Origin of the sequence: Pseudoxanthomonas sacheonensis, from assembly GCF_031455975.1 — a bacterium.
GTDB lineage: Bacteria > Pseudomonadota > Gammaproteobacteria > Xanthomonadales > Xanthomonadaceae > Pseudoxanthomonas_A > Pseudoxanthomonas_A sacheonensis_A.
Window position 1 is genome coordinate 1 of record NZ_JAVDTT010000002.1, and the last position, 56511, is coordinate 56511.

A 56511-nucleotide genomic window follows, 5' to 3' on the forward strand; every position below is an offset into this window, starting at 1 on the left:
GGCCAGCGGATTGTCCGAGCCTTTGCCTTCGAAGGGAATCCGGCCGATACCGGGGAAATATTCTTTGCTGCCGATGAATGGGGACTTGTTCATGAGGGTGTTCCTGTCGTTTTCCCTAGGGAGAGTGGAGGAGGTCGTTATGCGGCGTGGGCCGACCGCACTGCGGCGAGGTGGTCGAGAAAGCGCCGGTAGGCTTGCTGGTAGGCGGGCACACGGCTCGGATCCGGCACGCAAGCCAAACCTCGATCGCTGGACACATGCAGGTCGACCAATTCGGGCAGCGACGCCGTATCGCCTTCCGCGTTTCGCAGCGACCACAACGCTTGCAATGCCGCGCCGAACGCAGCGCCTTCCGTCTCCTGCGGCACTTCCACCGGCAGATCGAACACGTCGGCGATCATTTGACGCCAAGCTTTGCTGTTTGCGCCGCCGCCGGTCAGCACGATGCGGTCGAACGCCATGCCGGCGGTGAGGAAAGCGTCGTACCCGTATCTCAGAGTGAAGCTCGCCCCTTCCATCGCTGCGCGATAGAGCGACGCCGGCGTCGAGTTCTGCGTATCCATGCCGTGGAGCGAACCGCGCGCATTCGGCAAATCGGGCGTGCGTTCGCCGCTGAAGAACGGCAGCAAAGTCAGGCCGCCGGCACCCGGCGGAGTCGAGTCGATCAACGGATCGCCTTCGCTGGTCTTGACGCCCAACGTGCGCGCGATGGTTTCCGTGGCGCCGGTGCAATTCATGGTGCAGATCAGCGGCAACCAGCCGCCAGTCGACGAGCAGAACGCGGCCCATGAGCCCGCTGGGTCGATCACGGGCGTGTCGGAGTAGGCGAACAGCGTTCCGGAAGTGCCCAGGCTCATCGACAGACGACCCGGCACCACGCAGCCGGTACCGATGGCCGCCATCATGTTGTCGCCGCCGCCGACCGCGACGCGAATCGCGTGCGGCAGTCCGAGCGCGTCGGCGATCGCAGGCAGGATCGCGAAGGTGGCGCCCAGTTCGACCAGCGGCGGCAAGCACGACGAAAGATCGCGATCGGAATCGATGGCGGCCAGCATTTCTTTCGACCATTGCCGTGTGCGCACATCGAGCCAACCGGTGCCCGAGGCATCGCCGAATTCGGTGAAGCGCTCGCCGGTGAGGTAGAAGTTGAGATAATCGTGCGGCAGCAGGATCGTCGCCAGCTCCTCGTACACCTGCGGCCGATGCTTGCGTGTCCAAGGCAGTTTCGACGCCGTGTAACCGGCCAGGATGGGATTGCCCGCGATCTCGATGCAGCGCTGCGCGCCACCCACGGCATCCATGATCTCGTTGCACTCGGCGCTGCTGCTGGTGTCGCACCAGAGCTTTGCGGTTGCAAGGACTTCTCCGTCGTTGTCCAGCGGCACGAAACCATGCTGCTGCCCGGACACGGCCAGCGCGGCGACATTGCGGCGAATGCCGGGATTTATGCCTGCGAAGCACACTCTGATGGCATCCACCCAAGCCTGGGGATGCTGTTCGCGGCTGCCGTCTTCGCCGGCAATGAGCTCCAGCGGCGCGCTGGCCGCCGCTACTATCCGTCTGGCCTCAGGGTCGTAAACCACCACCTTTACGCTCTGGGTCCCGGCGTCGATTCCGGCAACGAGAGTCACGGCGAAATCGCTCTATCGGTAAAAAAGTTAGCGCTACCATTTTTGCGGCAAAAAAAATGGCGACCTGGGAAAATGAGTGCGCGCACTTGCTTGTGGATCCGGACCTGGGGAGATCGCACTTTAACCAGAGCCTCGAAAAAAAGCCTGCTGCAGCGCGGAATCTTTTTTAAAACAGAGACTTAATTAGATTGGTCAGGTGAATTCACGAGTGCTCGGCTTGGGGAGCCATGCGTCTTCCCGCCCTCTTGCTGGCTGATTAGGCTGGAACCCTACTCTTCCGACATCAGCATGCGGCAGATCGCGCCGATGCAGGCGCCGCTTTCCACGTCCAGGATCGGCGAATGCCCGGCGTCGCCACGTGGGAAAGGCACGAGCGGTTCCACCAGAAACACCACCGCGTGCGCGCCAGTCAGGCCGGCCGGAATCTCGAAGTCCTTACGCACGACATAAGCCTCCATATGCGTCGAGTTCTCGTCGAAGGAACGCCCGGGATCGCCGCCCCATTGCGCGCATGGCTGGTCTTCCATCGATTGAAGTCGCTGGCGGTCGCCGGACGCAATTCGCCACTGCGCAACGCCTCCACCAATCCTGCCTTGCCCATGGTCCGTGCGCGCACCGGTTCGGCGGGTGTCGCGAACAAAACCGGCAAGGGCGGCGGCGCGGGAACGACAGCGCTGGGCGCGGGAGCGACGGGGGGAGGTTCCGCCGACACCGCAGGCGCTTGCGGGATCTTCGCGGCAGACGTGGGGGCGACGGGCGTGGGAACCGAAGCCAGGGGCACTGGAGCTATGGGCGCAGCGTCAGGCGGCGTCTCTGCTACCGCGACGGCATCGGGCGCGAGCATGGCGCGCACCTGATCGAACTGGGTATAGAACCCGTAAGCCAACGCCAGCAGGGGAACCAACAACAACCATTCGTACTGTCCACGCCGGCCCTTCCCCTCCATCGTGCGCAGACGCACACGACCAGCTGCGTCTTGATCTTCGTCCCTGCTCCCGTCGTGCATCTCGCGCCCCCGTGATTCGCGGCGGAAACATAGCAGAAGATCGCCTCGGCAGGTTTCGGCCCGCTCTCGCGGGGACCGCATGCATCAGCGCGGAAGGATCCGTCAGCCCGCCTTGCACGGGTCGGGAAGCAAGGCGAGGAGCTGCGACAGGCGATAGGGCTTGGGCAGGAATTGGATACCAGCGGGGATCGACGGCAGCTGCGCGCGCGCGTGTCCCGATACCAAAACCATCCGGGTTTGCGGATAACGCGCCTCGATGAGCTCGGCAAGGTCGAGTCCCGATACTTCACCGGGCATGCTGACATCGCTGATCACCACATCGTAGCTGCCGCTCGCCAACAGCCGGATCGCTTCGGTTCCTTCCGCCGCGACCACCACGTGATGCCCCTCATCGCTAAGGCTGTCCGCTATCAGTCCGCGCAGATCTTCTTCGTCTTCGATGAACAGGATCGAGGCCATTGTCAGTCCTTGGCAGTGGGAACGCAGAGTTGAATGACGGTGCCTACCTGTTCCTGGCTTTCAATCGACGCGAAGCCGCCCGATTGCGCCGCAAAACCGAACACCTGGCTCAGGCCCAAGCCACTGCCCTTGCCGACGTCTTTGGTAGTGAAGAAGGGCTCTGTGGCGCGTTCGGCGACCTCGGGCGACATTCCGCTGCCGTTGTCGCCGACGCGAACGCAAACGAAATCCTGCGATCGGTCTTCCGAATCACTCTCCGCACGATGCACCAGACAAGTGGACACGGTGACGGTTCCGCCACGGGGCATGGCATCGCGACTGTTGGCCACCAAGTTCATCATGCTGGCCTCGAACTGCGCAGCGTCGATGAACACCGGCGGCAGGTTCGGCGCGAGATCGACCCTGAATTCGACCGCCGGCCCGCACGTGCGCCGATAAAGCTCCATCGACCGGGCCAGAAGCTCATTGAGGTCGTGCCGTTCGGCGACCAGATTCTGGCCGCGGGCGAAACTCAACAGCTGCCGGGTCAACAACGCCCCTCTATCGGCCGCGCGCATGGCCGTATCCACCAGCTCTTTGGTGCGGGCATCGGCCCCGGGGCGAACAGCGATCATGTCCAGGCTATTGATGACGACGGTCAACAGATTGTTGAAATCGTGCGCCAAGCCGAAAGTCAGCTTGCCGATGGCTTCGATTTTTTGCGATTGGACCAGCGCCTTTTGCGCTTCGATCAATCGGTTGTTCGCTTCGAAGCGTTCGGTGACGTCCCGCGTTACCTTCGCATAACCGATCAACTGCCCGTCATGCCAGATCGGATCGATGACGATGCTGGCCCTGAACCGCGTCCCGTCTTTCCGGAGCCGCCACCCTTCCGCTTCGTATTTCCCGTGCGTGCGCGCCGCCTCGAGGCCCAACTCCGGCATTCCCTTTTCGACATCTTCCGGAAGATAGAACTTGGAGAAATGCTGCCCGATGATTTCGTCCTGGCTGTAACCCTTGATGCGCTCCCCGCCGGAATTCCAGCTTCGCACATACCCCTGCTGATCGAGCATGTAGATCGCATAGTCGGTAACGCTTTGGATCAACAACGATAGCTGGCGCACTTCGTAGCGCAGATCGACTTCGGTTGCGTCTTTATCGAAAGCGAGCATAGCGACGCCAGTTTGGGGAACGGAAGGTCATTGCATGAGGGAAAAGCACGCACGCGAACATGCTTTCGGCAATTTTGGCGCACCCCATGCGAAATCTAGGCGAAGAAGCCCCTCGCGCGTCTTACGCTAGCAGAGGCGGGCGTTACGGCCACGTCAGGGTCCGGCGGGACGCAATCGGGCGATATCGATCTAAACAGGGGCAACCCGCGTTCGCGAGGAAGCCCACTCCGCCTACGATCTCGGCGATTCCCGGTGCTTGGACCCACGCAGGAGCCGCACGAGTACGGGCCTGACACCCAGGTGCACAGCGGCCGATATCCCCGCGATGATCGAGCCGACGAGCGTGGGCAGCACGGCACCGAAGGTGAAGGTCATGCCCAGGACGAACCCGAGCACGCATTCCGCCCGATACACGCGCAGCAGCAAGGCGAGTACGAACATGCCCAAGAACAGAGAGGACGCCGCCGTTTCATAGCCGTGGGTGAAGCAGACCGATAGCAGGACGCCAAGTAGCAGCGCACCCGCGAAACCGGCAACGACACTCGCCCCCGCCCTTGGTACGGCTTCCTTCCCAGCCGACGACACAGACGCCCGCGTCAGCGCCAGCCCGCTGAGGAACCAGGTGAGCGCCGGAAGCAGAAGCAAGCCCCATGCATTGGAAATCGCAGGCAAGTCGGCCCGGTTCAGAAGGTGATGGCTTACCACGCCTCCGTTGAAATGCTCCCAGGCCAGATGCGCCGATTCAGCAAGCGTCACCGCCATGGTGAGCCAGACGCGTATCGACGAGAGTCGCCGCATATTCATGTCGTTTCCCCTATCGCCTGGCCTCATCTGCCTCTCCCTCACCGGCTTTCAGAAAAGCTACAGGGTTCGGATCGCCTATGCGCATGTCTTTCGGTGTGGTGACCTATGGCGATGGTGATCTACGGTTCTCCGACCCTCGCTTTATGTGCGTTTCTCGCGGAATTCACATGCCCGAAACCCTCACGCGCGCACCCTCGCGCCGCACGCCGGACTGCAGTGCCGGCGCCTCTGGAGAGGAGACGAAGATGAAGAAATCCACACTCTCGCTTTTGTTCGTGGCCAGCATGACGCTGGTGGCGCCGGTGGCGTTCGCCGGCGATGGCGGAAACAGGAAGATGGACGCCGATGGCGACGGCACGGTGTCCGCCGCCGAACACGAAGCCGGCGCGAAGGCGATGTTCGAGAAGATGGACGCCAACAAGGACGGCAGCGTCACCGCCGCCGAAATGGATGCTGCGCATGCGGCGATGGGCAAAAAGAAGAGAGAGGGCGAAATGTCGTCCGTGGAGAAGATCAAAGTGATCGACAGCAACGGCGACGGCAAGCTTTCCGCCGACGAGCACAGCGCCGGCTCGCGGGCGATGTTCGAGAAGATGGACACCGATAAGAACGGCTCGTTGAGCCAGGCCGAGAACGAGGCCGGTCACAAGACGATGATGACCAAACATTGACGGCGACTGCCGACATTCGGTTTTCCTCTCATGACCGTCGGTAAAGACAAGGCGAAAAGCGCCAATAACGGATGGAAGACCTGCAGCCGCGGGCACAAGTACCGCGGCTCCGGTCCCTGTCCGAAATGCTGGCCAGGGAAGGCGCGTAAAGACTAGATTCCGCAAGTTCGGTGCACGTAACGAAGCCGCGGAAGCTATGCCGGCGCGGCAGCGCGTAGCAGCCGAGCCAGCCGCTCGGGATCGATGGCATCGAAATGCATCTCGACCAAGCCGGCCGATGCCGGCTCGCCCAGCAAATAACCTTGTAGTTCATCGCACCCTATGGTGTTGAGGAACTCGGCCTGGGCCGTCGTCTCCACCCCTTCGGCTACCACCCGTAATCCAAGTTCGTGCCCGATCCCGACAATGGCCCGCGATATAGACGCGTCGAGCACGCTTTGCGGCAGTCCGTGCACGAAAGTCTGATCGATCTTCAATTTATCCAGATCCAGCTGTTTGAGATAAGCCAGGCTCGAATAGCCGGTGCCGAAGTCGTCCAGCGTCAGCGTGGTGCCCAATGACTTGAGCATGGCGAGCTCCTCTTGGACCCGCGTCAGGCTCTCCATTACCGAACTTTCCGTGAGTTCGATTTCGATCATCTCGCCCGGCACCCCGAACTCGCGCAGCGCATCGCCCATCGCTCGGGCCAGGCCCGGCCGCCGCAACTGCTGCGGCGATACGTTTACCGCGATGGTGAAGCCGCGATGGCCGGCATCCAGCCAAACGCGCGCCTGGCGGCAGGCCTCGCGTACCACCCAATTGCCGATTTCAGACATCAACCCCAACGCCTCGGCGATAGGAATGAAGCGCGCAGGCGAAACCTCACCGAGCGAGGCGCTGTGCCATCGCAGCAGGGCTTCGAAACCGGTGAGCCGCAGATCGGAAGTCGCGAACTTCGGTTGGAAGTGGAGCGCCAGCTCCCCTGCCTGCACCGCACCCCGCAGCTGCGCGCCCTTGGTGAGGCGCTCCTCGATGTCATGCATGTCCGCGGTAAGGAAAGGACAGACGCAGTCGCGACCCAGACCCTTGCCCCTCTCCGCAGCCGCCTGGGCGCGGCGCAGCAGGTCCAGCGCTACGTTCCCGTGCGCGGGCGCGCAACTCATGCCGATCGTGGCGGTCAACAGCACCCGGTAGTCGTCGGTTCCGAACGGGATGGACAGCAGGGTCCGAATGCTCTCGGCGAGCAGCATGGCCGAGGTCGCGTCGCCGCCCTGCTGGATAACGACGAATTCGTCGCTGGCAAAATGACAAACGGCGACCTGCTCGCTGGAAAGGGTCTGAAGCCGAACGCCGACGGTTCTCAGCACCTCGTCTCCCAGCGCATGCCCGATGGATTCATTGATCCCGAAGAAACGGTCCAGATCGATCAGCATCACGGCAACGAACGTATTGCCGCCTGCCAGCATCCCGATCAGGCGCGGCTCAAGCACGACATAACGATCCAATCCCGTCACGATGTCGCGCCTGGCATGATCGGCCACCGCCGCCGTCAACCGCTGCTGCTCGCTCAGATCGCGAATAAAGGCGGTGAAACAAGGGCTGGCTTCGATATCGCTTCGCGTCACCGTCAGTTCGATCGGAAATCTCTCTCCCCCTGCGCGGATGGCGACGAGCTCCAGTCTCCGGTCCAGCAAGGTGGTTACCCCGGTCGTGATGTGCCGCATCAAGCCTTGGCGATGACCCTCCCGCAGATCGGGCGGAATGACGACGTCTGCGATATCCAGTCCGACGACCTGCTCGCGCGCCCAGTGGAACATATGCTCGGCGGCTGGATTGAATTCCCTGATATGCCCAAGACCATCGATAACGATGATCGCATCGAGAGCCGACTGTACTATCGCCCGGTATCTCGCTTCGCTGACTGCATGGGCAGCTTCGCTGTGGATCGTTGCGATGTGCATTGGCCCCCCTCAGGGGCTGCTCTGCGCGATGCCGAGCACTGTCTAGAACCTGTATACGCCTATCCGTGCGTTTCAGGGGGTGAACGGTCGGATCCTGCGACCGCCGGACGCTAGAAGCGGGCATTCGCGTCGTCTTTGCATATTCATAGGTAACGTGTAGCGTCCTGTCCTTGCCGCGTTTCCACCCCGATCAGGAGCCCGCGATGGCCAATCTTCCTCGTTCCACCGCCGATGATTTCGACCCTGCCGTCATGCGCCTGTTCGATCAGTACGTGCATGGCGATATCGACCGCCGCGGTTTCCTGCAGGGCGCCGCGCGTTTTGCCGCTGGCAGCGCGGGTGCCGCCGGATTGCTGGCCGCACTGACTCCGCAGTTCGCGGCCGCGCAGCAGGTCGCATCGGACGACAGGCGGCTGTCGGCGCGCTACGTGGAATTCCCCTCGCCCCAAGGCTATGGCAACGGCCGGGGTTATCTGGTGAAGCCAGCCGCGGCCGACGGACCCTCGCCCGTGGTGCTGGTAGTGCACGAGAACCGCGGCCTCAATCCGCACATCGAGGACATCGCGCGGCGCCTGGCGCTGGAAGGTTTCATCGCCTTCGCGCCCGATGCGTTGTTTCCGCTCGGCGGCTATCCCGGCGACGAGGACGCGGCGCGCGCGCTGTTCGCGAAGCTGGAGCAGCCGAAGAGCCGCGAGGATTTCCTTGCCGCGGCCGAATTCCTGCTCGGCGTGGAAGACGGCAACGGCAAATTGGGTGTAGTGGGATTCTGCTACGGCGGCGCCATCGCCAACTTCCTCGCCACGCGCATGCCGCAGGTTATCGCAGCGGCTCCGTTCTACGGCGGCGCGCCGGCGACCGAGGACGTTGCCGACATCGAGGGCGAACTGCTGGTGGTGCTGGCCGCCGACGACGAGCGCGTCAACGCCGGCTGGCCGGCGTACGAACAGGCCTTGAAGACGGCCGGCGTGCGCTACACGCTGCTGCAGCCGGCGGGCACGCAGCACGGCTTCAATAACGACACCACGCCGCGCTACGACAAAGCCGCCGCAGCGGAGGCGTGGAAACAGACGGTCGCCTTGTTCAACCGCACGCTGCGCAACCAGTAACCGGGGAGGGCTAAATGCCGCACCCCGGGGTCGTGGAGTCGCCGCGCAACACGCCCGGACGCTTTTCGCTTACCGGGCTTTGCAGCTTCAGAGCTTCAATACACCGTTCTCGACTATCGCCTTGCCATCCAGCATCACCGTGCTGCCCGGCAGGAACAGGGTCAGGCCATACGGCACCGAGTTGTCGCCACCGGCCCACGTATTGACGCCGGTACCCACGGTCACCGCGCCGGCGGGCACCCAGGTACCGACCGTGCTGTTCGCCGGCAGCGTCACATTCGGGTTGATGCCGAGGTCGACGAAACCGAACAGATCCTTGCGCGCATCGTCGACCGCGTCGTACTGCGCCTTGAGGTCGGCATAGCCCGGCCCCGAGCCGGCCATCGATGTCGCCTTGCCGCCGACGAAAGTCAGGGTCAGATTGTCGACCTGCTTGCCGCGGAAGAAGGTGCGCGTTTGCACCACCTTGCCCTCGGCGGTGCCGGGCACCGGTGTGGTGTAGACCTCGCCTGCCGGCAGGAATACCGACACGGCTGCGCCGCCCTGCTTGATGTCGTCGGCGGAGACGATGCCGTCGCTGACCAGCACCGGCCTTCCTTGCACCCGGACTTTCAGGTCGGTGCCGTTCGGATTGGTGATATGCACTTCGTTGCCGCCGGCGAGCGCCGCCTTGATCTGTGCGCCGCGCGTCTGCAGTTCGCTGTAGTCGAGGTTGACGCCGTTCCAGAAAGTGTTGGATAGGGCGTCCAGGGTCATGCCGTAGCGTTCGGCGCGCCATGGCGTCGGATACAGGTCATTGCCGACTTCGATGGTGCGGATGTTGTTCTTCAGGAACGCCTGCACCACCGGTTCGTTGGCCTTGCCGCGCGTCGCCGTGCGCTTGGGATCGGCGCCCTCGAACAGGTTCTGGGTCATGTTGTTGTCGAGGCTGATGGTCGCATCGACAACTTTGGCCAGTTCCAGGCCAATCTCATCCGGCTGCGCGTCGTACTGTTCCGGCACGTCGAAGAACAGACGCTTGGACAGGCGATCGCTGCCGTACTCGATGATCGGTCGCGCACCCAACTTGCGCACATTGACGGCAATGTTTTCCAGCAGCTCTGCGTCTTGGGTGCGGCCGGTGATATAGACGATCTCGCCTTCCTTCACCGCCGCACTCTGGGTGACCAGGCGTTGCGCGAGTTGTTCCAGATCGGTGGGCGCAGGCTTGGGCGTTTCGCTGGCGGGCGCCGTTGCGGGGGCAGGTGCGGGCGTCGATGCGGGCGCGGCGCTGGTGGCGTCTTCCGGCGTCGAACGCTGGCAGGACACGAGTACTACGGAGGTGGCAGCCGCAAGGGCTGCTGCGATGAGCTTGCGTTTCATGGCAGAGTTCCTGGCTTGCCCGGACGGGCAGATGCTCACGGACCAACGCTGTGCATTCGGGCGAGCGGACACCGTTCATCGGCAGGCGCCTGGCCATGCGGCACGCACCGGAGTGAGCAACGTAGCCCGGGCGCGGTTCGCTTGCGGGCTGCGCCGGCTACGAATCTACGCGGTCTGATCGTCGATGGGCGCGCTCGGGCCGTTGACCTTTACCGAGGTGATTCCACCCTCGCGCGCCGCATCGGAGGAATACGTCTCGCTGCTGCCGATGATTTCGCCGTTGGCGGCCTTGAGGTTGAACATGGGCTTGCCGTTAGTCGCATTCTTGCGGACGTAACGTGCGTCGATGGATGAGTTTGTCTTGACCGACTGGATGCCGTTGTTGGCTGCGGCTTTGGTCGTGTAACGCTCGCTGGTAAGGATCGTCTCCCCGTTTCCAGCCTTCAGCACAAAGTGATACTGGCCGCCACTTGGCCCGGTCAATAAGTATCTGCTTGCCATCACCTAACCTCTCAAGGTCGGCGTATTGGAGCGTTTTCCGCCAATCCGCGGACACAAAGGTAGAAATAAAAGGGAACGGAGGCAGTCAAGCCGATTGGCTGCCTCCGTCCCTGCCGTGCCCCGGGTTCATGGGAGCACTCGGAGCTAGGCGGCGCAACGTAAATAGTTCACACCCCAGGGAAACGATCCTGCTGTCGAATCGGGCGCGCTCCTGCTCGGTTACGAGGATGATTCGGTGAAAGGCCGATTGGCGAAGGTCGCTTTGACGCGTCTGGAAATCAAAAAGTACGGCACCCAGACCAGCATCGCGATGCCTGAGCGGATCAATAGCGCGAGGTTCTCATAGTCGGTTCCTCGATCCGCGACCGAAGGGACTTGCCCTGCGAGGAGGTAGTTGACCGCCACGATGACGAAGCTGCCCATCAGCAGGCCGATGGCGGACTTCGGCGCATACGAGGAACGGACGACCAGCAATGCCAGAGTGATCATGGCCATTGCCCCGATGGCGATATTCCCCGCCAGATCGAAGAGGAGAACGCGTTGCCACATGGGATCGTAGACGGGCGAGTCGGGACGAGTGAGCGCTTCCCAGGTGCCGTCGCGGAATAGGGGCAGAAAGGTGGAAGAGATCAGCAAGCCGACCCTGACGATCTTCCAGATCACAAATCCGGTGAAGAGCAGCAGCCATCCCCACAAGCCGTCCAACTCATTTACTTCTTCGTCCACTTCAGCCCCCCGGCTTCCCCACCTGTCTAGTGTGCCCGATGCGCGCGCGGTCTGGGTTAAAGCCAAGCGCCGTTGGGGAATGGGGAGCTCGACCCGACTCCGTTATCAGCCCGGTACCGGCGGCAACGCAGGCGCCTCCAGCCCCCTGAAGGGATCGCGCCACGCGTCGATCTCTTCGAGTTGGCGATACCAGCGCTCGACGGACGGGAAGTCGTTCAGCGGCAGCCGCGCGACATCGTTGAAGGGCAGGAACGCCGCCATCCGGAAGTCGGCATAGGACACCGAATCCCCGACCAGCCATTCACGCCCGGAAAGCTCGGCATCGAGAATTGCGGCCGCCGTGCCGAAGCGCCTCAACCCGTCCTCGACCCGCTGCCGATCCACCGGGCCCAGCTGGTACCGCTGCTTTGTGCCGCGTTCGAAATGCACCATGTCGCAGGCTCTTGCGAAGTTTTCCTTGCCCCAGCTGAGCCATTGCATCATCTCGGGTTCGTCGTCGCCCGTGCGCCAGAAATCAGAACGCGCCTCGCGCGACAGCCGGCAGGCGATGGCGTCGGTCTCCCAGAGGCTTTTCCCCGCGCCCAGCAATATGGGCAACAGCAAATTCGGGTTAAGCGGGCGATACCGCTCGCTCTGGCCCGGCGCCAGCGGCGCGGCGAACTCGAACTCGACCTTCGCGTCCAGGTGGCGCGCCACCGCCACCGCAAGGCGTGGATTGGGATTGCGGCTGAAGAGCAGTTTCATTGGGTACCGGTCCTTTGAAATATCGGTCAAGGGTGCGAAGGAAAACGTACTCAGATGCTGTTCTCGGAACGCGTCCGCCGCTTTTAGTCGGTCCTGCTTATGGATTCCGCCGCCACACCACCGGTGCGAACCACGCTCGTATCGGGGGCAGGAACATCATGCAGCCCACGGCGATGCGCGTGACAATACGGGCCATCGCCAAACCTCCATCGATGAGGCCTGCGGTCCATGGCGTAAATGCCGCCAGCGAGATGACGGGTATAAAGGTCAACAGCACCACCCACATGCGCGCCCACTGCTTGCCGCGCAGCAGCGCCAAGCTGATGCCAGCGGTGAACACGCCAATAAGCACCCATGCGGGAATGGACAGCAGAGGTGCGTCCAACCCTTGAATAAGCGCGCTGATCAGGGCAAGTAGATAGGTGGCGACATACAGGCCCACCGTTAATTTGATGACCGTCGGTGCTACGGGCCGCGTTTCCTTCGGAAGCTCGGCAATTGGGGCCTGATAGGGATTGTCGTCGGCATCCATGCTGGAATGATAACGGCAGGACGGACTCATACGTGCCAGGCAAAGCGGTCAGAAAGAATATTGGCTTGGAACTCCGGTCTCTTTCCCAGCGCATGTAACCTCTAGCTTCCTGGATCACTGTCTTGATCATGGGCGATCGCCTTCGCCCAGTAGCGAGCTGACCGATGTCAGCCCATGGCCAAGCGCTATGGCATCATCGAAAAATAACCATAGGAAATGGAGCGCGAAACAAATGCAATCTTCCCAGGGTCCGTTCGACCTCAACCTGGCCTTCCCGCAATGGCAAGGTTCGGGCCGGCACCAGAACCTTCCGCGCGGTGCAGCAGCGGCGGCAGCGGTGTGCGGACAGTACGCGCCGCAGTCGCTGGTGCCGTTGAGCGACGGCAATGCGGAGAGTGCGCACGGCGTCCGGCGCTGGGAAGCGGTCTTCGCGCAGTTCCGCAGCGCTCAGGAGATTCTCGCGCGCTCCGGCGCCAAGCGCGTGCTGACCGCCGGCGGCGATTGCGCCGTGGATGTGGCAGTGATCGATTATCTAAACGGAATACATCCAGGCCTGCGTGTGATCTGGATCGACGCCCATCTCGACGCCAACACGCCCGCGACTTCCCCCAGCGGCAACTTTCACGGCATGCCGGTGAGCGCGATCCTGGGGCGCGCACCCGAGCCGATGCGACCCTTCCTGGGCGCATCGATCGATCCGGCCCGTTTCCGCTATTTCGGCATCAGGATCGGCGACGACGGCGACTGGGCGCTGCAACGCGAACTGGATCTGAAGGTGCTGGATTCCGAGACGCCCCTCGATGGGCCGGTTCATATCCATTTCGACCTGGATGTACTCGATCCGCACGAATTTCCTTACGTCGCCTATCCCGAAGGCGGCCTCGGAATCGAAGATGCGATCGCCTTGCTCGGCCGTATCGCGCGCGAAGCCGATGTGGTCGGCCTCACCGTGACCGAATTCGCCCCTTCCGATGAAGAGGAGGCCCGCGAAGGCAGCAAGGTGATTGCGAGGCTCTGCGAAGCGGTTATCAATCCATAAAGTGCGGACCAAAGGGCTGAGCAGAGAGGACATGGGGATCGGAGTGCTTTCGCGGGAAACTTACTCCAATCCTTGTTCGCTTCTGATCCCAGAACTCACCACCCGGAACGACCATGCAACAATTACTTGACGATCGCCCAGCCAGGACAACCATAGAGTTATCGTATTCTGCCGGCAGCGGCCGGATTCCTTCAGCAGCACGATGAAAACGCAACTATGACCTTCCAAGCGGATGCGGGTGCGTTGCCGTATGTACCACTCGGTGCTTTGTTGCGTGAGTGGCGCACCGCACGGCGTATGAGTCAGCTTGCCCTTGCCGTGGAAGCGGGGATGTCCGCTCGGCACCTTAGCTACGTAGAGACAGGCAAGGCGCAACCGAGTCGCGAGGTCATCTCCCAATTGGCGAATGCCTTGGAGATGCCGCTTCGTGAGCGCAACGCACTCATGATCGCGGGTGGCTATGCTCCGGAGTTCACGGAAAATGCGCTTTCAACCCCGGCACTGGAACGGATGCGACAGGCTATCGATCTGATCATTGCGCATCAGGAGCCATATCCAGCATTCGTCCTCGATCGGCACTGGAACGTGCTTAAGGCCAACCAGGCGGCGACGCGAGTCAACCGCCTTCTGATGAACGACCGAAACAGCCGACACACAAACCTGCTTCACCAAGTCTTCGATCCGGAAGACTTTCGCTCCGTCATTATCAATTGGGCTGAAGTTGCAGAAAAATTCATCCGTCACGCCCAGGAACAACTGGCCGCCTCGCCGACCGACATGGTTCTCCGTAATCTGGTGTCCGAATTGTTCCAGTATCCCGACGTGCCGGAGCATTGGCGGCGGCGGGATCTGACCAATGGGCCTGCTCCCGTTCTTACGCTCGCCTTCCACAGTGACGAAGGTGAACTCCGGTTCTTCGAGACTATTACGACTTTCTCCATGCCGCGCGATCTCACGCTGGATGAGTTACGGATCGAATGCGCATTTCCGGCGGACGATCATACGGCCGCCGTCTGCGCTCGATTGGCGAGCGCACCGCCTTGACTCGAATCGTCATGATGGGGTGTGTCGTTATGCGTAGGCTGGGTTAGTCCGCGAAGGGTTCTTTCGATGACCTCGGACGTTATTGATTGGCCGCAGACGCCCACTCATGCTCGGCCTTTCCTTAGCCTAAGGCCACCCACCATGCGTACCCGTACAAAATCGACGTCGCTGATTGCGCTGCTTCTCACCCTGACCACCTGGCAAGCGCAAGCCGCAACTACCACCCCAACGAAGGCGACGACCACGACGGCCGATGAAAGTACCGTGGCGTTCGAGAAGGCCGGGATTGTCGGCTTGCAGCATCAGCGACTTGCTGAACTGGCCGGCACTTGGAAAGTCACGCAGTCTTTGTGGATCGCCGGTGATCCTACCCCCAAAATCGATACCGGGAGGGCGACCTATGCGATGGTGCTCGGGGGACGCCACCTACGCCAGGATCTCCGGATCGACTCGCCAGACAAGGCGTTCGAAGCACTTGGCTATATAGGCTACGACAATATGATTGGCCGGTACTACAGCAGCTGGATGGACATCAACTTCACCGGCTTGATCGTCGCGTATGGCGACTACGACTCCGCTTCGCACACCTATACGTTCATAGGGACACTGCCGGGCCCCGCTGCCAGCAAGACAGTTCCATTGCGCGCGGTGTTAAAGGTCCTCGATGCCAATCACTTCACCTACGACTTCTACGAACGCCATGGCGGTAACGAAGCTTTGGCCGTTCGTCTCGAATACACCAGACAGGATTAGAGATCCATCGCAGGCATCGCATCACACCGCTGCCTCCGAGAATAGAGGCAGAATACGTTTCCTATCAAAAGTACTCTGACTACATTCTTTAGAACGCTGTCCGTCACCCCCACGCCGGCTGCCCAGGTTCCAGCGGAATACATCCCTCCCACCGCCCCGGAACAAGCACGAACCGCGTCGCCTGCGTCATCCCGATTTCCGACGTGAAGTAGGCGTGCAGCGCCAGCCCGCGCGCGACTGCGAACCAGTGCGTGTCGCCCGCTTGCTGCGCGGCGGTGTCGATCTCGCCGAGCAACTGTTCCCGCTGCGTCTGCGTCATCGCATCGAAGCTGGCGACGCCGCGGGCACGGCAAGTGGCCCGCAATTCCAGCAACCCGTTGGCGACGCGCTGTTGCGCTTCTGCTGACTGGCATTCGCTGAGCAGCAGGAACATCGTCGCGCCCACGCCGGCCGCCGCTGCGCCCGGCGAGGCGGCGGTGGTCGGCAGCAGCGTGTCGGCGATGTGGCCCAGCAGGGCTTCGTCGTCCAGGCGCAGACCTTTCGGAGCCGCCTTCTGGTCTTCGGGCTTGCAACCGGTTAGCACGGCGGGTGCGAGCAGCGCGCCGCCTAGCAGGGCCGATGCCGTCTTCAACGCTTCGCGCCGTGTCATCGGAACTATCGGAGGCCTCCGATCGCTCACAGGTTCTGTCTCCCCAATTCCTCGACCGCATGATTGGCCGCGCGTGCCGTCAGCGCCATGTACAGCAGCGAAGGAGTCTGGTTGCCGGTGGAGGTCATGCAGGCGCCGTCGGTGACGAAGACGTTGGGGCACGCGTGCAGCTGGTTCCAGCGGTTGAGCAGCGAGGTCTTGGGATCGCTGCCCATGCGGCAGCCGCCCATCTCGTGGATATCGCGCCCCGGGGACCAGCTGTTGTCGACCGTCTTGATGTCGCGACAGCCGGCGACTTCCAGCATGGCCTCGGCCTGCGTGCGCCAGTCGCGGATCATGCGCTCGTCGTTGTCGTCGTATCCCACCGAGGTGACCAGCAGCGGGATGCCCCACTGATCCTTTTGCGTCTCGTGCAGGCGGACGTGGTTGGCTTCCTTGGGAATCGTCTCGCCCTGCAGATACATATAGATCTCCCATGGCCCCGGCTGCGCCTGCGCGTCCTTATACGTGCCGCCGATGCGTGCGGACGTGACCTCGCCGCGCGTGCGGGACGCGCCGGTGAAAGTGGTGTAGCCACCGACGAAATCCATGTCCTGTTCGCCGAGGTTGCGGAAATTGGGGATGATGCACTCCGACGGCCTGCGGCCGTAGTGATAGCGATCCTCGAAGCCATCGAACTTGCCGCCGCCGGAGGCGCGGTAGTTCTGGAAGGCGACGTACTTGCCGAGCAGTCCGTTGTCGTTGCCCAGCCCGTGCGGAAAGCGCGACGAAACCGAGTTGAGCAGGATCAGCGTGGTGTTCAGCGCCGACGCGTTCGCGAAGATGATGCGGGCGCGGTATTCGGTGACGGCGTGGGTATTCGCGTCGATCACGCGCACGCCGGTCGCTCTGCCCTTGGCCTCGTCGTAAAGGATGGAATGCACCACCGCGTGGGAGCGCAGGGTCAGGTTGCCGGTCTTCTCCGCCCAGGGCAGCGTGGACGAGTTGGAGCTGAAGTAGCCGCCGTAGGGACAACCGCGCATGCACAGATTGCGCGCCATGCACGAGCCGCGGCCCTGCTGGGCATGGATTTCCAACGGTTGGGTGAGGTGGGCGAAGCGACCGTGCACCACATAGCGGTTGCCGTAGTGCGTGCGGATGCTGTCGCTGAGGTGCTTTTCTACGCAGGTCATTTCGAACGGCGGTTGGAACTCGCCATCGGGCATCGCTTCCAGCCCGTCGCGCGTGCCGGTCACTCCGATGAAGCGCTCGACATGCGAATACCACAGGGCGATGTCGTCGTAACCGATCGGCCAGTTGATGCCGTAGCCCTGGCGCTCGGGCGCGCTGAATTCGTACTTGCTCCAGCGCTGGCAGCCGCGTCCCCAGACCAGCGAGCGGCCGCCGACCTGATAGCCGCGCAGCCAGTCGAACGGCCGTTCCTGCACGTAGGGGTGTTCATTGTCCTTGATGAAGAAGTGCGCGTTGTCCTCGCCGGCGATCTTGCTCATGATCGGGTTGGCTTCGGCCAGCTCGCGCGGCATGACGCCGCGGTGCGGCAGCTCCCAGGGCGCCAGGTTGGCGGTGGGGTAATCCTTGATGTGGGCGACGTTGCGGCCGCGCTCCAGCACCAGCGTTTTCAGCCCCTTCTCGCACAACTCCTTGGCCGCCCAGCCGCCGGAAATACCGGAGCCGATGACGATGGCGTCGAAGGTGGTGTCGTCGGTCGCGGCGCTCATCGCGTGGGCATCAGCGCGCGGGCGTCAGGAGGAGGTTGCGGAATTCGACCGCGCCGTGATCGCCCTGCAGCAGCAGAGCGCCGGGAGCGCCTTCGTCGCTGTCCAGCGCGCCGCCAGTGATGCCGGGAATTTCCTGATCACAGATCACCGTCTCGTCGTTGACCACGACGGTGATCCTACGCCCGATCAGCGTGATGTCCAGTGACTGCCATTCGTTCGAGGCTTGCCCGCGTCTTCGCTGGGCGCAACGAAATCGGAAAACTGCGTGAAAACGGGGTCAGAAAACGGCAGAAAACGGGGTCAGAGTACCTTTCTTACTTGGAAAACGTACTCTCCTCCCTGCTTCGCCCTGTTTCTCCAAGGCCCCGGGCAAACAACCGCGTATCGATCGCTGCCGCCATCGCCTGGTAACCGATGTCGTTGGGATGCAGATGATCGCCACTGTCGTAGGCGGGCAGCAGGCGATCCGGATGCATAGGATCGCGCATCACCTTGTCGAAATCGATCACCGCATCGAAAGCGCCGGAACCGCGGATCCATGCGTTGATTACTTCGCGCTTGGCCTCTGCCGTAGCGGTGGGAGGCGCCGGAAAAGTCGTTCCGCCCCGGGGCAACACGGTAGCGCCCCAGATCTCGATGCCCTTGGCATGCGCACGGACAATCAACGTTTTCATGCCGTCGATGATTTGCTGCGCGGAGACTTTCTGCTCGGGCGCTGCCAGTACATCGGAAGCGGAAATGTCGTTGCCGCCCTGCAACAGCAGCACCCAGCGCACGCCGGGCTTGTCCAGAACATCGCGTTCGAAGCGCGAAAGCGTGCTCGGTCCCCGGTAGGGTGCAACCGCATCGTTGACGATGCGGTTACCGGCGATGCCCGAATTGACCACCGCGATCCTGGCCAGCGCCGGATCGGCCTGCAGGCGCTCCGCCAGCGCATCCGGCCAGCGTCTGTTCCGATTCTCGGTGGAACCGACACCGTCGGTGATGGAATCGCCCAGGGCGACGATGACCCGCGCGGCGGGAACGGCTGCCACTTCCACATCGGTCAGGAAGTAGCGGGTGTCGTCGGCTTCACCCTCGGGAACGAATTCGATAGACGCCGTAGCGTCGCCGGTCGCCAGGAATACGGCCTGGTTGCCGACCTGGTGCACGGTCGACGCCGTAGTGCTCTCGGGCAGGTAAAGACTCACCGCGAGCTCCTCTAGCGCGGACACCGGCAATGCGATCGCATCGCTGATCGCATCGCCTCCCGGGGGAATGGTCACCGTCGCCATGCCATCGAAGCTGGCCGCCTGATCGCTCCTCGGCTTGATCGCCGGTCCACCGGCGTACCGGGCCACGCGTACCGGACCGATCGTCAAAGGCATGCTGCCGAACAGGTTGGAGAGGCGGAGGCGCACGCTCGAACCGCCGATACTGGAGCGGACAATCTGGCGCACTGTCTGTGTTTCCAATGCCGGACCGGCGGCAACGGGTACGGCGCTCCAGGCGGAAACCCAATGCGGGCCGCTGGCGACGACATCCGAGTCCTCCCTTGCAAACGCAGCAAACGCCGTCGCCGTCATTCCGCAGAACAGCAAACCTGCGGCGGTCCGTTTCAATCTCCAACGTGTCATGGTCGCTCCTTGGCCCGGCGAATGCGGGCGGCGGGGTACCATGCCCGCCACGGGTCCGGAAAGTCCTGAAACCCGCGCTGAAACAACCTGAAAATTCCTGAAGAACACGCATCACCACCGGGACGACGCCTTGAATAGAACACCTGCGACCGCGCTTCGCATCGGCGACTGGGATGTCGATCCGGTATCGGGACAGATCTCCCGCGGCGGAGAAAGCATCCGGGTGGAAGCGCGCTCGATGCGGTTGCTGCTGTGCCTAGCCGAACGCGCCGGCGAAGTCGTCGGCGTCGATGAGTTGCTGGAGCAGGTCTGGCCGGGCGTGATCGTCACGTCGGATTCCGTCTACCAAGCGATCACCTCATTGCGCCGCTTGCTCGGCGACGACCCCAAGCGCCCTACTTACATCGCGACGGTGCCGCGGCTCGGCTACCGGTTGATCGCGGCGGTCGATGCAGCCACCGCCCTGCGCGTTCCTGCATTGGCGGCAAGCGGCGGAGCCTCAGGACTGTCGCGCGACGCTGTCCCAAGAACCAGTCCGCGTCCGGCGGCGCGCGCACTGCTGGTCGGCGTCGCGCTGATCATCGTCGCCGGCGCGATTTCCTACCTGCTCGTCGACCACCAGGCCGCCACTCAGGCGGGAAAATCCGCGCCGGTTGTGACCACGATGGCGCCAGCTCCGAAATCCATCGCCGTGTTGCCGTTCCTGGATCTGACCGATGCCATGAACGAGGAGCCCTTCGCGGACGGCATGACCGAGGAACTGATCGGCAAGCTGAGCAAGATCCATGGCTTGCAGGTGTCGGCGCCCACCGCTACGTTCTATTTCAAGGACAAGCAGATGGCGGTGGCCGATATCGCCCATTCCCTGGGCGTGACCTACATCCTGGACGGCAGCGTGCGCAAATCGGATGTCGCGCTGCGCGTGTCGGCGCGACTGGTGCGTGCCGACAGCGGATTCGTGGTCTGGTCGGAAACCTACGACCGGCCTTTGAACGACAAGTTGGCGGTGCAGGGCGACATCGCCGACGAAGTCGCAGCAGCGCTGGCGCGTTTGACGGACTGAGTATCGGGGTAGTGGCTTGGCCTTCAACCCGAGTCCGGCAACAGGACAGACCACGCTGTGCGCCGGCGTGGTCACGCGGGTCAAGCCAACCTCCTACCGGGCTAGGTTAGCTACGGACCCTGGTCCAGCTCGTAGTGGATCAATACGACACATTGCGAGGCGAACAGCATTTTCGGCCCGAGCGAGATTATCTTCGCGCCCATGCGTTCGAGGCTGGGGAAGATCTTCTTCGGCATCGGGATATGGTCGGTCAGCAGGAAGCAGGGATTGTCCTGGAACGATTGCTCGCGAATCGGAGTGCCTTTCCTGTCCATCACGAACAGTTGGTGATCTTCGGCCAGCTCCTGCACCAGCCGCTCGAAGCTCAAGGTGCGCACGGTCACGCCCGATTCCACCGGTCGCGTCTCTTCCTTGCCCACCCCTCTTGAAGCATCCAGCGCCTGCGCGACCTTGCCCAGCAGCGCGCGCTCGTCGAAGCCGCCGATGTCATGCATGGCGTTGACTTCGAATCGGATCGTGCGGGAGAAATCCTGGGTGCTTTCCAGCACCAGGTAGACCGTCACGTCGGCGCGATGCGACTGGGCCACGAAGATCGCGTTCATCAGCGTATGCGCCAGGATTTCGGTGTGGGCCTCTTTGCCGACGGAAGCCAACAGCTTCTGGCTGTCCGTCGGTGCCGCCCGCGCTCTTAGTACAAAGGTTCGCATGTGTGTCCTGACCGATTCGTTGCAGCGTGAAAGCGCGTAGGTCCTGAGGCCCCTGTTCAACCCGCCTTATGCCCGTTATAGGGGCTCGATGCCATATCCCGCATATCGTTTCGCGACTCCGGCCTCGTAACCGGCGCCCTTGGCGATATCGTCTGATGCCGTTGGATCGTTGATCTTCGCTTTGGCGCGGCCACGCATGTAGTACGACGACCCGGCGTCGGGATTGAGCGACAGTGACTTGGTGTAGTCCTCGACAGCACCCGCGTAATCGCCGCTGCGGAAGCGGACGAATGCCAGGCTATTAAGGTTGTTTCCGTCTTTCGGCGCCAACCGAACCGCCTCCTCGCAGTCTTTTTTCGCCGCCGCCAGGTCGCGACCAAGCACCGCGAGCGACCAGCAACGTCCGTTGCGGGGAATAGGGCCGTCGCTTCCCATCTCGATGACGCGCGAGTAATCCTCGATGGCGCGTTTCTGATCGCCGCCATCCGAATAGGCCTTGGCGCGATTCTGGAAGGATACCCAATCGTTCGGGTCCAGCTCGATCGCACGGCTGAAGTCGCTGATGGCTGATTCCAGGTTTCCCATAGTCCCCCGCACTATCCCGCGCGAAGCAAAACTGACGGCTTGCGACGGGTCCAGCTTGATGGATTCGTCCAGATCGCGCAGCGCGCCCGCCATGTCCTGCTTGTTCATGGCTGCCCGCGCCCGTGAGAAGTACACGAACACGCGTTCCTCGCGGGACAATGTCTTGTCCTTGAGCAATTGGGTACAGACTGAAATGGCGGCATCCACGGAATGTTCCGGACGACTGCATGCAGTCAACTCCGCCGTACGCGGGGACGTGCCGAACGCACCGCATGCGGGCAGCAGCAAGACCGAGAACAACACGACATTGCGCATTTCATTTCCCCAAATGATCGAGCGCCCATTCGAGCCGAAATCGACACTAGGCGCAAGGAGCGGAGCAAGTGCGGAGCGGATCATCCGCTTCGCGGGTTCCGTCCTACGCTGTCTCCATCCAGCAAGCCAGGACAACCGATCAAGACCGCTGGATTGGTGAGGCCGATCCAGCCTGCGGTCCTATAAGCCTTCAAGCTTCCCTAACAGACAAGATGTAAAAGTGATCGGACACTTTGATCCCTACCAGTCACCTTCCGGGAGTAGCCAAATGGTCAGCAAGAACACGATCTGCCTGTGGTACGACGGCACCGCGCTGGATGCCGCGACGTTCTACGCCGAAACTTTCCCCGACAGCGCGGTGGGCGCGGTCCATCGCGCGCCGGGCGACTTTCCTTCGGGCAAGGAAGGCGACGTGCTCACGGTCGATTTCACGGTGCTGGGAGTGCCATGCCTCGGTTTGAACGGCGGGCCGGCATTCAAGCATAGCGAGGCGTTTTCGTTCCAGGTGGCGACCGACGACCAGGCCGAAACGGATCGCCTGTGGAACGCGATCGTCGGCAATGGCGGCCAGGAAAGCGCCTGCGGTTGGTGCAAGGACAAGTGGGGCCTTTCGTGGCAGATCACGCCGCGCGCACTGACCGACGCGATGACCGGCTCCGACCCCGCGGCCGCCAAACGCGTGTTCGACGCCATGATGGGCATGCGCAAGATCGATATCGCCGCCATCGAAGCGGCACGGCGTGGCTGATGCTCTGCGTTGATCCCGAAACAAGCGCGTAGGCTGGCTATCGGTAAGGGCCCGGGCCGCTCCAGACCAGTTCCCCTTGCCGGTAGACCCGTTGCATGTCGATAACGTCGCGTGCGTCGCCGATGGCCGCCAGTTCCGGCGAGTTCGGTTCGAGCAGGCGACATGGGCCGGATTCGCGCCTGAGCGCGGTTTCCAGCGGGCACACCATGTAGCGCCGTGTGCCCGGCAGTAGAAGAAAGATCTCCGTCATGCCCTGGTCGCGCCAGGCGCGCAGGCGGGGTTCGGCGCGCAGGTCGTAGTAGACCTGATAGCCGCCCACTTCCAGGCTGGCGACCGCAGCGGAAGCCTCGTTGCCGCGGCCGCGGTCGGTGGCAGGGCTCCTGGCCAACCCCGCATTTTCGGGGGCGGTCTCTTCCGGAAGCATGCCCGGCGGCTGTCCCCAGATATGCGGGCGTCGCGGTGGCGTTGGAGGCGCTGTCGGCGCCGATGCGGCGGGCGCCTGTGCGCTGTCCTGCGCGGCTTCGTCCGGGACGACATACGGCACCGGGTCGTCGGCACGCGTGACCAGCGTGGACTGGACGCGCGAGGCCTTGCGTGGCTTCGTGGGTTTACGCGGCGCGGGCTTGACGGCCGGTGGCGCGTCCGTGGGTTGCGGTGGCGTGTCGCCGATGAAGTTCACGGCCATCCTGCTGCCGGCATCGGCGCCTTGCGGCGGCGCCATGGTGATCGGGGGAGACAACAACATCGCCAGGAGCAGCAACAGCAGATGCAGCAGCGCGCTCAGGAGCACGGCGATCCAGTGCTGCAAGCGTTCGATCCGGTCTTCGGCCCGGGAATCCGCTGGGCTCGACGCCTTGCTCATGCCGCCGGAGGTGCGGCGGGGGTGGGGAACTTCATGCGGAATCTACGGCGTGCGATCGGTGGGGTGCGGCATCGTAACGCGTCGGGGGTCGGAGCGAGCCACTCCCGTTATGCCACGCGACAGGTATGCGGTCGGCTCTTAACAACGAAGCCGGTCATCCACGATGCCATGCCCCCAATCCAGTTCGTTCAGGGGTTGTCAGAACTGTCCCCGCTCGACGCCTCCGCTCCAGGACTCCGGTCGGGGTTGCCAATTTCCTTCACCCAGCACGGCTTCGACAAGATGGGCGATGGGAAAGCCTAGATGATGCTCGGCGTTCAGTCCGCCATCCTGCATGTGCGCATGGGCCACGAAAGCGCGGAACGCGGGCTCGTCCCGTGCGGCGAGCGCAGTGATCTTTTTGGCCAAGTCGTAGGACAGGCGGTTGCCGTCGTCGACGTGCAGGAAAGACTTGCCTGACCAGAAGGCCTGAATGCTGTCCTCGTTCCAGTAGGCATCGTGCTGGGCGGCTATTTCGTGCGGGAAATAGAGCTGCGCGCCTGGCGCGGCGATTTGCGGGAACAGCGTGTGCTCAGTGTTCACCGCAAGGCCTTCGTTAAGCCACGCAGGAATGGGCAGGTGGGTCAGCAGGCAGTGGGTCAGTTCATGGGCGATCACCGGCTCCATACTGTCGATGATCTCCAGTGGCATGACGAAGTGGCCGTAGCCGGCTTGGATGAACATGCCCGACGACATGGCGTACTCGCCGTCTTCCGGGTAGTAGTGGGAAACGTAGGCGTAATAGTCGTCAGAGTGCTCGTACACCATCACCACATGCTTGCCCCAGCCATTGTCGTTCGACAGCGGACCCAGGTTGCGGGAAATGCGCGCCAGCATGCGCTGGCAGGTGTTGAGGAAAACCTGTGCGGGCCGCTCTTCCAGCGTGGACATCAGCAGGAAGTCCCTCGACTCGGTGACGCGGTATCCCTCGCCAAGTTGGTCGACGCAGGCCTCAAGCCAATTCTGGGCAGCCGAAGTCCAGTAGGCGTGCGCCCGCTCGTCGCCAAGATCTTTCGGTTCCGCTTCGCCGATGCGTTGCCAATCGGGGATCGGCAACTGGGTGCCGTCGAACCAGTGCATGTCGACCGCAAGGCGCGGCAACGTGTTCGGGACAGGGGCGGACTCCGGTGCGCGACCGAATAGGCGAGCCAATTTTTTGATCATGCCGTCAGAACCCCCGTTCCCGACCACATCCTAACGATGGGTATCGCTTTGCTCAACCTATCCTACGGAGTCTATGGGACCTTGGTTCGCTTGCGCGCGGATGTTATCGAAACATCGTAGCGGGTGTCTTCGGGAAGACTGATGCCGGTCGTTTCCTTGCATTTGATCTGGAATGCGTGCCGGCTCCCGGGCCGCATGTTTTCGAAAATCATGTCTTGGCACTTGTTCACTTTCTTGTCTGCCACATTGACGGTCATCTCGATGACCGCCTCGGCCCACTCGGTGGCGCCCTGGTTCTGGACTACGCCCTGCACAGTGAACTGGTCGGTCTCCAGGACACGGGCGTGCTGAACAATCTGCAAACCGGGCGGGTTTTCCACCTCGTTCGATACGTTCCTCGGTCTTTCATGCGAGTCGATCAAGTCGGGGAGTATCGCTATAGCCACGATCAGCGCGAGTACCAGCCCGCTGCCTATCATCGAGGCGAGGACAGCGAGCGCGAATTTCTTCACTCGACTCATTTTCTGGCTTGCACCGACTGACGATATCGGTGGTTCAAACGGATTGCCAGGTGTACTCATCGCAAGCGGATTCCGGTTTCAACTAGAATTATTTCCAACCCGGCATACTGGGACAACCGATCAAGAGCATCGGGTTGATGAGGCCAACCCAGCCCACAGCCCTCAGTGACAATCCCAGGTATACATCACCCGGCTGAAGTCGGCCTTGGCCAGATCCTCCGGCGCGATGAAGAAGCCGCCCACGCCCACGTCGCCCCACATCATCTCGTCGTCCGAGTCCAACTGCAGCAACAGCTCCATCGGGCCTTGGGTCCGCGGATCCTCTTGGGTGAAGTAGGGATATCCGCCCAGCTTGTGGCCGCTGCCCGAATTGCGTTGCCACAGGGCGTCGAACAGGTTGTCGGCATCCAGCTTCCGGGTTGCCGCGAACGCTTCGACGGCGGCATACGCGTTTCCGCCCAGCAGCTTGTCGAAACGGTAGTCGCTGACGCTCAAGCTCTCTTCGTCCGTCTCGAAACGCATGCGTCGCGGCCGCGCGGGGTCGTGCGGCAGCATCGGCGACTGGTGGAACTGCGACGGTACGGGGATATCGGCCGGTTCGGCGGCGATGTCGGGCCAGTACACCACGCGGAAGCCGCGTTGGACGCTCAAGACCTCGGGGCCGGGGCCGCTTTCGAAATCGGCGCCGTAGTGGTCGTTATCGGCGATGAAGAACTGCAGGAGACCTTGCGAAGGATAGCCGGCAAGCGTCCGGGGGACCTCGGAGAAGTTGATCTGCGCCAACAGGTACAGCGGCCTTCCGTCGTCTCCTGTCGGCACCGACTTCCCTTCCTGCCAGTACGGGCGGCCACCTACCTTGCTAGCGCGCGGGTCGTCCTGGGCCATCGGCTCCAGCGAAATCCTGGCGAGCGGCCGCCGGCTGGCCTCCAGTTGCGTGCGGTAGGGTTCAAGGAAAAGGTCTACGTCGCCGGCATTCGCTGCCCTACCCTGCATGGCCTTGCCCGTCCCCGTGCCGCGCGCTGTGATGCCGCGGCCGAAAACAAGAACGCCCGCGACTAGCAGCGCGATTATCCCTACGACGATCCATCCCATTTTCATCTCTCCCTCCCCATCATTCGTAAGGACCGCAACAATCAGGATTCCACTCCACGGGTTCCACCTTACGCGGGCTTTCTACGAATAGTCCCGATTGTGCTTCTTCAGTAGTTCGATGACTTCATTTTTGCTTCCGGCGCGCAAGAATAAAGGCCACAAGCAGGAGCAGCAGGCCGATGAGGCAGATCACCTTCGCAACGCCACGAATATAGCGACCCAGACCCAACCTGCGCCGGCGGTTCAACGCTACCGCCAAGTGTCTCTCGTCCATCATTATTTCGTATCGGATCATCGAAGGTCACATGCGAGGTGCAGGCCGGTTGGCAGCCTTAACTTGCCATGTTAAGACGGTTCCGATCAATCCATAGACGTGTCAAAAAAAGCGCGTAGGCTGGGCCCGAGCCCTCAATCCATCCTACGGAACCCTCGGTTGTCCCGCGCTGTACAGGTCGATGATCTGCTCGATGGCATTGCGGCAGACCTCGCAGAACGCCTCCGCACGGGTGAACATCATGCATTGCAGTTGCGGGCGGTAGTAGCCGGTCGCGGAATAATTGGCGCCCTGGAACGCGCCGACCACATCGCGGTACTGCGCATGGGCGAACAGCGCATCGGTGTCCGCCTGCGATGCGTTGAGCAGCGCATCCATCTCCGTTTCCGGGCGCTGTTCCGCGCGCAACTTGGCGCGCCGGGCCTGCACGTCGCGCTGGCGGGCCTCGAACTCCGCTTTCGGCCACGGCGTGGGCAGCGGCACCGGCGACGACGCACCGTGGGACCACTTCGGCCCGCTGGGATCTAGCAGCGCGGTCACGTTCGGCTCCCAGGGTTCCACCGCGGGCTTGTCCATCGACGCGTACGCCACCGGCGAGGTGTAGTACTCGTCGGCCAGGCCGGCGAAATGGTGGCCGAATTCGTGCACGAACAGGTGATCGCGGAACGTGTTGTCGGCCGCGACCGTGCTGAATTGCCCGAAGATGCCGCCACCGCCGTAGGTTTCGCTGTTGACCACGATCTCGACCACGTCGTACGGCGCGTGTTGCGCCAGCTCGCGGAATGCGCGGTTGTCCAAGGTCAGGAGGTAGCGCTCCAGGCCGAACACGTCGTAGCGCGCGCCGGTGCTGGAGGCTCGCTGCACGCCACTGGACGGACGGCTGATGCCGGATTCTGGCACCGGCACCGCCAGCGCCCAGACGTTGAAGTCGGAGGCGCGTTCCTTGAACGGCGACACGCTGAACAGGTGCGCCGTCAACGCACGGGCGCGCGCCTCGAACTTGCCCATCTCCTCCACCGTGTAGCCGTCGCCGAGCAGCAGCAAGTCGACCTTGTACGCGGGGTCGCCGCTGTGGCGGATCGCGATGGGTGCGGTGGGCAACGGCAGCACTACGCGCTCGATCTCCAGCGATGCCGGGTCGATCACCATCGACCACGACGGCGCGAACGCGTTCGCCGCATCGCGCGCGAAGATGGTGAGCTTGACCGGTTTGTCGGGCATCGGGAAGCGCAACGATTCCTGGAAGCTGCGCTGGGCGCCCTCGCCCTCCGCCGTGGTGTACCACTCGCCGAACACGGTGGAATATCCGCGCGAGTACAGCAGCTTGCCGCTGGCGACGTCGGCCACTTCGAATTTCTGCGCCCCGCGATTGCTGTCGTCGAGCGGGCGCGCCGGATTGCCGGCCCATGCCAACGGCTCCAGCACCACCCGCTCCAGCGCGTAGCGCTCGACTTTGGCATCGCCCGAATGCTGGATGTCCACGCGCAGGGTGCGTGGCGTCGCGGCGTACGTGGTGCCGGTGGCCATTGCGGCCATGAGGAGGCAGATGAGCAGGCGCATGGATGGACTCTCGAGGCTTGGGAAGGAAACAGATTCACGCGTGCCGGCTCAGCACGGCTTGCTGGTGAAGTAGGGTCAGAGTAACTCAGCAAGTAGCCCGGGAAAGGCCAAAGAGCCTTCCCGGTACTTGATACGGGACCGCTCCCGGGGCACGCGGAGTTTCAGTCTAAAGCGCCGCGGATGCGATTCGCTTACCCGGACTATGCTGGCTAACTCGCTTAATTGCCTCCGTCCCTTCTAGCTCCCTTCTAGCTCTTGATGCCAGTGCGGATTCAACAAGCAATCCGTGCAATCTGGACCGGCCGTAAAAGTGGTAGCGTGGCAGCAGAAAAGCCGCAAGCGATCATCCGGGGGATGCCACGATGAAACCGTTGTTCCTGAGCCCGACGACGCTACTGCTCGGCATACTGGTCAGCAGCGTGATGTTGCGGTCGGACAATATGCGCGCGGGGCAAGCGCCCGCCGTCCGCACACTTTCCTCACCTCACGCGGCCCGACTGAACGCACAGCGCGTTGCGAATGCGGCCGAAGCGTCGCGCCTGCGTGCCGCCTGGACGGACGGCACGGTCGCCCCGCCGACGGCGACGGCGCCGTGGTCGCAGACCGACCCGTTCGCGCCGGTGTACATCGTGACCTCACGCGACACCTACCAGGGTATCCGCGACCTGGCCCGTGATGCGGTCGCGCGGCGCGACAGCATCGGCATGCCGTTGGTGATTTCCGAAATCAGAGCCGATCGCCTCGGCGAGATCAGCCGCTACGTGCATGTCAGCGAGCGCCGCTGTGGCGGCTACTTCGCGTTTCCCAGCCGCGCGCAGGCCGAGGCCTTCGTGCGCGCGGATCGCTCGCGGCAGGCGATGACCAAATCGCTGCTCGCCAGCTACACGCTCGACAATCAGGCCACCGTGGGCCGCTGGTTGCCGCAGGTGGAGGAACGCCGCATCTACGACGTCATCAACTACCTCTCGAGCTATCGCAACCGCTACTACGCCAGCAGTTTCGGCAAGACGTCGGCCGAATGGATCCGCACCCACTGGCAATCGCTGGCGGCCGGCCGCAGTTACGTCACCACCGAGCTGTTCACCGCCTGCACGAACTGCTCCACACAGCCCTCGGTGATCCTCACCATCCAGGGCTGGGATCTGCCCAATGAAGTAGTGGTGTTGGGCGCGCATCTGGATTCGATCAACGCCAACAACCGCACCGATCCCAACCAGATTGCGCCGGGCGCCGACGACGACGCGTCGGGCATCGCCACGCTGACCGAAACACTGCGCATCGCCCTGTCCGAAGGCTGGCGGCCGCGGCGCACGGTGAAGTTCATGGGCTATGCCGCAGAGGAAGTCGGCCTGCGCGGCTCCAACGCCATCGCCCAGTCCTTCCGCAGCAGCGGGGTCAATGTCGTCGGCGTGCTGCAGCTGGACATGACCAATTACAAATCCGGCGCGGTACCGGACATGAATCTGATCGCCGACTACTCCAACGCCGCTCTGAAGAACTTCTCCATCACCCTGTTCGATACCTACCTGGCGCCTAAAGGTCTCACGCGCGGCAGCGTAACTTGCGGTTACGCCTGCTCCGATCACGCCTCGTGGACGAACGCCGGCTATCCGGCCGCGATGATGTTCGAGGCCGGCGACCCGAACGGTGACTTCCCCTACATCCACACCACCAGCGACACGCTGGCGACGATGGGCGAATCGGCGCAGAACAGCGTCAAATTCGCGCAGTTCGCACTGGCCTACCTCGGCGAAACCGCCAAGACCGCGCAGGTCAGAGTCACCGGCGGCCCGGCGCCAGTTTTTCGAGAAAATTAAGTAAGCGCAAGTAGCCTGGGTAAGGCCAAAAGGCCTGCGCCGTACTTGATACGGGGCTGCACCCGGGGACACGCGGAGCTTTGCTCCCCCGCGTGCGCTGGCTAACGTTTTAGATGAGAGGCGGCGCCCAGCTCGCCGGGTGACGTCCTCTCGGCTGAAAGGTTAGGTTGCATTGGCCGAGTCACATCGAAAATGGGCTTTCCAGGTTGTCCGCTAGTGCGACCAGTGCGGCCGACTGAGGAAAGTCTGGGAACTGGCCGGCGAATGCACGAGCCCAATCCCCAAAAAACCGGAAGTCATTCTCTGAAGTAACTTCGAATACCACTGAGGTGTGGGACTCATGCAGCCGATCTAGGATGATTCCTACCCGCTCCCCCTGCTCAAGTAGATTGGCTTCCGGTATTTCCATGAGCCGGCGGCAGAATTCCTGCTCATCGGAGAGACACATGATTGTGGGTGCCTCTTCGATGTCTCTTTGAATCGCTTCAAGTAGTGTCATGAACCGGGTCCCTTGGAACGGAGCGATTGAGTTTACGCAAGCTGTTTGACATGAGCGGCGGCTGGAAGCTGGCGAAGCCGGCTGGAGGACGTCCGCTCGATGAAGGGGTCAGACGCCGGCACAAGCTACTTGGCGGGGAGCGCTAGCCCGAATCTGCGAAGGATAGGAGCCGCGTACTCAACTGCCGCACCGGCGTTGATTTTCAGTTCGATAAGTGAGCCGTTCCCCGGTTTGCCGTCCGCTCCGTCTGCGTAACACATCCAGATAGCGCTACCGTCCGAGCTGGATTCCCAAACGGAGTTTCCTGCGAACAGGTTCATGTAATGCCATTTGCCTTTACGCTCGGATACGCCTTCCCACAGGGCATCCGACAACTCATCTGCTCTGGCAAAACTCGCCCATCCCTCCTCCGGCTGAATTTCGATCCATTCATTCATGGGCGTCTAACGACTGAATTGAGCCGGCCCACATCAGGGCGGCGACTGGGTGCGAATATAGCCGAGGACGTGCACTTAGGCGCCGCCCTGATGTGAGTTCGGCTTGAATGAACTGTTAGGCCGCTCCGTCGTCATGGATAACAGCATCAGCCTCTATCTCGACTAACCAATCTGGGTTAATGAAACGCGATACTTGCATGGTTGTATTAACCGGACGAATGTCTCGAAAGTACTCACCATGGACTGCAGCGACAGCCTCCCAATCGTCGATGTTGGTGAGAAGAATCCGGGTGCGCACCACTTGACTCAATGAGCTGCCAGCATCCTGTAGTGCGGCGGCAATAATCTCCAGACAGCGCCTCGCTTGAGCGGCAGGGTCCCCTATACCAGCGGTTTTACCTTCCAGAATAGGGGCGGTTCCGGCAATCGCGACGATCGCTCCGACTCGCACTGCCCGAGACATGCCGATCTTTGGCTCAAATGGACTACCACTGGAAACAAGCTTACGCATGGAGATCTCCGAAAAAAATAAGAACGGTCTAACATCTGAATTAAGCCGACCCGCGAAGTGGCGTCGGTTTGATTGAACTGTTATGCCTGCGTCGATTCAATAAAGGCACCAATCACACTCAAGATAGCGAGTAGGCCGCCAACTAGCACTGTTACGATGTTCAAAGCACCAAATCGACGGTTCGGATCATGCTGAGGGGCGACGTGCGCGTTGATGCGATTGGCGGCTCGTTGGATTGGGAGCATGAATATTACTGAGCCGAACGATAAGAGCAGATAAGGGGGAGGCAAGTAGCTCAGTAGGGTCGCCACAACCCATGCGGCGAACAGTAACGCCGCAGATGGCATCGCAATCGCCTGTCGCTGGGCCATGGATCGAACTCGGCGGAACAGCGGATAGCAAAACAATAGGCCAAGAACCGAGCGCCACGGAGGAGAAATGCGCGACTGATCTCGGCTCTTCACCAGGCGCCAGTTTTGGTAGAACCAGTAAATCTGATACAGGCCAAATGTGCACACCGACATTACGGCCAATTTTGTAACCGAAACAGGAAAAAATGCGGGACGACCAGACAAATTGGCTTGCGGTACGACGTCGGCGATCGGCAGTGCTGTTTCCCAAGAACTCATAGATGTGCGCTTGCTGGCCTAACGCCTGAATTGAGCCGACCTGCGAAGCGGGTTCGGCTTGAATGACTAGGCAGCGGCCGGTGTGGTCAGCCGCCATTGTTTTGGAAACGGGATCAGAGTACCTCAGCCTGACGCGCGTTACCCTGGCCGGAAGCTGGCGGTGACCACGATCTGGTCGGCAGCTTCGGCCAGCTGGGTGAAGCAGTGGGCCAGGCCGGCGCGGGGCAGGATGAGGTGGTCGGGGTTGGTGTGTTCGAGTTGGCTGAGTTCGGCCAGCAGGTGCAGGTACTAGAAATCCTCAATCAGCTTCACCACCAGCTTGCCGAAGTTGCGCCCTTTGAGCAAACCAAAGAACGCTTCCGGCGCATTCTCCAGTCCTCCGACGATGTCTTCGCGATAGTGGATGCGGCCTTCCTTGAGCCACTGGCCCATCTCGTTGAGGAACTGAGGAAACAGGTGGATGAAGTCGCGCTGGATGAAGCCGCGTACAGTCAAGCGCTGGCGCAGGATCTGGCTGAGGAATCCGGGCAGACGATCCGGTCCGGGCAACACTTGGCCGCGGGCGTTGTAGGTGGCGATGGTGCCGCATACCGGGACGCGCGCGAAATCATTGAGCAGCGGAACCACCGCATCGAATACCTTGCCGCCGACGTTCTCGAAGTACACGTCGATTCCGTTCGGGACCGCCGCACGCAGCTGCTCGGCGAAATCCTCGGCACGATGGTCGAGCGCGATGTCGAAACCGATGCTGTCCAAATACTTGCGCTTATGCTCGCCACCGGCGATACCGATCGTGCGTGCGCCCCGCATCTTGGCGATCTGGCCGACAGTGGCGCCGACCGGACCACTGGCGGCGGCAACCACCAAGGTTTCACCGGGTTGCGGCTTGCCGATCTCATGCAGGCCCGCATAGGCCGTGAAGCCGGGCATGCCGTATACGCCCAGCGCGGTGCTAAGCGGTAGCCCGCTCTCCTCCAACTTGCGAGTCAGCGTATCGCCTTCAACTACGGCGAAGGTCTGCCAGCCGCCGGTGGCCTGCACGAAGTCGCCGACGGCGACGCTGGGATGATTGGAGACCAGCACCTCGGAAACAGTGCGTCCCTCCATGACATCGTCGATCGCCACTGGCGGTGCGTACGAACGTCCTTCGTCCATGCGACCGCGCATGTACGGATCCAGCGACAGGTAATGATTGCGCACCAGCACCTGACCGAACCCGGGTGTCGGCACCGGCACGCGCTCGAGACGGAAGTTGGCAGCCTCTGGTTCGCCGCGGGGGCGTGAGGCCAGGACGACGCGGGTATTGACGAGATCGTTCACTAGACAAGATGCCTATCTGGGAGTGGCTGCGACGACGAGACCGCTTCAAGCAAGGGTCGCGACCGGGCTGCCGAGGGACGCAGCGAACAGCATCGCAGCGATCGTCAAATACGTTTTCTGCATTGGGCGCTCACGAGAAGTGGTGGATGAAAGGAATCGTCGGTCGCCTCCAGCGCCGGAGCAGTATGCCGGCCGACCTCGCCGACGGCAGTCAGAACGGAGTGATCGCTTATGGCATTGCATTATGGGAACGGCTCGTATGTTTATTACAGCAGCCTTACGATAAATTTATATTTGATCGGGGCTGTTCGCAGTCGACAAATTTAGAAATCTTTAGAAATCGCAGAAAACCGGCCAGGAAGGGGGTCGGCGAATCGGCGGCGTGTAACAGCGCCCCGCAGTAGCTTCCCCCCACCCAGGAGTCGGCAACATGAAGAAGCATCCACGTCGTATTGCAAAAGTACGCTTGTCCAAATCCGTCCTGGCCTTGGCCTTAGTTCTGGCCAGTGGCTCGGCATTCGCGCAATCCACCACCGGCGGTATTTCCGGCAGTGTCGCCGATGCCGCCGGCAAGACCGTCCTGATCGAAAACAACAGCGGTTTGAGCCGCGAGGTGGCGGTCGACGATCGCGGTCGTTATGCCATCGGCAATCTGCCGCTGGGCACCTATAAGGTGACCGTCAAGCAGGGCGAAGCGGTGCTCGAGACTCGCGAAAACATCGGCATCACCGTCGGCGCCAGCACCGATGTCTCGTTCGCCGGCGGCGTGCAGACCCTTGGCGTGGTGAGCGTGGTAGGGACTCGCGTCGCTCCCATCGACGTAACGCAGATCGATACCCGCACCGTCATCACTTCGGAGCAGTTGACGCAACTGCCGCTGGGCCGCACTGCGGAAGCCATCGCCCTGCTGGCCCCCGGCGTAGTCAACAATTCCGGCGGCTTCGACAACGGTCCACTCGGTGGATCGCTGCCAAGCTTCGGTGGTTCGGCGGCATCGGAAAACGCGTACTACCTCAACGGCTTCAACACCACCACGGCGGCGAACAGCCTCGGCGGCCTGACCCTGCCGTACGGCGCCATCGACCAGCAGGAAATCTTCACCGGCGGCTACGGCGCGCAGTACGGCCGCTCCAACGGCGGCGTCATTAACCAGGTCGGCAAGCGCGGCAGCAACGAATGGCACTTCGGCGCAGCGGTGATCTGGGAGCCGGATAGCCTGAAGGCCAAGCAGAAGGATCTGTACTGGCGTCCGGATAGCCTGACCTCCAGCACCAGCAACACGGCCTACAACTACGCCAGGGCCGCTAACGGCCTCTACCTGCCGCAGAGCGAACAGGAATCCAGCACGACCACCTACAGCGCCTACGTCGGCGGTCCGATCGTGCAGGACAAGCTGTTCTTCTTCCTCGCCGCCGAGCAAGCGGATTCCGATGGCGTCCGCATCCTTTCCAACCGCGACTCGGGCAATGGCGCGACCGGCGGCTGGACGGATTACGACTACACGCAGCAGCGCTGGTACGCCAAGTTGGACTGGTACATCACCGACAACCACCTGCTCGAAGTCACTGGCGCCAGCGATGAGTATGAAACCAAGGGCGAGATCTACCGGTACGACTACCTCAACCGCGAGCGCCTGGCCTATCGGACCGATGAATCGACGCAGGAAGCCGGACCGACACTTTACTCGGCCAAGTACACCGGTCACTTCGGCAACGACTTCACCGTGACCGCGCTATACGGCGAGCAATCCACACCGGACAAGTTGACGCCGTTCGGCTACGACGCGGCCAACGGCCCTGTCATCACCGACGCCTCCCTGCAGAACCCGGCCTACGCGCCCACCCCGATCCAGGGCAGTCAGTTGATCACGTCGATCACCGACCCCGACCGGGAATACAAGAAGACCAATACCCGCCTGAACCTCGAGTGGCGCATCGGCGACCACACCCTCAACTTCGGCATCGACAACCAGAAATCCGAAGGCATCAACATCGGCTCGGTCCGTTCCGGTCCCGGCTACTCGTGGGCCTACGGACGGACCGCCGATCCGTATGGCCTGTTGACCGGTGGCCTGATCAGCCAAGCCGCGAACGAGGACGGCGGCGTAGGAGCGCCCAGCCCGGCGCTGGTGGATCCCACCTATGGCGCGTCGGGCTACTACGTCGTCAGGAACATCGACACCAGCCTGTATTCCTACGAAGCCAAGCAGAAGGCTTACTACATCGAGGACAAGTGGCAGGTCACCGACAACCTGCTGCTCAGCCTGGGCCTGCGCAAGGACGAGTTCACCAACTACACACCGTTCGGCGAGGCCTACATCGACGTAGGCGACGCGTGGGCGCCGCGCATCGGCTTCAGCTGGGACGTGAATGGCGATTCCAGCCTCAAGGTCTTCGGCAACATCGGCCGTTATTACCTCGGCCTGCCGCTGGCGCCAGTGGGTCTATTCACCCCGGCGATCAGCACCAGCACCTACTACACCTACAGCGGAATCAATGCCGACGGCACGCCGATCATTTCCGAGCAGTTGGGATCCGCCGTGTCGGCCAACTCGCGCTTCGGCCGCATCGCGGACGTGCGCACCGCTGTGGCCCGCGACATCGAGGGCGAGAACCAGGATGAAATCATCCTCGGCTTCACCAAGGAACTGGAAAGCGGCTGGGTGCTGGGTGTGCGCGGCACGCACCGCCGCCTGAACGCCGGTATCGACGACCAGAACTACGACGTGTCGAATGAGGCGCTGATCGAGGCCGCCGCCGCGCAGGGAGTGACGATCGACTTCTCAAGGGTTTCCGGCGCCGCGCTGATCAACCCCGGCCAGGACAACGTTTGGGGCGTGATTGGTACGGACGGCCAGCTCCACGAAGTACTGGTGACCCGCGAAGCGGCCGGGTTCCCGGAATTCAAGCGCAATTATTCGGCGGTCGAATTCAACCTGGAGCGTCCGTTCGACGGCAAGTGGTACACCAAGCTCAACTATGTGTGGTCGCACAGCTACGGCACTACCGAAGGCCAGTTGCGTTCGGATCTGTGGCGCACCGGCGGCGCGCTGGGCAGCTATCAGGGTCAGGCGTCGGTTTCGACCACGCAGAGTTGGGACCACGCGGCACTGATGGAGCACTTCAATGGCGACCAGTCCAACGACCATCGCCACCAGTTCAAGCTGTACGGCTACTACCAGTTGACCGAGGAGTGGGGCGTTTCCGGCAACCTGAGCATGATTTCCGGCGCGCCGAAGAACTGCCTGGGCTCATACGGCGGTACCGAGTTCACGGGCAGCGATCCGGCCGGTTACGGCGGCAGCGCAGTCACTGGGGGTCCGTATCACTACTGCTACAACGCGGCGACCGGAAACCTCGAACCTTCGCCCCCAGGTTCGCAAGGCCGCCTGGGCTGGGTGAACCAGATCGACCTGGGCGTGACCTACAAGCCGGGTTTCGCCAAGGGCAAGCTCGCCTTCAACCTCAACGTGTTCAACATCACCAACGAGGACACCGCGACCAACATCTATCCGTTCTCGCAGTTGCCCGACCTAACGGTGAACCCGCTGTGGAATCAGCCGGTCGCGTACCAGACGCCGCGTTATGCGCGCCTGTCTGTCACCTACGACTACTGAGTGGGCATCGCCGCGGGAACCTGACGCAACCGACGCAATGCCATGCGCGTCAAGCAATTGGACTGCCGCCCTTGGGCGGCAGTCCGTTTTCCGGAAGCGGGTGCGCTTCGCTGGCTACCCAGTTCCAGATTGCCAACGGCAGGGGTTGAACCTGCACCTCACAAGCGACGCTCGCAGGACCGCTGTGGCGGTACGTCTACCTAATTCCGTCACGTTGGCCTGGATAGCTTAGAGGGCAGCCGGTGTGGTCAGCCGCCATCGTTTTAGAAACAGGGTCAGCGGGTCAGGCCCCCAGCAGTTCGACTTCGAACTTCAGCGTGGCATGGGGCGGGATGACGCCACCGGCGCCGCGCGCGCCGTAGCCAAGGTTGGCGGGGATGATCAGCGTGCGCTGGCCTCCTTCCTTCATGCCCTGCACGCCTTCGTCCCATCCCTTGATGACCATGCCGGCGCCCAGCGGAAATATGAAGGGTTCGTCACGATCCTTGCTGGAATCGAATTTGGCTCCCTGCGCGTCGTTCTCGTAGAGCCAGCCGGTGTAGTGCACGGTGACGTTGCGGCCAGGCGCGGCCTCGGCGCCGGTGCCGACGACGGTGTCTTCAAACTGCAGGCCGGAAGCTGTGGTGGTGAATGCCATGGGATTTCTCTTGTTGGGATTAGGGATTTTAATAGTTCGCGAGGCGACAACCAGAAAAGGAGCAGGGTCATTTCCTTGAGTATTGAAAAATGAACCTGACCCCTTTTTTTGACCCCTTTTTTTGGCTTCGGCGAATCGCTTGCGGAGTTCGCGACGTGAGAGCGCCTGCGCTCCATCTTAAAGCGGGAGGCTGGCGCTCCCGACAAAAATGCCGCCGCCAGGGCCGGGATATGCTCTAGTCGCCGAGCAATGCCGCGTTGCCCCATGTGACGACCGTAGGCGCCTTGTTCCTGGCGGAATTGCCACGCGCCACCAGCTCGACGATCTTCACGCCCGCTATGTTGGCGCTCAGGACCTGCGCCGTTTGACCGAAGCGGGCCGGCTTGGATGTCGCCAAGAGCTTACCGTCTCCATAGACGGAGAAGGTCACCGCGTCGTCCGCATCAAGGGTCGAATCATCGACTCCGATCTCAGCGATGAAGCGGCGGAATTGGCCATCGGCCCTGACCTCCAATCGCGAGTTGGCGAGAACGCCCAAACCCGTCTCGTACATCCTGCCGTCGATGCGCAACGCCTGCCGGTAGGGTGTGGCGTCGGCCTGCGCGCCGCCCCATCCGGTGTAGGCAGGTGGTTCGCCGGTGTCGGTCGTCCCTCCCCAAGGCGTGATCATGCGATGGATCGTGGGATCGGGCTGGGGAATGACCACGCCGTCGACGGCCGGGTTCACGCGTCCGGGCATTTCCGACAGATATAAGCCGTCGGCCAGTGCGCGCGTGCCGACGGCGTCGAAGACAAGCGTCTGGCGCGGGTCGAGACGCATCTTCGTTCCACCGGAAAAGACGGGCAGCGTCGCGCCGGTCCATAGGTCCTTGAGCGTAACCGGCGCCGTTGCGGCGAACTTCATGTGGCCGGCCGTCAACGTCACCTCGGCCGGCGCAAGTCCGCGGTTGAAAATCGCCACCGCCTTGTGGCCGTTGCTCAGCGTCTTGACCAGGATCTGAACGTCGTCGGTGTCGTAGGCCAGCACCGCCTGGTTGCCCGCCGGGTCCTGATTGACGGCGATGATGTCGCTGTTGCCAAGGATGTCCATCAGCGGTTGCGGCGCGTTCCTCAGGTCGTAGCCGATCAGAAGCGGCGCCGACAGCATCGACCACAGCGCGAAGTGCGACTTGGCCTCCGTCAAATGGCGCTCGTCGAAGTCGCCGTGACCGATGAAGAGCATGTCCGGATCGTTCCAGGAGCCGGGATGCGCATAGAGCGCGCGGTTGGCCGCGCTGTCGAAATTGGCCAGCATCCGCGTCCAGCTGGGCGTGATGTCGTCGCTGGTCCGCGACAGATTGCCGACGTCCTTGGCCCAGGCGCGGACGTCGGCCGAGCCCCAGGCGCAGATTGAAAAGACATAGTCGCCATCGGGATTTGCGCGGTGCAGGGCATCGGCGACCTGTTGGTAGAGCTTGCGGACGGCCGGTATGTCGGTGCGGCGGATTTCCTTGATGTCGATCAAAGGATCGAGCGCCCGGTATTGGCCGGACTTGACGCGCTCGTTGTCCAGACCGAAGGCGCGGATGCCGCAGGCATCGACCTTGATGTAGTCGAACGCCCAATCCTTGAAGTAGAGTTCAATGTCTTGCTCGATATGGCCGTACAGTCCGACCTCGCGCTCGACGACCGTGCCCTCGGGTAGGTTTGGCGCATTCGGCGCGAAGGCCTGCGAACAGTTGTTGGCGCCGATATCCGAGTAGATGCCGGCCTTCAAACCCATGGCGTGGATGCGGTCGGTGAACGGTTTGAAGCTGGTCTGTTCGGCTCCGCCGACCGCGGCGGACGGGAAAATCGAGGTGCGCACGATCATGCGGCCGTCCGTGGTCCGTCGCTTCAGCCACCAACCGTCATCGATGTTGATGTAGCGGTAGCCCTTCGCGGCCAGGCCGCTGTCAACGATCGTCTTGGCGGAATCCAGAACCTTGGCTTCGGTGACATCTGTGTGGAAGGCGTTCCACGAGTTCCACCCCATGGGCGGCTTTGCCGCTTGTCCTGTTGTTACCGCAGTCCAGCGGCCAGCCGGCGCCAGCGGATCGGTCGCAGCATAGGCTCCGCCGCCATAACATAGCGCCAAGGCGAGACAGCCGATAAACCCTTGAACAGAACGCCTCATTATTCCCTCGGTATATTCAAAATCATGAATTCAGCTACTGGTGCGGATCTGGATGCGCCTTGGCCCAGTCCAACGCGCCTTGCAGGGTAGTCACCCAGACCTCGCCGTGGTGGGCGGCCAGCCAGGTGATCAGCTCGCGGTGCGCGGAGTCGGATACCTGCAGGTAGTCGCCGCCGACGCCGTGGAACAGGTAGACCGCCATGCCGCCGCCCGCTTGGGCCTGCTTAGCGAAATCGATCAGCTGCGCGCCCGTGACCCCTTCGTCGAACCCGCGCGAGGGGATGTGCATCGGATCCATCCGGCCGACATCGGCGCGGAGGTCGTCGGGCGAGGTGTGGACCCCGCGCACATAGGTCACCAGGTTCGCTGCCCTGAGAGCCTCGATATAGTCGACGCCGCCCGCCATGGTCTGGCCGCATGGCGAGGCGAATCCGTGGGTTGGCTTGCCGTCCAGCGCGGTCAGAAGAACGTTCTGCTGCTCGATCTCCTTGAGCATACTCGCCGGCGTATAGGCCTCGGACGTGTAGCGGGGATCGGTGGAAAATTTGGACGCGGGGCAAGGGTGGAAGAGGGTGTGATTGGCGAGTTCATGGCCCGTCTCGCCTACGGCGCGCCAACGCGGAACGTCCGCCGGCTTCAGGCCGGCGAGGAAGAAGGTCGCCTTCAATCCGGCCGCGTCCAGCACCGGCACCGCGTGATCCAGCTGAGAGTCCAGCCCGTCGTCGTAGGTCAGCACCACCGCCGCCTTGGCCCCTTCCGGCCATGTCGTCGCCGATGCGGTCGACACGCCGCAGACCAAGCTCAGCGCGAGCGCCAGAAGCATCTTCATCGTCATCCCCCTCACGGAGAGAAAGCCGCTGATGGACCGGAAGCTCCGATTGAACCCAGACAGTATTTCGAAAGTCCGTTTCTGATCGCAGCCGATAGGCCCGCATAGCGAACTGCGGTGAATGTCACGTCGTCGGCCCACACCGGCAGCGTGGCGATACAGGCGACACGCGCCAGTACAAATCGTTTCATTCTGACGGCCATCCGAGAGCGGAGTTTTCGGGTGTCTCGAATCCGCGACGCAGTCAGCCACGCTATCGAGCAAGGAAATAGAAGCTGCGATGTTCACATGCCTGCACGGAGCTTCGCCGAATCTCCCTTGCACGACAAATGAAGTATTGAGCACTTTCCATTCCGTAAAAGAATAGATCTGGTGGACCGCCTATCCGCCTGACTCGTGCAACGACACTTTGGCGACGAAGAAGCGAAGAGCCCAAGGCAAAAAGGGGTCAGAGTAAATATCGGCTTCAAACGGATATTTACTCTGGCCCCTTTTCCGTTGACCCCTTCTTCTTTTTTTGCCTCAGGGCGGATCGGCCTTCACGTGGCGCTCGATATAGGCCGCATGGTCTGGCATCTCGGCCACCGTGCCGGCAATCGCCTGGCGCACGCGCATGAAATGGGCCAGCAGCGCCTGCTCGTCCACGTGCTCGACGAATGGAGCAAGCCGATCGGGCCGCAGGCCCAGGCCGAGGTACATGGACACCCACGAGGGCTCCAGGAACCCCAACTGGTGGTGCATGACCACTCGCCCGGTGCCGCGGAACATGTCGATCTGGTGCGCCAGCGTCTCGGGCAGCTTCATGTTCGCGCAGTAGCGCCACAGTTCGGAATCATCGCGCTGCGTCAGGTGGTAGTGCATCGCGATGAAATCGCGGGTCGACTCGAATTGCTCGGCGTGCTGGCGGTTGAATTCGGCGGCCAGCGAGGGATGGAAGTCGCGATCCGGGAAGTACTCCACCAGCCAACCCACGCCGTCCATGATGATGTGGATGCTGGTGGACTCCAGCGGCTCCACGAAACCCGCCGCCAGCCCAAGGGCGACCACGTTCTTGACCCAGGCACGCTTGCGCCGGCCGGTCACGAATCGCAAGGGGTTGGGCACGCCCTGTGGCTTGCCTTCGAGGTTGGCGACCAGCAATGCGCTGGCCTCGTCGTCGGAGATGCAGTCGCTGTTGTAGACCAGGCCACTACCGGTGCGATGCTGCAGCGGGATCGTCCATTGCCAGCCGGGCGCGTGCGCGGTCGAGGTGGTGTAGGGCCGCAGCGGCTCCGTGCGTTCGCTGGAAACCGCAAGCGCGCGGTCGCAGGGCAGCCACTTTCGCCAGTCCTCGTAACCGGCCTTCATGGCGCCTTCGATCAGCAGGCCTCGGAACCCCGAGCAATCGATGAACAGGTCGCCCTCGATGCGCCGACCGTCGGCCATGCGAACGGCTGCCACGAATCCGTCCTCGGGCCGCAGCTCGACGTCGACGACGGTGCCAAGCTCGCGCTGCACGCCACGCGCCATCGCGTACTCGCGCAGGTAACCCGCGTACAGCGAGGCATCGAACTGGTAGGCGTACGAATACGAATTATGGGCCGATGGCGACCCGGCCAGCGGCGGCGTGAACTTCATGTGCCGCGCCATCACGCTGGACGTGGACCAATCTTCATACGACGGGAAGTCGGGGTGCTTCGCGCTCAGTCGCAGCCAGTGCTGGTAGGGCGCGCGGTTCTGGATCGGCGGGCCGAAATCGCCAAAGCCGTGGAAGAAGCGGTGGCCGATGCGTCCCCAGTTGCGGAACTCGATCCCCAGCTTGTAGGTCCCCTGGGTGCGCTTGGTGAACTCCGTGTCGTCCAGCCCCAGCAGGTTATTGAAGGTGCGGATCGGCGGAATGGTGGCTTCGCCGACACCGACCGTGGCGATATCGGGCGACTCCACCAACACGATCTCGCAGCCCATCGGCCCTTGGCGGGGCAGTTGCTGCGACAGGGGCGCCGCCGCCATCCAGCCGGCGGTCCCGCCGCCGACGATGACGATCCGGCGTATGTGACGCTCGTTCATGGCCATGCCTCCCCGGACACGGGGTCAGGTTACTCCTTGCCTGACGGCATGGGTTAAAAAAGGGGGTCAGGTTCATTTCCTGGGTTAAAGAATGAGCCTGACCATTTTTCGTTAGGGTGGGCCTTGGCCCACCGGGCAAACATCAGGTTGCCTAGGATCGAAACGAAGCAAGCGTAATGCGGATCCGTCGTAGACGATGGCCAACTTCGCTGTTGAAAGCCGGCCGGATATGCGCGAATAGATGCAATGCCGGCAGAGGACAGACATGCGGCGGGCTCTCAACAGCGCAGCTGGTCATCCGCTTCGCGGGTTCCGCCCTACGTGTACTAACGCCTGAGTTAAGTCGAGCCGGGAAGCGGCGTCGGCTTGGACGAATTGTTAGGCCTCATGGCTGGCAAGCCACGGCCACCTCGTAGATAGGATCCGCGGACGCGCGAATCTGCAGCCAACAGTTTGCACCCTTGGGCTGATACTCCAAGAATGTCCCGTTCTCGCGGCGAACAGGTTCTGCAGGGCCATAGAGCCGAGTGACCTCCGCGACAGGCATGCCGGGGCAGAGGCCGGCCGGCGTGCACGCATTGAAGCCGGTGCCAGCGAGGGCGGTAACGCGCCGAGGCACATCCGGGCCGGGCGACTCCAGCCACCCGACAGTGACTACCAAACCCGGGTAGTACAGCTCAAGCCCTTCGCCCGTATCGAAGGTTCCGGCCGGCTCGCCCAGCGACCGACGCACGCGCGCCTCCGTGGCGCCGATCTCTATGCCGCCAATGCTGAGCTCCGAAATATTGGGAACACCGGCGTGGACTTCACTCACTGCGAGGACGGCAACAAGGACGATGATGTTTCGCATGAGGCCTAACGCCTGAATTAAGCCGACCCGCAGCGGGGCGGCGACTGAGTGCAAATATAGCCGAAGGCGTGCACTTAGGCGCCGCCCTGATGCGGGTTCGGCTTGAATGAATTGTTAGGCCGCAATACCTGCGGTTCCGTCAGAAGCCGCATCGTTGGCGAGCTTCGTTGAGGAAGTCCGCCTTTATGGATCCTAGGCACCTGCCTCACTTCCGTCAGCAAGGTATAGGACCTCACCTTCTGGATCGAGCACATGAACTCCGTGCTGTTCGGCGATTGCCCTTAGTTGGCCCAGTCGTTCTTCGTCGAATTCACTGAGTTCGAACGTCATCTCCAGGACGGATCCGGCCGGCCTGTTGTGTGCGAAATCTTCGTTCCAAACGGCACCCTTTGACCCGTCTTCCGGCCAAACTCGCAGAAGGTTATCAAAGAAAGAGGCAATGCCCGCGGTTGGTGCCTCGTTACTGTCTCTAAACTGATCCACAAACCCCGCCGCCGTCACCGCATCGGTAATATGGGGGGCATCAATTGCGTACAAGATTGCTTCGCTCATCGTTACTCCTCGAGACCAGGGTTTACGCTCGTTGTGGCGAAGTGGCCTCCAGTTGCGGCCTAACGCCTGAATTAAGCCGACCCGCAGCAGGGCGGCGACTGGGTGCAAATATAGCCGAAGCCGTGCATTTAGGCATTTAGGCGCCGCCCTGATGCGGGTTCGGCTTGAATGAATTGTTAGGGCGCTGGCGCGTTGACCACCAATACCTAATCAAGCCGGTAACTACGATGAACGACCAAGCGATGAGTGGGAATGCTGCACCAGCCATGAAATGACGCCAAGCAGCCCCTCCAACCGTGGTGACTGCATCGGGGCCCATGCCATCACGGAAGAACCAGGCGAGGTATAGCAGAACGCCAAGAGTGACACTGGAAAGAACGAGTGTTGCAAGTAGACAAATTCGACCTGGCCAAACGAACAAACCAATGTAGGCAATGCAGCTGGCGATCGTGAGTACGGGAACTGCTGCGAGCTGCCACATACCGTCTCCTGCGCCCTAACGCCTTAATCAAGCCGATCTGCGAAGCGGCTTCGGTTTGAATGAACTGTTAGGCCCTTGCGGTACCCGTGACGAGTTTGCCAGACCACAGGCGCAGCACAAGCGGCTCACCTGCGGCTAGAGTTATCTCAGTATCTGGATCATCGGTTACAGACACCTGCAAGTGCGATGGGCGCTGCGGAAAAATACAAATAACCCCGTGGTCGTTAACGACAGACTCGAAGAATGCAATGACCGCTTCTAGCGGAGCCATGCCGTACTCGGGAACAAGCAGGTCACCATGGGTATGCCAGGCTTGATCGCTGAAGCCTATGTAACACTCGTCTTCCTCGAACACTTCAAGTGTGAGAGAGCCATCAGTGCTTGTGCGGGAGCGAATTGGTTGGTTCAAGGACCTAACGCCTGAATTAAGCCGAGCCGCGAAGCGGCTTCGGCTTGAATGAATTGTTAGGCGCTATCGGGACTGCCGCCGATAGCACCACCCGAGATAAACCGTAGATAGCGAAAAGGCGACGAAGAGCCAGAAGGCCCATTTGCCATTGGAGAGTCTTACCTCGTGCGCACCGGCTGATTGAACAATTGGTTGGCCATTGACAGACAGTTCCCACAGCTCGGGCTCACCAGGGCCGGCATAGCCAATTGTTGCTGTGTTGCCGGGCTTAAGGACCGCAGTGGCCGTACCGTAGGCGGGCAGGATGCTCGGGTAAGTGAACTCTAAGCTGGAGTCATCGATGTGGAAGTGGATTGTCCGAGCACGGCCCGCACGAACCTCCTCCGAGCTCGTAATTAGCCCGGAAGCATGCTCAAGCAGCGTTGGCTGGGCTGAAAGCGAAAGCCGCCAGCCATAGAAGGCTGCGGCCGATACGGCAAGCCCGAGCAGTAGATGTAGCCAATGCACGCGTTGTTGGGACATAGCGCCTAACGCCTGAATTAAGCCGCGCCGCGAAGCGGCGTCGGCTTGAATGAATTGTTATACGGGAAGCGGCTCACTTCATGCCAACCCGTTGGTCGAATTTGCTCGGCACCAAGGAGATCAACTCGTTGTACTGCCGCCACACAGGGCCTTCCCATGGCATCGAGTCGACTGCGAACCGACTGAGTGAATCGAGTGAGCCGTGAATCTCTTTGAATGATTCGCTAGAGGCGGTGTTCTGTGCCAGACGGCGAATACGGTTGAGGAAGGACCACTCGATTGATCCTTGAACAGGATTGTCCTCTTCAAGCTGCAGCAATAGCCGGCTACATGTGAGGCAAATTGGTTGTAGTGATGGTCCATCGTGTCCAAGGGCATCATTCCCGTATAACGCCTGAATTAAGCCGGCCCGCGAAGCGGGTTCGGCTTGAATGAATTGTTAGGCACCAGCTATGCCCTCTCCGTCGAAGTAGATGTCAAACCAAAACTCAACTCCGAGTTTACCGAGTGCCTTCATGTGAGATGGGTCCATTGTCGGGCCACCTTGACCCGATTGAGAATCCCATCGGCAGCAGATATCAACGAAGTATCCCTGCTGCAATAGCTGTGAAATGGCAGCCTCCTTTCCGACCATTTTATCCAGAAGCCAGTCGAGGTGGTGCCTAGCATCGAGACTGTCGACGTTGCCGGCGGACTCAAGAAACCAACCTGACGATTTTCGAGTTCGAGTCGATTTCTCGGAAACGCGAGATCCGACCAGATGAGAGCTTGTCGGTTCTATCCCCAAAATTTTGGTGGCCTCGCTTGGATCTGCCGTGTCATGCATGGCGCGAAACCAAACGTGGGTATAGGAGCAAGTGGCGTAGTTTTTGTCGTAGCCGGTCAAAGCTTCACCTGGTGCCTAACGCCTGAATTAAGCCGACCCGCGAAGCGGGTTCGGCTTGAATGAATTGTTAGGCGCCACGCGGCACCAACGGAACAAGAAATGCATGTATTGCGGCCATGGACACGTAGCCAATCAAGAGTGAAAGAGCGGGAAACAACCAGCCGTGCGGTGTCAGGAGTCCCGCAAGAATAATGCTGAAAATGAATGGAGTAACAGCAAGCATGGCTGTTGATGGTACGGAAATCTTCTTACCGCAGGACTGACAGGCCACAGACCGTGCGGGTCCTAGGAATGATTTCTTAAGCTGGGAAAGTGCAGGCCTTTGACAGTACGGACAAATAGTCATGTTTGTTGTGGCGCCTAACGCCTGACTTAAGCCGACCCGCAACGGGCCAGTGATTGGCTGATATTAGAACAGAAGCCGGGGGCTTGAACGAAGCCGAGATGCGGGTTTGGCTTGAATGAATTGTTAGGCCGCATAGGCGAGATAGTTACTCCCGTTTGCGCCGGCGGTGTATTGCAAGGCCGGCGCCACAGAGTAGCAATCCAGTTGCAGCGAGCAAGGCGGAAACAAGATGAGAGTACTGGCCAGTCGGAACGACTCGGTAGTAGGCATGCGGATCGCTGGACGGCAGTCTGAAAGAGACTGGAAGAAAGTCTGAGATTGGCGGGAGTCCGAGTAGGCCAACGAGCAGAATGATCGCACCGATTGCAATGATGGACTTGCCCATAAGCTGTCTCTTGCGGCCTAACGCCTGAATTAAGCCGAGCCGCGAAGCGGGTTCGGCTTGAATGAATCGTTAGGTGTGCTGCATCCGAAACACATGATCTCAGCCTCACCTTTCGCGAAATGCTCGTTGTTTTGCGGGAACGCCATGCTCTTGCTCTCTGATCCCCTCAAGCATGACGAGGCGCTTGAAAAACGACTTGCGGCCCTGCGATGTACCGCCATTCTCGTAACCCCACAGGCAGCGATCAATCTCGTGATTGAGCTTGCCTAAAGGAAGGGCAGCCAGCACCTCGGGGTCTTGCTCCTTGATGATTGGGGTTGCCATTGCACACCTAACGCCTGAATTAAGCCGGCCCGCCACGAGACGGCTGAAGTTTGTCGAGACCGCGACGCGGGCTCGGCTTGAATGAATTGTTAGGCCTCATCCAGCCACTTAGGTTGCGGAGCTGCGGCCGACCAACCCCAATCTTTGAGTAAATCAATTACGTCTGCTATGACTGGAGCGTAAGTTGGCGCTGACAGCACTGAGTAGCCATAACCCGCTGCGGCTAAAGCAACCGTATGAGCTGAAAAACTCTCATAGTCGTCGGAAAGCAGAATCCCTCGCTCTGCGCCGAAATCGGGTAAGCGGGCGGAGAACGTAAGGGCTCGGCCTCCAGGTAGCACGATCTGGCATGGCGCCTCCACAGTGAAGCCAAGAAGCTGGCCGGCGTGTTGCCAATATGTAGATAGGCGATCAACTGTCATGGGTGAGGCCTAACGCCTGAATTAAGCCGGCCCGCCCGATCAACTGTCCGCTCGTGGCCATAGCGATGCGGGCTCGGCTTGAATGAATTGTTAGGCCTCGGCGCGATGCTCTTTGCGCCACCGAAGACCCGCTAGTCGAACATCTGGCCTAGTACTAAAATCCCCCAAGTGCCGCTCACCGTACTCTTCTTGATTTGCACGCACCAGATTGGCTAGATCCGTCGCTGCACCATGAAGGCTCGGACCGAACTTACCCAGCTCCTCGGTCGTCAGTCGAATATCGATTCCAAACATCGCGATCCCGCCGCACAGCACGCTTAAGTAGCACGCATCAGCGTCCTCAAGAAGTGTCCAGCTCCACGGTTCTTGCGCGACTACTTTCATCTGAGGCCTAACGCCTGAATTAAGCCGGCCCGCCCAGGCCAACTATCCGATTGATGCCGTAACGATGCGGACTCGGCTTGAATGAATTGTTAGGGCCCGTTTGCGGTCTCTGCATAGTCCCAGTGAGATAACTCCGGCCCACGGAGCATGTCAGATGTAACTACGTAATCAATCCTACGTCCTTTGCCCGAGTACTCAAAACTTACGCCGCACTCCATATCGCGGTTGGGTCCGGATAGATGTGCTGGATCCAGACCTTGTCGAATGACCTGCTCTCGGACCATAGCCGCCGCTTGCGCAAGATTTTGCGGATCGTCGAGCGGACACTGCTTTAGCGACCACACAACCCAGATCGCAGCAGAAACGAGTACTAATGTTGTGGCAGCTAATACGACCTTGACCATGGGGCCTAACTACGATTAGACCCCAAAGTGGGGTGTAGCGCGGATTGTGGGTGTGGTCTGGGAGGCTCGTCAATCAGGCTTTGTCTACGCGGCACAAGGTGTTACGGCAGTACCGCGAGCCGGCAGGACATTAAACATTGAGGGTGTTTACCGGCACGGAGGCCGTCTAATGCCTACGGCCGAAGATGTCGCGGTCATAAGCAAATCCAGGATCCGCCCCGCCAAGCCCCAGGCTGTTCGATGAAGTTCCGCGCAGATTGCGGGTGAAGCACCACAGTTTGCGGAAGGAACAGGCCTATCTATATTGGATTCGCCGGTATATCCGGATCAACGGACGGCGGCACCCGTGCGAATTAGGCGGTGAGAGGTCGAGTATCTGATGAGCGATCGCGAACAGGCCTAGCCGGAAGCGCGTTACCCGGGTCGAAAGGTGGTGGTGGCGACGATCTGGTCGGCGGCTTCGGCCAGTTGGGTGAAGCAGTGGGCCAGGCCGGCGCGGGGCAGGATGAGGTCGTCGGGTTTGAGGATTTCGGGTTGGCTGAGTCCGGCCAGCAGGTGCAGGTAGTGGCAGAGGGACTGCAGTTGCTGGTGGGCTTCTTCCGGCAGGAAATGGTCAAAGGAGTCAGAGAACATATCGGTTTCAAACAGATATGTTCTCTGTCCCCTTTTTCAGTCCCTTTTTCGCTCCTACAGTCTATGCACCCGTCAGCAATCGATCGCTACGACGGCGTTGGATCAGCCTGTCCAGTTCATCGACGACCGGGTGCTCCTCCAAACCAGACCACAAACTCCAGTGTGCGACGAAGTCCACTCTCTTGCCGAAACCAGTGTCGTCTTTGAAGTACAGTTTTACGGTGTCAGGGTGGATCCAGCTGCCGCCATCGACGCGCTGCAGCTGTGACACGGGGACTTCGTAGCGTCGCCCAAGGTCGGAAATCAAGAAATGCTCATCCTGCAGATCGACGTGCCGCACTTTGCCGAACTTGCAATAAGCAAAGACGACACAGAACAAGGCACCCAAGGTCCCGAACCATGCCTTCGTTTCGCCCTGGCCCACAAAGGCGATGGTCACGCAGATGGGTAACAAGATCCAGAAGGGCGCATACAGATACTTCCAGAGATATGTTGTGCTGGAAGAGAGCCGATCTGATTCCATGTAACCGGGCCTTGTACCGATTGGAGATAGTCGATGATAGAAGCAGAAGCCGGCAGCTTCGCGCTACTCGAACTCCCGCTTTCGATCAAGCCAAGTGGCAAGAATACGCGATCAAGGCGCTAGGCGGCCGGCCTGCGACGCTGCGGCAGCTTGGCGGGGACGGGTCGGAAGGTGGTGGTGGCGGCGATCTGGTCGGCGGCTTCGGCCAGTTGGGTGAAGCAGTGGGCCAGGCCGGCGCGGGGCAGGATGAGGTCGTCGGGCTTGAGGATTTCGGGTTGGCTGAGGTCGGCCAGCAGATGCAGGTAGTGGCAGAGGGACTGGCGTTGCTGGTGAGCTTCTTCCGGCAGGAATAGCCGGGCTCGCATGGCTTTCCTTGGCGCACGACGGTCTCCTTTCTTCTTCGCAATGGAATGCCTTCTAAATGCCTCCGTCCCCTTTAGCTCGAATGTGTACTAGCCGCCCCGACGCAGAGCATGTGCGCCGATGGTGCCCAGTGCACGGGCACAGAGAATCCACCAGATTGACGGGGGTTGGCACCTAAATAGTGAGTGGAGCGGGTGCAGTCATCTGCTTATGGCCTGTAGAAATCAGGCAGCACGGAAGTACCCCCCGCCGAGCGTGAATTATTTACGTTGTGCGTACGCGCTTTCAGTGCTCCCATGAACTCGGGGAAATAAGAGGCGAAGAGCGGTTGAGTCGCATAACCACCTCCGTCTCTTCTTATCTACTTTAGTGCTCTGGGGTTGGCGGATGAAGATTCGCTAGCCTTGTAGGCCGGGGAAGTGATGATGAGCGCGCCGAAGCAAGTTATGCCGGACCATCGCCGCATTGCACGGATGCACCAACCACGCGCGGCATTTCGCGCACACCTGCTTCCCTATCAAACATTTGAAGAAGTTCGTGCAGCTTGCGTTGCTGTTGGCAGTGCGGACATGAATAAAGGATTCAATAATGCGCGCTAGCCAAAGCTTGGCGGTTGTTGCCCTCCTTCTTCTCAATGGGTGCGCGAGTCTCAATAGCGTTCACCGAACTCACCGGGTAAAAGGCTCAGAAAGCGCGAGCATCCTGACGGTAGACGCAAAGCAGCGTCACTTGCTGATTGTTCCTGAGCCCGACGCCAACAAGGTGACTCGGTTTCGGATGTGCGCCGAAGCCGCGCCGGACGTCTTCAGCGCTTATGCGAGCAGCTTGAGCGGAAACCTCGGACTGGGCGCGACCGAACGGAATGCGGCGTTCGCCAACTCGATGGCGGAAACCGCCGCTACTGTCGAGCGGACGCAAACCATCAACCTGCTGCGCGAGTCGATGTATCGCACTTGCGAACGGTATCTGTCCGGCGCACTGAACGAGGATCAGTTCATCATTCAGGCCGCGCGCGACCAGAAGTCGATGGTGGCAGTCCTCGCGATCGAACAACTGACCGGTGCCATCCGGGCCAAGCCCACAATCATTTCAGGCCCTGCCACTTCTGCCTCGGTGATCGACGGTACCGAGGCGGCCAAGTTGATCGGGCAATTCCGAGTCGAAGAAAGCACCGCGAAGACCAACCTGGCGGCAGCGGACAAGGCGTACGCATCCGCCAACAAGGCAGGTAAGTGCGACACCGTTGCCGAGAAGCCCGCGGCCGACGCGAAGGACCCGACAGCCGACGAGTGGCTGGCCTGCAAGAGCGCCGAAACGATGGTGGCGCAGCGCAAGGACGAACTGAAGACGGCCACCAGCAGGCTGGACAAGGCGCTGACGTTGGCAGCGGATTTTGTCTCCAAGAGCAACGCATCCACTACCGGCGGGACGAACGAAGGCTTGGCCTACACCGTAACGCCGCCGGGAGACGATGCACTCATTGCCGTTGCGCAGGCCGTGGAGAACATCGTGACATCCCCTGGCATCGATGAGCCGCTCATGTTCTGTATTGCATACTTCCAGAGAACCGGGAAACTCAATGACGACGCGGTGAAAGCCTGCACACAGATCATCAGCGACCGGGCGAAGGACGATCGAGCAAGGCAGCAAATCAAAATGGGCATAGCCAATGCCGCTGGCTATCGAAGTGACTTGGCACAGGGCAGGAGGCACAACAGCTTCATGCAACGGCTATTTGCGCGGATAGAGACCTCCGACCCCAAGACGCTCGCCAACAAGATGGTTATGTTCGAAACGAGGGCCGGCACGAATCACGGCCTCGGCGTCGCCTGCACCTCTCGTGAGGCTTGCAAGAGTGCAGTTCGCGGCTCCGATCTATCGGAATCCTACTTGGCGGATGAGGCGAAGCTGGAAGCCGCGTTGCGAAACTGGGACAAGCCCAAGCCTTGAGAGGAAGAAGCCGATGGATGTTTCCAAGATATTTCTAATTGCCGACGAAGAAGAAGCGCAGCGTAAATTTGCCCAGTACAAGTTTCTTGATGGCTTCAATACACTGCTCATCGGGCCGACGGACATCTTCCGCATCACCGGCCAGGCCCCCAACAAGATCGAATGGAAGAGTGGAGCCGACCACGACTGGTATATGGTCGTGGTGACGGAGGCGACCGTTTGGACGGCGGGCGATGGCGTAGTAGAGGGTCCGGACTGAGAAGACGGAAAGTTGGTGCGCGGTAGCGTTGTATGCCAACTTTGAGGATGATCATACGTGTTCTTAGTACCCTCAATGATAGTTATCAGCTTCTTATCAGCCGAACTAACCTGAGGAGATTGACAAATGTCACAGCAGGAAAATCTCGCCGATTCTGCTCGAGCGCTCGAGCAAGATAGATTCGTTTACAGAGTTGTAATCTGTGTTCTAAGCACCCTTGCTCTCGTTGTTGTCGGAATAGCTGCGTACTTGGCGATAGTCAACAACGGGAAGGTCGATAGTTTCCCAGTGATTCTCACCGCACTTGGCTCCGCATCACTTGGAGCACTTGCGGGAATAGTGGCTCCAGGCCAATCCAGGTAGACGCCTAGCTCAGATGAGCATAAAGGCACTGCTTTGCTTCTTCTTCATGCTTTTCTATGTTGACCGGAGGTAGTGGTGGCGGCGATCTGGTCGGCGGCTTCGGCCAGTTGGGTGAAGCAGTGGGCCAGGCCGGCGCGGGGCAGAATGAGGGCGTCGGAGTTGGTGTGTTCGGGTTGGCTGAGTTCGGCCAGCAGGTGCAGGTACTAGAAAACGTACTCTGACCCCGTTCTTTTCCATCGCGGGCATCACGCGAACGATGCGGTGCGCCTTCGGCTTACCGCATCCTACGGGGCTCAGTCTCCCGTCCTCCTTGAGACGACATCGAAGCCACCGCCCGGCCATTGCCATCGGCCCGTGATGGTTCTGCCGTCCTCGCTCAACTTGCCCTTGAAGAAGTTGTCCGAATCCTTGTCGCCGAACCAGGTCCAGCAGGTCCCGTCGTCGTCGACCTGGTGGGTATAGGTGAAGTTGCTGCCATCGTCGGCCATCAGATGGGAACGCAGGCTCTGCGTGTCCCCGTCCCAGGTGATGTATTCGATCCCCGACAGCTTGCGGCCGCGTGGGGTCGTCGCCTCGAACTCCTGGATGAGGTAGTGACCACCCAGCCCCATCCGATAGGTCGAAGTTCCCGGGACGAGGCCTTCGTTCTTCCAGGTACCCAAGAGATGCGCGAGCCGTTTCATCGTGGGGTGTGGCGTCAGCGGGAGTTCCGCTGCTCGATGGTTGTTGCTGTCTGCCATGAGGCCTCCTTCCGGCCTTGCCTGTGATAGTCCCCCGCATTGCGCGGACTCTCTCTAAAGACGAATGGGAGACCAGGAAATCGACATAGACCGCCGGTGTTGCCGGAACGACTGCCGGGCCCAGATGGGGCAGGCTCCAACAAATAGGGTCAGAGCATCGTAGCCCGGGTGAATGTCGGTGGCCTAGCCACCCCAAGTCGCAAGGTTCGGAACCTTGCACGCAAGCCAATTTGCTTTGCGCGCAAGGTTCTGGAGGCGACGCTTGACCTACTTCCACTTCGCGCGCAAGCAAAAATGCCTTGCGCGCAAGCCTCTGTGCTTTGCGCGCAAGCCGAAGAACTGCGCGCGCAAAGCAAATTACTTCGCCATTACGTTCGGGGGCTCCGGGCGCCGACCGTAATAGCGGCTTCCGCTAAGCACGGAGCTGCAAGCGCGACTCTCAATACTTTGCGCGCAAGGAAATTTTCTTTGCGCGCAAAGCTAAATGTGCCAAGTCTCGCCTTCGGAGCTTTGCGGACGGAGATAAGAAGCTTGCGCTAGCGCTTCTAGAGCCGGCCACGAACCCTTTCGCTTCTGCGTTCGGCCGTTATCTTCGCGAGCGAGGACCTCCGGTGGCAGGAAGCACGCGTGATGGGTATCGTTGGGTTGCAAGGGGTCAGAGAACATATCCGATTGAAGTGAGTATGTTCTCTGACCCCTTTTCTAACCAGCCGGCGGGCATATTCCCCTTTCGGGTCTTGTATTCAGCCGCCCTCCCGACGCAGAACGGATTGCGTCGGCTGTGCCCAGTGCATAGGCACAAAAAACCCACCAGTTTGACGGAGGTGGGTACCGCTGGTTGAGGAGTTTCGACGCTCCTTGGAAGTGAGTTTGCGAAGGTAGGGGTGTGGTGTCAACTCACAGTTTTAGCGAGGGCCAACAAGATTCAAAATTGTCGCCGAGCCGCTTCATTTCGCCCGCATCGCCTTGATCAGAAAATTGAGAGCCAGGGATGCAACTCTGGCAAGCAGATAAGCGATGGCTGCACAAACTCCCAGCAGCCCCACGAATAGCACGCCTTGAAGAGGAGTGAGCACTTCCTTCAAAGGAACACCGCTCGGCACGCCCAGAAAGGACGCGCATAGCCAACCGAGGGACACCATGAAGATCCCAAAGCAAATTGAGAAAAAGTAGCCGTGTACTTTCCATGGGTCTTCGTTCATTTCATTCTTCAACGAAAGCAACCTGTATCTACTGACATTGTTTGGCGACAACGTCCTTGCGCTCAAGAGCGTCGCTCAGCAGGGTGTCGTAAAGCTGCAGGCGAATTCTCATGAGGGTTCCTGCGGTGATGATCAAGTAGAGCAGCACCAGGAACAATCCCAACATCATTTGCCAACCGGGCATGCTTAGCAAGTCTTTCCAGTTGCGTAGAAAAAGGTACACGGCTGCCAGCACGGGAAGAATCCCCAAGCGATCAACGCCGCCCGCAAGCAAGCCCAGCTTCGCACTCAATTGCCGCTGCGCCAGTTGAGCAGTGCGGCGGTGCTCCGCCAGCGCTTCGAATGAGAATCCGCTCAGCCAGACCACAATGGCGTGGAAATGGGGGTGATCGTGGTCCAGTTGCTTCACCTGGTCCTCTCGCCAGCGCCAAAGCGTCCAGCCCAGAATGCCGTAGGAGCGTACAAGCATGGGCAGCCAGGCGACGAGCAAGATCGCGAAACCCACTTGGGCCATGGTGATCATCCACATGGCTGGGGTCATGAGACGGACGAGTACAAAGGGCAGTAGTGTGGTGACTGCGCCAGCCCACCCTATGTAGTTGAGTATGCGGTAGGGCTTCGGGGTGTTCAGTATTTCGGAGGGGCCATCCGGAATGTCTCGGAGCCGGATGTCCAGTTGGGCGAATGACAAATCAGGCATGGTCATTCAGAGGGTCTCCTTGGCCATACATAATTGACGGGTGTCGTTTCACTCAACCCATCTTCGGAGCATGAACTCCGCTCGCCTTGCGCCCGCTATTCCGCAATGCTGCGCCATGGGGCGATAGGATTATTGCGGTGGAAGGTCTCACCAGTCTGGAGATCGATTAGCATTTTCACGCGAGATCTGATTCTTTCGAAAGTCTCTATCCGCAGTGAATCTGAACCCTTCCCAAGATAATGGTGCAAGTAGCCAGCTAATGCGCCGAGCACGATATCTGGCGCGCTCATTCCACTCATACTGCCTTTCTTTTGAATGGAAACCTTAGCGGGGGCGACAGGGCGACGCTCATTCTTATCCGCCAAATATGCATACACATCATCAATGGCAGATTTGATTTTCTGTTCCGATATCTTAGAAGAGTTTGCTTCGACAGTTATGGTAACGGATGCGCCATCCGCGGTTCGCAACATGCGTCCCATGGCCTCTCTCAACAAACCGCAATACACTTCTTCATAGGTTCTGCTCGAAGTCAAGGTATCTGTTACCACGACTGCGCGAAGGGGATGAGTAGCAACATGCTTAGCGACTTTTTCTCTCAGGCTAGGCGTAGCATCCGCCCAGTGAAATCCGCGCTTCCTACTTGTGGCCATCTGGCTAAACGGATCACCTGCTTCCTGCTCGTATGCAGCGACGATCTCGTTCTCGAACTCAACGGGCTTGTGAACATGTACGCAAGCTAGAGCAAGGATCTTAGTTCCATCGGGTTTTGTGAATTCAGACTCGTCGATGAACCAATCAAAGTCGGATAAATTCACAAACTTTCGCGGCTCGAACGAGCGGCCCACTCGTTCATGCTCACAAATGGATGCCCATTGGGCCCTGAGCTTGAATGCAAGCGTAGGTTCAAGACTGGCGATATAGCTCACAGTACC

Annotated in this window: 58 protein-coding genes, 1 tRNA gene and 1 pseudogene (1 of these 60 only partly in view); 15 read left to right on the top strand and 45 right to left on the bottom strand. The window is 60.9% G+C overall.

Translation table 11 applies throughout. The annotated features are described in order from the left end of the window. Positions 1 to 137: 137 nt before the first annotated feature. Both xylB and J2W94_RS07150 read right to left on the bottom strand, forming a co-directional pair. A complete protein-coding gene (xylB, locus tag J2W94_RS07145; RefSeq protein WP_310091634.1) occupies positions 138 to 1631 on the bottom strand; it encodes a xylulokinase in 1494 nt (497 codons plus the stop codon). A 269-nt stretch (positions 1632 to 1900) separates the two neighbouring features. Next, complete coding sequence (locus J2W94_RS07150; RefSeq protein ID WP_310091636.1) at positions 1901 to 2074, bottom strand: hypothetical protein; 174 nt, start codon at positions 2072 to 2074, stop codon at positions 1901 to 1903. Positions 2075 to 2089: 15 nt separating this feature from the next. On the opposite strand from J2W94_RS07150, the gene J2W94_RS07155 reads away from it, so the two are divergent. After that, positions 2090 to 2488 (top strand): hypothetical protein, encoded by a 399-nt coding sequence (locus J2W94_RS07155; RefSeq protein WP_310091638.1) that lies wholly within the window; start codon positions 2090 to 2092, stop codon positions 2486 to 2488. A 251-nt stretch (positions 2489 to 2739) separates the two neighbouring features. On the opposite strand, the gene J2W94_RS07160 is transcribed toward J2W94_RS07155, so the two are convergent. From J2W94_RS07160 to J2W94_RS07170, 3 genes are all read right to left on the bottom strand, one after another. Then, the gene (locus J2W94_RS07160; protein ID WP_310091640.1) at positions 2740 to 3096 is read right to left on the bottom strand and encodes a response regulator; all 357 of its coding nucleotides are present in this window, start codon (positions 3094 to 3096) and stop codon (positions 2740 to 2742) included. A 2-nt stretch (positions 3097 to 3098) separates the two neighbouring features. Further along, complete coding sequence (locus tag J2W94_RS07165) at positions 3099 to 4247, bottom strand: PAS domain-containing sensor histidine kinase (RefSeq protein ID WP_310091642.1); 1149 nt, start codon at positions 4245 to 4247, stop codon at positions 3099 to 3101. 231 nt (positions 4248 to 4478) lie between these two features. Then, positions 4479 to 5051, bottom strand: a complete 573-nt coding sequence (locus J2W94_RS07170; RefSeq protein ID WP_310091644.1) for a hypothetical protein — start codon at positions 5049 to 5051, stop codon at positions 4479 to 4481. A 167-nt stretch (positions 5052 to 5218) separates the two neighbouring features. Here J2W94_RS07170 and J2W94_RS07175 point away from each other — a divergent pair, with 167 nt between their 5' ends. Beyond that, positions 5219 to 5722, top strand: coding sequence for an EF-hand domain-containing protein (locus tag J2W94_RS07175; protein WP_310091648.1), 504 nt, complete (start codon positions 5219 to 5221; stop codon positions 5720 to 5722). A 194-nt stretch (positions 5723 to 5916) separates the two neighbouring features. On the opposite strand, the gene J2W94_RS07180 is transcribed toward J2W94_RS07175, so the two are convergent. Beyond that, positions 5917 to 7662 carry a putative bifunctional diguanylate cyclase/phosphodiesterase gene (locus J2W94_RS07180; protein WP_310091651.1) on the bottom strand — a complete coding sequence of 582 codons (1746 nt, stop codon included), beginning with the start codon at positions 7660 to 7662 and terminating at the stop codon, positions 5917 to 5919. 203 nt (positions 7663 to 7865) lie between these two features. On the opposite strand from J2W94_RS07180, the gene J2W94_RS07185 reads away from it, so the two are divergent. Next, entirely contained in the window at positions 7866 to 8768 is a 903-nt protein-coding gene (locus J2W94_RS07185) for a dienelactone hydrolase family protein (RefSeq protein ID WP_310091653.1), read from the top strand. An 87-nt stretch (positions 8769 to 8855) separates the two neighbouring features. Here the strand turns inward: J2W94_RS07185 and J2W94_RS07190 are convergent, their stop codons facing one another. From J2W94_RS07190 to J2W94_RS07210, 5 genes are all read right to left on the bottom strand, one after another. Continuing rightward, positions 8856 to 10130, bottom strand: a complete 1275-nt coding sequence (locus J2W94_RS07190) for an aminopeptidase (RefSeq protein ID WP_310091655.1) — start codon at positions 10128 to 10130, stop codon at positions 8856 to 8858. A 165-nt stretch (positions 10131 to 10295) separates the two neighbouring features. After that, positions 10296 to 10631, bottom strand: coding sequence for a YegP family protein (locus tag J2W94_RS07195; RefSeq protein ID WP_310091659.1), 336 nt, complete (start codon positions 10629 to 10631; stop codon positions 10296 to 10298). A 219-nt stretch (positions 10632 to 10850) separates the two neighbouring features. Continuing rightward, positions 10851 to 11423 carry a DUF2569 family protein gene (locus J2W94_RS07200; RefSeq protein ID WP_310091662.1) on the bottom strand — a complete coding sequence of 191 codons (573 nt, stop codon included), beginning with the start codon at positions 11421 to 11423 and terminating at the stop codon, positions 10851 to 10853. Between the two features lie 39 nt (positions 11424 to 11462). Beyond that, positions 11463 to 12101 (bottom strand): glutathione S-transferase family protein, encoded by a 639-nt coding sequence (locus tag J2W94_RS07205; RefSeq protein WP_310091665.1) that lies wholly within the window; start codon positions 12099 to 12101, stop codon positions 11463 to 11465. A 97-nt stretch (positions 12102 to 12198) separates the two neighbouring features. Beyond that, positions 12199 to 12633: a hypothetical protein gene (locus J2W94_RS07210; RefSeq protein WP_310091668.1), complete on the bottom strand. Its 435-nt coding sequence runs from the start codon at positions 12631 to 12633 to the stop codon at positions 12199 to 12201. Positions 12634 to 12865: 232 nt separating this feature from the next. Here J2W94_RS07210 and J2W94_RS07215 point away from each other — a divergent pair, with 232 nt between their 5' ends. From J2W94_RS07215 to J2W94_RS07225, 3 genes are all read left to right on the top strand, one after another. Beyond that, a complete protein-coding gene (locus tag J2W94_RS07215) occupies positions 12866 to 13672 on the top strand; it encodes an arginase family protein (protein WP_310091671.1) in 807 nt (268 codons plus the stop codon). Positions 13673 to 13888: 216 nt separating this feature from the next. Then, a complete protein-coding gene (locus J2W94_RS07220) occupies positions 13889 to 14716 on the top strand; it encodes a helix-turn-helix domain-containing protein (protein WP_310091674.1) in 828 nt (275 codons plus the stop codon). 141 nt (positions 14717 to 14857) lie between these two features. After that, a complete protein-coding gene (locus tag J2W94_RS07225; RefSeq protein WP_310091677.1) occupies positions 14858 to 15469 on the top strand; it encodes a DUF1579 family protein in 612 nt (203 codons plus the stop codon). 103 nt (positions 15470 to 15572) lie between these two features. On the opposite strand, the gene J2W94_RS07230 is transcribed toward J2W94_RS07225, so the two are convergent. From J2W94_RS07230 to J2W94_RS07245, 4 genes and pseudogenes are all read right to left on the bottom strand, one after another. Continuing rightward, complete coding sequence (locus J2W94_RS07230) at positions 15573 to 16118, bottom strand: gluconate 2-dehydrogenase subunit 3 family protein (RefSeq protein ID WP_310091679.1); 546 nt, start codon at positions 16116 to 16118, stop codon at positions 15573 to 15575. Positions 16119 to 16144: 26 nt separating this feature from the next. Then, the gene (locus J2W94_RS07235; protein ID WP_310091682.1) at positions 16145 to 17836 is read right to left on the bottom strand and encodes a GMC family oxidoreductase; all 1692 of its coding nucleotides are present in this window, start codon (positions 17834 to 17836) and stop codon (positions 16145 to 16147) included. Between the two features lie 10 nt (positions 17837 to 17846). Continuing rightward, a pseudogene (locus J2W94_RS07240) lies at positions 17847 to 18050 on the bottom strand (family 16 glycoside hydrolase); the annotation flags it as partial. A gap of 100 nt (positions 18051 to 18150) precedes the next feature. Further along, a complete protein-coding gene (locus J2W94_RS07245) occupies positions 18151 to 19452 on the bottom strand; it encodes an SGNH/GDSL hydrolase family protein (RefSeq protein WP_310091685.1) in 1302 nt (433 codons plus the stop codon). A 130-nt stretch (positions 19453 to 19582) separates the two neighbouring features. Between J2W94_RS07245 and J2W94_RS07250 the strand changes: the two genes are divergently transcribed. Continuing rightward, positions 19583 to 20515 (top strand): winged helix-turn-helix domain-containing protein, encoded by a 933-nt coding sequence (locus J2W94_RS07250; protein WP_310091690.1) that lies wholly within the window; start codon positions 19583 to 19585, stop codon positions 20513 to 20515. 110 nt (positions 20516 to 20625) lie between these two features. Here J2W94_RS07250 and trmY read toward each other — a convergent pair whose 3' ends face one another. Continuing rightward, positions 20626 to 21222: a tRNA (pseudouridine(54)-N(1))-methyltransferase TrmY gene (trmY, locus tag J2W94_RS07255; protein ID WP_310091693.1), complete on the bottom strand. Its 597-nt coding sequence runs from the start codon at positions 21220 to 21222 to the stop codon at positions 20626 to 20628. A gap of 75 nt (positions 21223 to 21297) precedes the next feature. Beyond that, the gene (locus J2W94_RS07260; RefSeq protein WP_310091696.1) at positions 21298 to 22122 is read right to left on the bottom strand and encodes a tetratricopeptide repeat protein; all 825 of its coding nucleotides are present in this window, start codon (positions 22120 to 22122) and stop codon (positions 21298 to 21300) included. Positions 22123 to 22390: 268 nt separating this feature from the next. On the opposite strand from J2W94_RS07260, the gene J2W94_RS07265 reads away from it, so the two are divergent. After that, a complete protein-coding gene (locus J2W94_RS07265; RefSeq protein WP_310091697.1) occupies positions 22391 to 22870 on the top strand; it encodes a VOC family protein in 480 nt (159 codons plus the stop codon). Between the two features lie 37 nt (positions 22871 to 22907). On the opposite strand, the gene J2W94_RS07270 is transcribed toward J2W94_RS07265, so the two are convergent. From J2W94_RS07270 to J2W94_RS07290, 5 genes are all read right to left on the bottom strand, one after another. Then, positions 22908 to 23732, bottom strand: coding sequence for a type II toxin-antitoxin system RelE/ParE family toxin (locus J2W94_RS07270; protein ID WP_310091700.1), 825 nt, complete (start codon positions 23730 to 23732; stop codon positions 22908 to 22910). 198 nt (positions 23733 to 23930) lie between these two features. Continuing rightward, positions 23931 to 24935, bottom strand: a complete 1005-nt coding sequence (locus tag J2W94_RS07275) for a hypothetical protein (protein WP_310091703.1) — start codon at positions 24933 to 24935, stop codon at positions 23931 to 23933. Positions 24936 to 25006: 71 nt separating this feature from the next. Continuing rightward, positions 25007 to 25447, bottom strand: a complete 441-nt coding sequence (locus J2W94_RS07280) for a hypothetical protein (protein WP_310091706.1) — start codon at positions 25445 to 25447, stop codon at positions 25007 to 25009. 171 nt (positions 25448 to 25618) lie between these two features. Continuing rightward, positions 25619 to 26554, bottom strand: coding sequence for a YwqG family protein (locus J2W94_RS07285; protein ID WP_310091708.1), 936 nt, complete (start codon positions 26552 to 26554; stop codon positions 25619 to 25621). 412 nt (positions 26555 to 26966) lie between these two features. Next, on the bottom strand, positions 26967 to 28382 hold the full coding sequence (locus J2W94_RS07290; protein ID WP_310091711.1) for a M64 family metallopeptidase: 1416 nt from the start codon (positions 28380 to 28382) through the stop codon (positions 26967 to 26969). A gap of 362 nt (positions 28383 to 28744) precedes the next feature. On the opposite strand from J2W94_RS07290, the gene J2W94_RS07295 reads away from it, so the two are divergent. Then, positions 28745 to 30199: a M20/M25/M40 family metallo-hydrolase gene (locus J2W94_RS07295; RefSeq protein WP_310091715.1), complete on the top strand. Its 1455-nt coding sequence runs from the start codon at positions 28745 to 28747 to the stop codon at positions 30197 to 30199. Positions 30200 to 30380: 181 nt separating this feature from the next. Here J2W94_RS07295 and J2W94_RS07300 read toward each other — a convergent pair whose 3' ends face one another. From J2W94_RS07300 to J2W94_RS07320, 5 genes are all read right to left on the bottom strand, one after another. Next, entirely contained in the window at positions 30381 to 30698 is a 318-nt protein-coding gene (locus tag J2W94_RS07300; protein WP_310091718.1) for a hypothetical protein, read from the bottom strand. A gap of 125 nt (positions 30699 to 30823) precedes the next feature. Continuing rightward, on the bottom strand, positions 30824 to 31135 hold the full coding sequence (locus J2W94_RS07305; protein WP_310091720.1) for a hypothetical protein: 312 nt from the start codon (positions 31133 to 31135) through the stop codon (positions 30824 to 30826). A 115-nt stretch (positions 31136 to 31250) separates the two neighbouring features. Then, positions 31251 to 31646, bottom strand: coding sequence for a RidA family protein (locus J2W94_RS07310; protein WP_310091722.1), 396 nt, complete (start codon positions 31644 to 31646; stop codon positions 31251 to 31253). 80 nt (positions 31647 to 31726) lie between these two features. Continuing rightward, positions 31727 to 32275 carry a hypothetical protein gene (locus J2W94_RS07315; protein WP_310091724.1) on the bottom strand — a complete coding sequence of 183 codons (549 nt, stop codon included), beginning with the start codon at positions 32273 to 32275 and terminating at the stop codon, positions 31727 to 31729. A 288-nt stretch (positions 32276 to 32563) separates the two neighbouring features. Beyond that, complete coding sequence (locus J2W94_RS07320; RefSeq protein WP_310091726.1) at positions 32564 to 33595, bottom strand: NADP-dependent oxidoreductase; 1032 nt, start codon at positions 33593 to 33595, stop codon at positions 32564 to 32566. Between the two features lie 430 nt (positions 33596 to 34025). Between J2W94_RS07320 and J2W94_RS07325 the strand changes: the two genes are divergently transcribed. Beyond that, entirely contained in the window at positions 34026 to 37211 is a 3186-nt protein-coding gene (locus tag J2W94_RS07325; protein WP_310091729.1) for a TonB-dependent receptor domain-containing protein, read from the top strand. Between the two features lie 130 nt (positions 37212 to 37341). Here the strand turns inward: J2W94_RS07325 and J2W94_RS07330 are convergent. The 11 genes from J2W94_RS07330 to J2W94_RS07380 all read right to left on the bottom strand — a co-directional run bounded on the left by J2W94_RS07330 (position 37342) and on the right by J2W94_RS07380 (position 47633). Next, positions 37342 to 37430: transfer RNA gene (locus J2W94_RS07330), tRNA-Ala, on the bottom strand. 64 nt (positions 37431 to 37494) lie between these two features. Beyond that, positions 37495 to 37848, bottom strand: coding sequence for an FKBP-type peptidyl-prolyl cis-trans isomerase (locus J2W94_RS07335; RefSeq protein ID WP_310091733.1), 354 nt, complete (start codon positions 37846 to 37848; stop codon positions 37495 to 37497). 235 nt (positions 37849 to 38083) lie between these two features. After that, positions 38084 to 39862: an NPCBM/NEW2 domain-containing protein gene (locus J2W94_RS07340; RefSeq protein ID WP_310091736.1), complete on the bottom strand. Its 1779-nt coding sequence runs from the start codon at positions 39860 to 39862 to the stop codon at positions 38084 to 38086. Between the two features lie 175 nt (positions 39863 to 40037). Continuing rightward, positions 40038 to 40832: a polysaccharide deacetylase family protein gene (locus J2W94_RS07345; protein ID WP_310091740.1), complete on the bottom strand. Its 795-nt coding sequence runs from the start codon at positions 40830 to 40832 to the stop codon at positions 40038 to 40040. Between the two features lie 522 nt (positions 40833 to 41354). Next, on the bottom strand, positions 41355 to 42878 hold the full coding sequence (locus J2W94_RS07350; protein WP_310091742.1) for a tryptophan halogenase family protein: 1524 nt from the start codon (positions 42876 to 42878) through the stop codon (positions 41355 to 41357). A gap of 385 nt (positions 42879 to 43263) precedes the next feature. Next, positions 43264 to 43728, bottom strand: coding sequence for a hypothetical protein (locus J2W94_RS07355; RefSeq protein WP_310091745.1), 465 nt, complete (start codon positions 43726 to 43728; stop codon positions 43264 to 43266). A 192-nt stretch (positions 43729 to 43920) separates the two neighbouring features. Continuing rightward, positions 43921 to 44280: a hypothetical protein gene (locus J2W94_RS07360; protein WP_310091748.1), complete on the bottom strand. Its 360-nt coding sequence runs from the start codon at positions 44278 to 44280 to the stop codon at positions 43921 to 43923. Positions 44281 to 44828: 548 nt separating this feature from the next. Beyond that, the gene (locus J2W94_RS07365) at positions 44829 to 45170 is read right to left on the bottom strand and encodes a hypothetical protein (protein ID WP_310091751.1); all 342 of its coding nucleotides are present in this window, start codon (positions 45168 to 45170) and stop codon (positions 44829 to 44831) included. 63 nt (positions 45171 to 45233) lie between these two features. Next, positions 45234 to 45692 (bottom strand): hypothetical protein, encoded by a 459-nt coding sequence (locus J2W94_RS07370; protein WP_310091754.1) that lies wholly within the window; start codon positions 45690 to 45692, stop codon positions 45234 to 45236. 439 nt (positions 45693 to 46131) lie between these two features. Next, positions 46132 to 46578, bottom strand: a complete 447-nt coding sequence (locus J2W94_RS07375) for a DUF4279 domain-containing protein (protein ID WP_310091756.1) — start codon at positions 46576 to 46578, stop codon at positions 46132 to 46134. A gap of 836 nt (positions 46579 to 47414) precedes the next feature. After that, the gene (locus tag J2W94_RS07380; protein WP_310091758.1) at positions 47415 to 47633 is read right to left on the bottom strand and encodes a hypothetical protein; all 219 of its coding nucleotides are present in this window, start codon (positions 47631 to 47633) and stop codon (positions 47415 to 47417) included. 1443 nt (positions 47634 to 49076) lie between these two features. Between J2W94_RS07380 and J2W94_RS18150 the strand changes: the two genes are divergently transcribed. Then, positions 49077 to 49223, top strand: a complete 147-nt coding sequence (locus J2W94_RS18150) for a phage integrase N-terminal SAM-like domain-containing protein (protein WP_430540592.1) — start codon at positions 49077 to 49079, stop codon at positions 49221 to 49223. A 34-nt stretch (positions 49224 to 49257) separates the two neighbouring features. Here J2W94_RS18150 and J2W94_RS07385 read toward each other — a convergent pair whose 3' ends face one another. From J2W94_RS07385 to J2W94_RS07395, 3 genes are all read right to left on the bottom strand, one after another. After that, complete coding sequence (locus tag J2W94_RS07385) at positions 49258 to 49476, bottom strand: XAC0095 family protein (protein WP_310091760.1); 219 nt, start codon at positions 49474 to 49476, stop codon at positions 49258 to 49260. A 61-nt stretch (positions 49477 to 49537) separates the two neighbouring features. After that, complete coding sequence (locus J2W94_RS07390) at positions 49538 to 49999, bottom strand: hypothetical protein (RefSeq protein ID WP_310091762.1); 462 nt, start codon at positions 49997 to 49999, stop codon at positions 49538 to 49540. 119 nt (positions 50000 to 50118) lie between these two features. Next, on the bottom strand, positions 50119 to 50364 hold the full coding sequence (locus tag J2W94_RS07395) for an XAC0095 family protein (protein ID WP_310091765.1): 246 nt from the start codon (positions 50362 to 50364) through the stop codon (positions 50119 to 50121). Between the two features lie 423 nt (positions 50365 to 50787). Here J2W94_RS07395 and J2W94_RS07400 point away from each other — a divergent pair, with 423 nt between their 5' ends. The 4 genes from J2W94_RS07400 to J2W94_RS07415 all read left to right on the top strand — a co-directional run bounded on the left by J2W94_RS07400 (position 50788) and on the right by J2W94_RS07415 (position 53155). Further along, positions 50788 to 50961 (top strand): hypothetical protein, encoded by a 174-nt coding sequence (locus J2W94_RS07400; protein ID WP_310091767.1) that lies wholly within the window; start codon positions 50788 to 50790, stop codon positions 50959 to 50961. A 130-nt stretch (positions 50962 to 51091) separates the two neighbouring features. Beyond that, on the top strand, positions 51092 to 52312 hold the full coding sequence (locus tag J2W94_RS07405; protein ID WP_310091771.1) for a hypothetical protein: 1221 nt from the start codon (positions 51092 to 51094) through the stop codon (positions 52310 to 52312). Positions 52313 to 52325: 13 nt separating this feature from the next. Further along, positions 52326 to 52571 (top strand): hypothetical protein, encoded by a 246-nt coding sequence (locus J2W94_RS07410; protein WP_310091774.1) that lies wholly within the window; start codon positions 52326 to 52328, stop codon positions 52569 to 52571. A 422-nt stretch (positions 52572 to 52993) separates the two neighbouring features. Further along, positions 52994 to 53155: a hypothetical protein gene (locus J2W94_RS07415; protein ID WP_310091777.1), complete on the top strand. Its 162-nt coding sequence runs from the start codon at positions 52994 to 52996 to the stop codon at positions 53153 to 53155. Between the two features lie 72 nt (positions 53156 to 53227). Here the strand turns inward: J2W94_RS07415 and J2W94_RS07420 are convergent, their stop codons facing one another. From J2W94_RS07420 to J2W94_RS07435, 4 genes are all read right to left on the bottom strand, one after another. After that, a complete protein-coding gene (locus tag J2W94_RS07420; RefSeq protein ID WP_310091779.1) occupies positions 53228 to 53674 on the bottom strand; it encodes a hypothetical protein in 447 nt (148 codons plus the stop codon). A gap of 947 nt (positions 53675 to 54621) precedes the next feature. Next, positions 54622 to 54876 carry a hypothetical protein gene (locus J2W94_RS07425; RefSeq protein WP_310091781.1) on the bottom strand — a complete coding sequence of 85 codons (255 nt, stop codon included), beginning with the start codon at positions 54874 to 54876 and terminating at the stop codon, positions 54622 to 54624. 28 nt (positions 54877 to 54904) lie between these two features. After that, on the bottom strand, positions 54905 to 55582 hold the full coding sequence (locus J2W94_RS07430) for a hypothetical protein (protein ID WP_310091784.1): 678 nt from the start codon (positions 55580 to 55582) through the stop codon (positions 54905 to 54907). Between the two features lie 89 nt (positions 55583 to 55671). Next, positions 55672 to 56511 carry the final stretch of a reverse transcriptase family protein gene (locus J2W94_RS07435; RefSeq protein WP_310091787.1) on the bottom strand. It continues 951 nt past the right edge of the window, so the window shows 840 of its 1791 coding nt (coding positions 952-1791); its start codon lies beyond the right edge, outside the window — the gene reads right to left on this strand; its stop codon occupies positions 55672 to 55674.

Coding starts and splice junctions, on each gene's coding strand:
- J2W94_RS07155 (WP_310091638.1), top strand. CDS start 2,090: ATGCGTCGAGTTCTCGTCGAAGGAACGCCCGGGATCGCCGCCCCATTG.
- J2W94_RS07160 (WP_310091640.1), bottom strand. CDS start 3,096: ATGGCCTCGATCCTGTTCATCGAAGACGAAGAAGATCTGCGCGGACTG.
- J2W94_RS07165 (WP_310091642.1), bottom strand. CDS start 4,247: ATGCTCGCTTTCGATAAAGACGCAACCGAAGTCGATCTGCGCTACGAA.
- J2W94_RS07170 (WP_310091644.1), bottom strand. CDS start 5,051: ATGAATATGCGGCGACTCTCGTCGATACGCGTCTGGCTCACCATGGCG.
- J2W94_RS07175 (WP_310091648.1), top strand. CDS start 5,219: ATGCCCGAAACCCTCACGCGCGCACCCTCGCGCCGCACGCCGGACTGC.
- J2W94_RS07180 (WP_310091651.1), bottom strand. CDS start 7,662: ATGCACATCGCAACGATCCACAGCGAAGCTGCCCATGCAGTCAGCGAA.
- J2W94_RS07185 (WP_310091653.1), top strand. CDS start 7,866: ATGGCCAATCTTCCTCGTTCCACCGCCGATGATTTCGACCCTGCCGTC.
- J2W94_RS07190 (WP_310091655.1), bottom strand. CDS start 10,130: ATGAAACGCAAGCTCATCGCAGCAGCCCTTGCGGCTGCCACCTCCGTA.
- J2W94_RS07195 (WP_310091659.1), bottom strand. CDS start 10,631: ATGGCAAGCAGATACTTATTGACCGGGCCAAGTGGCGGCCAGTATCAC.
- J2W94_RS07205 (WP_310091665.1), bottom strand. CDS start 12,101: ATGAAACTGCTCTTCAGCCGCAATCCCAATCCACGCCTTGCGGTGGCG.
- J2W94_RS07210 (WP_310091668.1), bottom strand. CDS start 12,633: ATGGATGCCGACGACAATCCCTATCAGGCCCCAATTGCCGAGCTTCCG.
- J2W94_RS07215 (WP_310091671.1), top strand. CDS start 12,866: ATGCAATCTTCCCAGGGTCCGTTCGACCTCAACCTGGCCTTCCCGCAA.
- J2W94_RS07220 (WP_310091674.1), top strand. CDS start 13,889: ATGACCTTCCAAGCGGATGCGGGTGCGTTGCCGTATGTACCACTCGGT.
- J2W94_RS07225 (WP_310091677.1), top strand. CDS start 14,858: ATGCGTACCCGTACAAAATCGACGTCGCTGATTGCGCTGCTTCTCACC.
- J2W94_RS07230 (WP_310091679.1), bottom strand. CDS start 16,118: ATGACACGGCGCGAAGCGTTGAAGACGGCATCGGCCCTGCTAGGCGGC.
- J2W94_RS07235 (WP_310091682.1), bottom strand. CDS start 17,836: ATGAGCGCCGCGACCGACGACACCACCTTCGACGCCATCGTCATCGGC.
- J2W94_RS07245 (WP_310091685.1), bottom strand. CDS start 19,452: ATGACACGTTGGAGATTGAAACGGACCGCCGCAGGTTTGCTGTTCTGC.
- trmY (WP_310091693.1), bottom strand. CDS start 21,222: ATGCGAACCTTTGTACTAAGAGCGCGGGCGGCACCGACGGACAGCCAG.
- J2W94_RS07260 (WP_310091696.1), bottom strand. CDS start 22,122: ATGCGCAATGTCGTGTTGTTCTCGGTCTTGCTGCTGCCCGCATGCGGT.
- J2W94_RS07265 (WP_310091697.1), top strand. CDS start 22,391: ATGGTCAGCAAGAACACGATCTGCCTGTGGTACGACGGCACCGCGCTG.
- J2W94_RS07270 (WP_310091700.1), bottom strand. CDS start 23,732: ATGAGCAAGGCGTCGAGCCCAGCGGATTCCCGGGCCGAAGACCGGATC.
- J2W94_RS07275 (WP_310091703.1), bottom strand. CDS start 24,935: ATGATCAAAAAATTGGCTCGCCTATTCGGTCGCGCACCGGAGTCCGCC.
- J2W94_RS07285 (WP_310091708.1), bottom strand. CDS start 26,554: ATGAAAATGGGATGGATCGTCGTAGGGATAATCGCGCTGCTAGTCGCG.
- J2W94_RS07290 (WP_310091711.1), bottom strand. CDS start 28,382: ATGCGCCTGCTCATCTGCCTCCTCATGGCCGCAATGGCCACCGGCACC.
- J2W94_RS07295 (WP_310091715.1), top strand. CDS start 28,745: ATGAAACCGTTGTTCCTGAGCCCGACGACGCTACTGCTCGGCATACTG.
- J2W94_RS07300 (WP_310091718.1), bottom strand. CDS start 30,698: ATGACACTACTTGAAGCGATTCAAAGAGACATCGAAGAGGCACCCACA.
- J2W94_RS07305 (WP_310091720.1), bottom strand. CDS start 31,135: ATGAATGAATGGATCGAAATTCAGCCGGAGGAGGGATGGGCGAGTTTT.
- J2W94_RS07310 (WP_310091722.1), bottom strand. CDS start 31,646: ATGCGTAAGCTTGTTTCCAGTGGTAGTCCATTTGAGCCAAAGATCGGC.
- J2W94_RS07315 (WP_310091724.1), bottom strand. CDS start 32,275: ATGAGTTCTTGGGAAACAGCACTGCCGATCGCCGACGTCGTACCGCAA.
- J2W94_RS07325 (WP_310091729.1), top strand. CDS start 34,026: ATGAAGAAGCATCCACGTCGTATTGCAAAAGTACGCTTGTCCAAATCC.
- J2W94_RS07335 (WP_310091733.1), bottom strand. CDS start 37,848: ATGGCATTCACCACCACAGCTTCCGGCCTGCAGTTTGAAGACACCGTC.
- J2W94_RS07340 (WP_310091736.1), bottom strand. CDS start 39,862: ATGGGGTGGAACTCGTGGAACGCCTTCCACACAGATGTCACCGAAGCC.
- J2W94_RS07345 (WP_310091740.1), bottom strand. CDS start 40,832: ATGAAGATGCTTCTGGCGCTCGCGCTGAGCTTGGTCTGCGGCGTGTCG.
- J2W94_RS07350 (WP_310091742.1), bottom strand. CDS start 42,878: ATGAACGAGCGTCACATACGCCGGATCGTCATCGTCGGCGGCGGGACC.
- J2W94_RS07355 (WP_310091745.1), bottom strand. CDS start 43,728: ATGCGAAACATCATCGTCCTTGTTGCCGTCCTCGCAGTGAGTGAAGTC.
- J2W94_RS07360 (WP_310091748.1), bottom strand. CDS start 44,280: ATGAGCGAAGCAATCTTGTACGCAATTGATGCCCCCCATATTACCGAT.
- J2W94_RS07370 (WP_310091754.1), bottom strand. CDS start 45,692: ATGTCCCAACAACGCGTGCATTGGCTACATCTACTGCTCGGGCTTGCC.
- J2W94_RS07380 (WP_310091758.1), bottom strand. CDS start 47,633: ATGGCAACCCCAATCATCAAGGAGCAAGACCCCGAGGTGCTGGCTGCC.
- J2W94_RS07385 (WP_310091760.1), bottom strand. CDS start 49,476: ATGTTCTCTGACTCCTTTGACCATTTCCTGCCGGAAGAAGCCCACCAG.
- J2W94_RS07390 (WP_310091762.1), bottom strand. CDS start 49,999: ATGGAATCAGATCGGCTCTCTTCCAGCACAACATATCTCTGGAAGTAT.
- J2W94_RS07395 (WP_310091765.1), bottom strand. CDS start 50,364: ATGCGAGCCCGGCTATTCCTGCCGGAAGAAGCTCACCAGCAACGCCAG.
- J2W94_RS07400 (WP_310091767.1), top strand. CDS start 50,788: ATGAGCGCGCCGAAGCAAGTTATGCCGGACCATCGCCGCATTGCACGG.
- J2W94_RS07410 (WP_310091774.1), top strand. CDS start 52,326: ATGGATGTTTCCAAGATATTTCTAATTGCCGACGAAGAAGAAGCGCAG.
- J2W94_RS07420 (WP_310091779.1), bottom strand. CDS start 53,674: ATGGCAGACAGCAACAACCATCGAGCAGCGGAACTCCCGCTGACGCCA.
- J2W94_RS07425 (WP_310091781.1), bottom strand. CDS start 54,876: ATGAACGAAGACCCATGGAAAGTACACGGCTACTTTTTCTCAATTTGC.
- J2W94_RS07430 (WP_310091784.1), bottom strand. CDS start 55,582: ATGACCATGCCTGATTTGTCATTCGCCCAACTGGACATCCGGCTCCGA.